General features: G+C 58.6%; 52 protein-coding genes and 1 pseudogene (2 of these 53 only partly in view). 13 read left to right on the forward strand and 40 right to left on the reverse strand.

Annotation, left to right across the window (positions count from 1 at the left end; genetic code table 11):
- The 13 genes from lysS to TU84_RS06575 all read right to left on the reverse strand — a co-directional run.
- Positions 1-175, reverse strand: the start of a protein-coding gene (gene lysS / locus TU84_RS06515) for a lysine--tRNA ligase (RefSeq protein WP_048368143.1). The gene continues 1,328 nt to the left of window position 1, outside the view; the window shows 175 of its 1,503 coding nt (coding positions 1-175); its start codon is at positions 173-175; its stop codon lies off the left edge, out of view.
- Between the two features lie 113 nt (positions 176-288).
- A protein-coding gene (gene prfB, locus TU84_RS06520; protein ID WP_123749704.1) for a peptide chain release factor 2 occupies positions 289-1,384 on the reverse strand; the annotation gives its coding sequence in 2 pieces (ribosomal slippage) (positions 289-1,311 and positions 1,313-1,384; 1,095 coding nt in all).
- Between the two features lie 419 nt (positions 1,385-1,803).
- Positions 1,804-2,805 carry a response regulator gene (locus TU84_RS06525; protein ID WP_048368145.1) on the reverse strand — a complete coding sequence of 334 codons (1,002 nt, stop codon included), beginning with the start codon at positions 2,803-2,805 and terminating at the stop codon, positions 1,804-1,806.
- Positions 2,806-2,857: 52 nt separating this feature from the next.
- On the reverse strand, positions 2,858-3,868 hold the full coding sequence (cheB, locus tag TU84_RS06530) for a chemotaxis response regulator protein-glutamate methylesterase (protein ID WP_048368146.1): 1,011 nt from the start codon (positions 3,866-3,868) through the stop codon (positions 2,858-2,860).
- On the reverse strand, positions 3,865-6,171 hold the full coding sequence (locus TU84_RS06535; RefSeq protein WP_048368147.1) for a hybrid sensor histidine kinase/response regulator: 2,307 nt from the start codon (positions 6,169-6,171) through the stop codon (positions 3,865-3,867). The genes cheB and TU84_RS06535 overlap by 4 nt, the downstream gene beginning before the upstream one ends.
- The gene (locus tag TU84_RS06540; RefSeq protein WP_048368149.1) at positions 6,168-6,854 is read right to left on the reverse strand and encodes a chemotaxis protein CheW; all 687 of its coding nucleotides are present in this window, start codon (positions 6,852-6,854) and stop codon (positions 6,168-6,170) included. The genes TU84_RS06535 and TU84_RS06540 overlap by 4 nt, the downstream gene beginning before the upstream one ends.
- Positions 6,851-8,119 (reverse strand): CheR family methyltransferase, encoded by a 1,269-nt coding sequence (locus tag TU84_RS06545; RefSeq protein WP_048368150.1) that lies wholly within the window; start codon positions 8,117-8,119, stop codon positions 6,851-6,853. The genes TU84_RS06540 and TU84_RS06545 overlap by 4 nt, the downstream gene beginning before the upstream one ends.
- Positions 8,116-8,631, reverse strand: coding sequence for a chemotaxis protein CheW (locus TU84_RS06550; protein ID WP_048368152.1), 516 nt, complete (start codon positions 8,629-8,631; stop codon positions 8,116-8,118). Before TU84_RS06550 ends, TU84_RS06545 begins: the two co-directional genes overlap by 4 nt.
- On the reverse strand, positions 8,631-10,253 hold the full coding sequence (locus tag TU84_RS06555; protein WP_048368154.1) for a methyl-accepting chemotaxis protein: 1,623 nt from the start codon (positions 10,251-10,253) through the stop codon (positions 8,631-8,633). The genes TU84_RS06550 and TU84_RS06555 overlap by 1 nt, the downstream gene beginning before the upstream one ends.
- 196 nt (positions 10,254-10,449) lie before the next feature.
- Positions 10,450-11,172 carry a tellurite resistance TerB family protein gene (locus TU84_RS06560; RefSeq protein ID WP_048368155.1) on the reverse strand — a complete coding sequence of 241 codons (723 nt, stop codon included), beginning with the start codon at positions 11,170-11,172 and terminating at the stop codon, positions 10,450-10,452.
- 41 nt (positions 11,173-11,213) lie between these two features.
- Entirely contained in the window at positions 11,214-12,320 is a 1,107-nt protein-coding gene (locus TU84_RS06565; protein WP_048368157.1) for an NADH:flavin oxidoreductase/NADH oxidase, read from the reverse strand.
- A 131-nt stretch (positions 12,321-12,451) separates the two neighbouring features.
- Positions 12,452-14,161, reverse strand: coding sequence for a single-stranded-DNA-specific exonuclease RecJ (gene recJ, locus TU84_RS06570; RefSeq protein WP_048368159.1), 1,710 nt, complete (start codon positions 14,159-14,161; stop codon positions 12,452-12,454).
- A gap of 40 nt (positions 14,162-14,201) precedes the next feature.
- Positions 14,202-14,744 (reverse strand): YaeQ family protein, encoded by a 543-nt coding sequence (locus TU84_RS06575; protein ID WP_048368162.1) that lies wholly within the window; start codon positions 14,742-14,744, stop codon positions 14,202-14,204.
- A 205-nt stretch (positions 14,745-14,949) separates the two neighbouring features.
- Between TU84_RS06575 and TU84_RS06580 the strand changes: the two genes are divergently transcribed.
- Together TU84_RS06580 and TU84_RS06585 are read left to right on the forward strand one after the other, a co-directional pair.
- Positions 14,950-16,149: a CaiB/BaiF CoA transferase family protein gene (locus tag TU84_RS06580; RefSeq protein WP_048368164.1), complete on the forward strand. Its 1,200-nt coding sequence runs from the start codon at positions 14,950-14,952 to the stop codon at positions 16,147-16,149.
- 40 nt (positions 16,150-16,189) lie between these two features.
- Entirely contained in the window at positions 16,190-17,074 is an 885-nt protein-coding gene (locus TU84_RS06585) for a TIGR02285 family protein (protein WP_082148635.1), read from the forward strand.
- A 176-nt stretch (positions 17,075-17,250) separates the two neighbouring features.
- Here the strand turns inward: TU84_RS06585 and TU84_RS06590 are convergent, their stop codons facing one another.
- The 6 genes from TU84_RS06590 to xerD form a co-directional block, all read right to left on the reverse strand.
- Positions 17,251-17,646, reverse strand: a complete 396-nt coding sequence (locus tag TU84_RS06590) for a response regulator (protein ID WP_048368166.1) — start codon at positions 17,644-17,646, stop codon at positions 17,251-17,253.
- Positions 17,647-17,891: 245 nt separating this feature from the next.
- Positions 17,892-19,988, reverse strand: a complete 2,097-nt coding sequence (locus TU84_RS06595; RefSeq protein ID WP_053225196.1) for a transporter substrate-binding domain-containing protein — start codon at positions 19,986-19,988, stop codon at positions 17,892-17,894.
- Between the two features lie 119 nt (positions 19,989-20,107).
- Positions 20,108-21,517 carry a threonine synthase gene (thrC, locus tag TU84_RS06600; RefSeq protein WP_048368465.1) on the reverse strand — a complete coding sequence of 470 codons (1,410 nt, stop codon included), beginning with the start codon at positions 21,515-21,517 and terminating at the stop codon, positions 20,108-20,110.
- Between the two features lie 108 nt (positions 21,518-21,625).
- Complete coding sequence (locus tag TU84_RS06605; protein ID WP_048368167.1) at positions 21,626-22,930, reverse strand: homoserine dehydrogenase; 1,305 nt, start codon at positions 22,928-22,930, stop codon at positions 21,626-21,628.
- A gap of 136 nt (positions 22,931-23,066) precedes the next feature.
- A complete protein-coding gene (locus tag TU84_RS06610) occupies positions 23,067-23,798 on the reverse strand; it encodes a thioredoxin fold domain-containing protein (RefSeq protein WP_048368169.1) in 732 nt (243 codons plus the stop codon).
- Between the two features lie 132 nt (positions 23,799-23,930).
- The gene (gene xerD / locus TU84_RS06615) at positions 23,931-24,827 is read right to left on the reverse strand and encodes a site-specific tyrosine recombinase XerD (RefSeq protein WP_048368170.1); all 897 of its coding nucleotides are present in this window, start codon (positions 24,825-24,827) and stop codon (positions 23,931-23,933) included.
- A gap of 119 nt (positions 24,828-24,946) precedes the next feature.
- Here xerD and TU84_RS06620 point away from each other — a divergent pair, with 119 nt between their 5' ends.
- Positions 24,947-26,746 (forward strand): cation:proton antiporter, encoded by a 1,800-nt coding sequence (locus TU84_RS06620; RefSeq protein ID WP_048368171.1) that lies wholly within the window; start codon positions 24,947-24,949, stop codon positions 26,744-26,746.
- A 430-nt stretch (positions 26,747-27,176) separates the two neighbouring features.
- On the opposite strand, the gene TU84_RS06625 is transcribed toward TU84_RS06620, so the two are convergent.
- From TU84_RS06625 to ffh, 6 genes are all read right to left on the reverse strand, one after another.
- Positions 27,177-27,584, reverse strand: a complete 408-nt coding sequence (locus TU84_RS06625) for an acyl-CoA thioesterase (RefSeq protein WP_048368173.1) — start codon at positions 27,582-27,584, stop codon at positions 27,177-27,179.
- Between the two features lie 96 nt (positions 27,585-27,680).
- Positions 27,681-28,031, reverse strand: coding sequence for a 50S ribosomal protein L19 (gene rplS, locus TU84_RS06630; protein ID WP_003175895.1), 351 nt, complete (start codon positions 28,029-28,031; stop codon positions 27,681-27,683).
- Between the two features lie 46 nt (positions 28,032-28,077).
- Positions 28,078-28,830, reverse strand: coding sequence for a tRNA (guanosine(37)-N1)-methyltransferase TrmD (gene trmD, locus TU84_RS06635; RefSeq protein ID WP_048368174.1), 753 nt, complete (start codon positions 28,828-28,830; stop codon positions 28,078-28,080).
- A 2-nt stretch (positions 28,831-28,832) separates the two neighbouring features.
- Positions 28,833-29,372 carry a ribosome maturation factor RimM gene (rimM, locus tag TU84_RS06640; RefSeq protein ID WP_048368176.1) on the reverse strand — a complete coding sequence of 180 codons (540 nt, stop codon included), beginning with the start codon at positions 29,370-29,372 and terminating at the stop codon, positions 28,833-28,835.
- 5 nt (positions 29,373-29,377) lie between these two features.
- Complete coding sequence (gene rpsP, locus TU84_RS06645) at positions 29,378-29,629, reverse strand: 30S ribosomal protein S16 (RefSeq protein ID WP_048368177.1); 252 nt, start codon at positions 29,627-29,629, stop codon at positions 29,378-29,380.
- Positions 29,630-29,878: 249 nt separating this feature from the next.
- Positions 29,879-31,255, reverse strand: a complete 1,377-nt coding sequence (gene ffh / locus TU84_RS06650; RefSeq protein ID WP_048368178.1) for a signal recognition particle protein — start codon at positions 31,253-31,255, stop codon at positions 29,879-29,881.
- A 207-nt stretch (positions 31,256-31,462) separates the two neighbouring features.
- On the opposite strand from ffh, the gene TU84_RS06655 reads away from it, so the two are divergent.
- The 3 genes and pseudogenes from TU84_RS06655 (at position 31,463) to TU84_RS06665 (ending at position 34,735) form a co-directional block, all read left to right on the forward strand.
- On the forward strand, positions 31,463-32,275 hold the full coding sequence (locus tag TU84_RS06655; RefSeq protein ID WP_048368180.1) for a cytochrome C assembly family protein: 813 nt from the start codon (positions 31,463-31,465) through the stop codon (positions 32,273-32,275).
- Positions 32,276-32,460: 185 nt separating this feature from the next.
- Positions 32,461-33,165: pseudogene (locus TU84_RS06660) on the forward strand (transporter associated domain-containing protein); the annotation flags it as partial.
- 253 nt (positions 33,166-33,418) lie between these two features.
- Positions 33,419-34,735 (forward strand): MFS transporter, encoded by a 1,317-nt coding sequence (locus TU84_RS06665; protein WP_048368467.1) that lies wholly within the window; start codon positions 33,419-33,421, stop codon positions 34,733-34,735.
- A 101-nt stretch (positions 34,736-34,836) separates the two neighbouring features.
- On the opposite strand, the gene purT is transcribed toward TU84_RS06665, so the two are convergent.
- From purT to TU84_RS06690, 5 genes are all read right to left on the reverse strand, one after another.
- Positions 34,837-36,018 carry a formate-dependent phosphoribosylglycinamide formyltransferase gene (gene purT / locus TU84_RS06670; RefSeq protein WP_048368182.1) on the reverse strand — a complete coding sequence of 394 codons (1,182 nt, stop codon included), beginning with the start codon at positions 36,016-36,018 and terminating at the stop codon, positions 34,837-34,839.
- A 91-nt stretch (positions 36,019-36,109) separates the two neighbouring features.
- The gene (locus TU84_RS06675) at positions 36,110-36,580 is read right to left on the reverse strand and encodes a 7-cyano-7-deazaguanine/7-aminomethyl-7-deazaguanine transporter (RefSeq protein ID WP_048368183.1); all 471 of its coding nucleotides are present in this window, start codon (positions 36,578-36,580) and stop codon (positions 36,110-36,112) included.
- Positions 36,581-36,708: 128 nt separating this feature from the next.
- Positions 36,709-36,918 (reverse strand): DUF1289 domain-containing protein, encoded by a 210-nt coding sequence (locus TU84_RS06680; protein WP_048368184.1) that lies wholly within the window; start codon positions 36,916-36,918, stop codon positions 36,709-36,711.
- Positions 36,911-37,438, reverse strand: a complete 528-nt coding sequence (locus tag TU84_RS06685) for a gamma carbonic anhydrase family protein (RefSeq protein WP_048368185.1) — start codon at positions 37,436-37,438, stop codon at positions 36,911-36,913. The genes TU84_RS06680 and TU84_RS06685 overlap by 8 nt, the downstream gene beginning before the upstream one ends.
- A 41-nt stretch (positions 37,439-37,479) precedes the next feature.
- Entirely contained in the window at positions 37,480-38,082 is a 603-nt protein-coding gene (locus TU84_RS06690; protein WP_048368187.1) for a CoA pyrophosphatase, read from the reverse strand.
- Between the two features lie 145 nt (positions 38,083-38,227).
- Between TU84_RS06690 and TU84_RS06695 the strand changes: the two genes are divergently transcribed.
- A complete protein-coding gene (locus TU84_RS06695) occupies positions 38,228-38,785 on the forward strand; it encodes an NUDIX hydrolase (protein ID WP_048368188.1) in 558 nt (185 codons plus the stop codon).
- 35 nt (positions 38,786-38,820) lie between these two features.
- Positions 38,821-39,387, forward strand: coding sequence for a L,D-transpeptidase family protein (locus TU84_RS06700; RefSeq protein WP_048368189.1), 567 nt, complete (start codon positions 38,821-38,823; stop codon positions 39,385-39,387).
- 74 nt (positions 39,388-39,461) lie between these two features.
- On the opposite strand, the gene TU84_RS06705 is transcribed toward TU84_RS06700, so the two are convergent.
- Positions 39,462-39,773, reverse strand: a complete 312-nt coding sequence (locus TU84_RS06705; RefSeq protein ID WP_048368190.1) for a YqfO family protein — start codon at positions 39,771-39,773, stop codon at positions 39,462-39,464.
- Between the two features lie 158 nt (positions 39,774-39,931).
- A complete protein-coding gene (purL, locus tag TU84_RS06710) occupies positions 39,932-43,828 on the reverse strand; it encodes a phosphoribosylformylglycinamidine synthase (protein ID WP_048368191.1) in 3,897 nt (1,298 codons plus the stop codon).
- A 285-nt stretch (positions 43,829-44,113) separates the two neighbouring features.
- Here purL and mltF point away from each other — a divergent pair, with 285 nt between their 5' ends.
- Positions 44,114-45,571, forward strand: coding sequence for a membrane-bound lytic murein transglycosylase MltF (mltF, locus tag TU84_RS06715; protein WP_048368192.1), 1,458 nt, complete (start codon positions 44,114-44,116; stop codon positions 45,569-45,571).
- A gap of 113 nt (positions 45,572-45,684) precedes the next feature.
- On the opposite strand, the gene pdxJ is transcribed toward mltF, so the two are convergent.
- From pdxJ to lptF, 8 genes are all read right to left on the reverse strand, one after another.
- Positions 45,685-46,428, reverse strand: coding sequence for a pyridoxine 5'-phosphate synthase (gene pdxJ / locus TU84_RS06720; protein ID WP_048368193.1), 744 nt, complete (start codon positions 46,426-46,428; stop codon positions 45,685-45,687).
- Between the two features lie 50 nt (positions 46,429-46,478).
- The gene (gene recO / locus TU84_RS06725; protein WP_048368194.1) at positions 46,479-47,168 is read right to left on the reverse strand and encodes a DNA repair protein RecO; all 690 of its coding nucleotides are present in this window, start codon (positions 47,166-47,168) and stop codon (positions 46,479-46,481) included.
- A 147-nt stretch (positions 47,169-47,315) separates the two neighbouring features.
- Complete coding sequence (era, locus tag TU84_RS06730; protein WP_048368196.1) at positions 47,316-48,218, reverse strand: GTPase Era; 903 nt, start codon at positions 48,216-48,218, stop codon at positions 47,316-47,318.
- Positions 48,211-48,900: a ribonuclease III gene (rnc, locus tag TU84_RS06735; protein ID WP_048368198.1), complete on the reverse strand. Its 690-nt coding sequence runs from the start codon at positions 48,898-48,900 to the stop codon at positions 48,211-48,213. The genes era and rnc overlap by 8 nt, the downstream gene beginning before the upstream one ends.
- Positions 48,901-49,160: 260 nt before the next feature.
- The gene (gene lepB / locus TU84_RS06740) at positions 49,161-50,015 is read right to left on the reverse strand and encodes a signal peptidase I (protein ID WP_048368199.1); all 855 of its coding nucleotides are present in this window, start codon (positions 50,013-50,015) and stop codon (positions 49,161-49,163) included.
- 5 nt (positions 50,016-50,020) lie between these two features.
- Positions 50,021-51,820: a translation elongation factor 4 gene (gene lepA / locus TU84_RS06745; RefSeq protein WP_048368201.1), complete on the reverse strand. Its 1,800-nt coding sequence runs from the start codon at positions 51,818-51,820 to the stop codon at positions 50,021-50,023.
- Between the two features lie 144 nt (positions 51,821-51,964).
- Entirely contained in the window at positions 51,965-53,026 is a 1,062-nt protein-coding gene (gene lptG, locus TU84_RS06750; RefSeq protein ID WP_048368202.1) for an LPS export ABC transporter permease LptG, read from the reverse strand.
- Complete coding sequence (gene lptF / locus TU84_RS06755) at positions 53,019-54,137, reverse strand: LPS export ABC transporter permease LptF (protein WP_048368203.1); 1,119 nt, start codon at positions 54,135-54,137, stop codon at positions 53,019-53,021. The genes lptG and lptF overlap by 8 nt, the downstream gene beginning before the upstream one ends.
- 319 nt (positions 54,138-54,456) lie before the next feature.
- On the opposite strand from lptF, the gene TU84_RS06760 reads away from it, so the two are divergent.
- From TU84_RS06760 to TU84_RS06775, 4 genes are all read left to right on the forward strand, one after another.
- Complete coding sequence (locus TU84_RS06760) at positions 54,457-55,947, forward strand: leucyl aminopeptidase (protein WP_048368204.1); 1,491 nt, start codon at positions 54,457-54,459, stop codon at positions 55,945-55,947.
- A gap of 83 nt (positions 55,948-56,030) precedes the next feature.
- Positions 56,031-56,459, forward strand: coding sequence for a DNA polymerase III subunit chi (locus TU84_RS06765; protein ID WP_048368468.1), 429 nt, complete (start codon positions 56,031-56,033; stop codon positions 56,457-56,459).
- 7 nt (positions 56,460-56,466) lie between these two features.
- Positions 56,467-56,874, forward strand: coding sequence for a hypothetical protein (locus TU84_RS06770; protein WP_048368206.1), 408 nt, complete (start codon positions 56,467-56,469; stop codon positions 56,872-56,874).
- A 181-nt stretch (positions 56,875-57,055) separates the two neighbouring features.
- Positions 57,056-57,671, forward strand: the start of a protein-coding gene (locus tag TU84_RS06775; protein WP_048368208.1) for a valine--tRNA ligase. 2,231 nt of this gene lie beyond the right edge of the window; 616 of the gene's 2,847 nt are visible here — the first part of the coding sequence; its start codon is at positions 57,056-57,058; its stop codon lies off the right edge, out of view.

The raw sequence follows: 57,671 nt of genomic DNA on the forward strand, positions 1-57,671 counted from the left end.
CCTTGGTCTTGTCGGCGTACTGCTTCTGCAAATCAGCGCAGTAGTTTTCACGACGAAAATCATTCGGGAAGGCGTTGCCTTTAGCGCGCTCGGCTGCAAGTTTTTCCTTGCGCAGGGCGATCAGGGCGTTTTCTTCCTGTTGCAGGTCTTGGGGGTCGAGTTGTTGGTCGCTCATGTCTTAAAAATTCCATCACAGGTTCGTTGCCCCTGCCCTGCGGCAGGGGTTGGCGGGCCTTTAGCGCGCCTTGAGGCATCGCATTGGCTGCGCACTTACGGTTATTGCGCGACTTACAGCCCTTGTTTCAGGCTGGCTACCAGGTATTCGTCGATATCGCCGTCGAGCACTTTGTCGCAATCGCTGCGCTCGATGTTGGTACGCAAATCCTTGATACGCGAAGCGTCGAGTACGTACGAGCGGATCTGGTGGCCCCAGCCGATGTCACTCTTGGTGTCTTCCAGGGCTTGGGACGCCGCGCTGCGCTTCTGCATTTCTTGCTCATAAAGACGGGCCCGCAACATTTTCATGGCGGTGTCTTTGTTCGCATGCTGGGAACGTTCGTTCTGGCAGCTCACCACGGTGTTGGTCGGTACGTGGGTAATCCGCACGGCCGAGTCAGTGGTGTTTACGTGCTGACCACCCGCACCGGAGGAACGATAGGTATCGATCCGCAGGTCAGACGGGTTGATGTCGATTTCGATGTTGTCGTCAATTTCCGGCGAAACGAAAACAGCCGAGAACGAGGTGTGACGACGGTTGCCCGAGTCGTACGGGCTTTTACGCACCAGACGATGGACGCCAATCTCGGTACGCAGCCAGCCAAAGGCGTATTCACCCTTGATATGCACGGTTGCGCCTTTGATCCCGGCGACTTCACCGGCAGACAATTCCATGATGGTGGCATCAAAGCCGCGCTTGTCGGCCCAACGCAGATACATCCGCAACAGGATATTGGCCCAGTCTTGCGCTTCGGTACCGCCGGAGCCTGCCTGAATGTCCAGGTAAGCGTTATTGGCGTCCATCTCACCGCTGAACATGCGGCGGAATTCGAGTTTTTCAAGGGCTTCGCGCAGACGCTCGACTTCAGCGGCAACGTCATCGACAGCGGCCTGGTCTTCTTCTTCGGCAGACATCAACAGCAGGTCTTTGGCGTCGGCCAGACCTGTGTGCATCTCATCCAGGGTTTCGACGATCTGCGCCAGTTGGGCGCGTTCGCGGCCTAACTCCTGGGCGTACGTCGGGTTGTTCCAGACACTAGGATCTTCAAGCTCGCGATTGACTTCGATCAGACGCTCATGCTTTTGATCGTAGTCAAAGATACCCCCGAATAGTTTCGGAGCGCTCTGACAGGTCCTTGATGCTGTTAAGGATCGGGTTGATTTCCATGGCTGGCGGCACTCGTAGGCGATTTTTACAAAGCCGGGGAGTATACCGCAAACATGGGTTGGCAGCAGCCCGCCTGGCGGGGGCAGTTCACTTTGTAGGAGCTGCCGAAGGCTGCGATTTTTTGCCTTTAAAGATCAAAAGATCGCGAGGCAAGCTCGCTCCTACAGAGTTTTGGGATGGCTTTTTGACGCATTCCGTCAGCAATTTCCTCTTCCCAATGCAGGGCACTTCCTAGTTGCTGTTATGCGCCTAGCAGACGGTGCACTCGGTCGAAATGGCCCGTGCGGTGGTGGATTCATTGCTGGACAACGCTGAGTAACAACCCCCCTCATGTAAGCAAAACCTACCCTGTAGGAGCGAGCTTGTCTCGCGATCTTTTGCCTTTAATGATCAAAAGTTCGCGAGACAAGGTGGGATGGTTACTCGATCCCGACCTGGTTACGTCCGTTGTGCTTGGCCAGGTACAGGCCTTTGTCCGCCGCGGAGATCAATTGGCGTGAGCTGCCGTTTTGTTGCGGGGTGAGGGTCGCCAGGCCAATGCTGATGGTCAGGCTGCGGCCTTCGCTAGGCTGGATGTGAGGGATTTTCAGGGCTTCTACGGCCTGGCGCAGTTTCTCTGCCACCAGTCGTGCTCCGCCCTGGGAGGTGTTGGGCAAGACGATGGCAAATTCTTCACCGCCGTAACGCGCCGGCAGGTCAGACGGGCGACTGCTGGCATCGCGAATGGTCGCGGCCACTTTGCGCAATGCCTCGTCGCCGTCCAGATGGCCGAAGGTATCGTTGAAGGACTTGAAGTAGTCAACGTCGATCATCAACAACGACAGCTGGGTCTGCTCCCGCAAGGCGCGGCGCCACTCCAGCTCGAGGTATTCGTCAAAGTGCCGACGGTTCGACAGCCCGGTCAGGCCGTCCGAGTTCATCAACCGTTGCAGCACCAGGTTGGTGTCGAGCAGTTGCTGCTGACTCACACGCAGCGCACGGTAGGCCGCGTCACGCTGCAACAGGGTCATGTAGGAGCGCGAGTGATAGCGAATGCGCGCCACCAGCTCGATGTTATCGGGCAATTTGACCAGGTAATCATTGGCCCCCGCCGAAAACGCCGCGCTTTTGATCAGCGGGTCTTCTTTGGTGGACAGCACGATGATCGGAATATTCTGCGTCGCCGGGTGATTGCGGTATTCACGCACCAGGGTCAGACCGTCCAGCCCCGGCATGACCAGGTCCTGCAAAATCACGGTCGGTTTGATGCGGATGGCTTGCGCAATCGCCTGATGCGGGTCTGCACAGAAGTGAAAATCAATGTTCTGCTCTAGCGCCAACCCCCGGCGCACGGCTTCGCCGATCATCGCCTGATCGTCTACCAGCAGCACCATGGCGGCGTTTTCGTCTGTTTTAACGTCGTCCAACTGTAAATCGCTCATGCGCGTTCACCTGAATTACTGCCTTCAAGCCAGTCCTGCGGGATTTTGTCGATCATTTGGCAAATATCTCCAGCAAACGTGGCGCAATCTTGTCCAAAGGACGGATCTCAACCGCGGCATCAATGGCCGCAGCTGCTTTAGGCATGCCGTACACCGAACTGCTGTGTTGGTCTTGCGCAATGGTGAGGAAGCCTTGTTGGCGCATGAGTTTAAGCCCCTGAGCCCCATCGCGTCCCATGCCGGTTAATAACACCCCCACGGCATCTCCCTTCCAGTACCTTGCAACACTTTCAAAAAACACATCAATCGAGGGGCGGTAGATCTCGTTTACCGGCTCCGCCGTGTAGGCCAGGGTGCCGTTTTTCAACAAGCGTATGTGGTGGTTGGTGCCCGCCAGCAATACCGTCCCCGGCTGTGGCACTTCGCCTTCCCGGGCCAAGCGTACGTCCAGTCCGCACGAGCCGCTCAACCACTCCGCCATGCCCGCCGCAAACACTTGGTCTACGTGTTGCACCAGAACGATAGGCACCTGGAAATCTCGCGGCAGCCCCTTGAGCAAACTTTCCAGCGCCGCCGGGCCGCCCGCAGACGAGCCAATCACCACCAGCCCGCCCTGCAAGCCCAATGCCCGCGGCTGCGCCGACACCGGGCGTACCCGCTTGTCACTCTGCCCCATCAACCAGCCCACGTTGAGGATCTTGCGCAATAACGGCGCTGCCGCTTCTTTGGCATTGCCTGCACCCAACGCGGGTGTGTCCACCACATCCAGCGCGCCAAAACCCATGGCCTCGAACACGCGGTGTACATTCTGCTCCCGGTCAACGGTCACAATCACAATGGCACAGGGCGTTTCAGCCATGATCCGCCGTGTCGCCTGCACCCCGTCCATGACCGGCATGATCAGGTCCATCAAAATCAGATCCGGGGTGAACTCAGCACACTTTTGTACCGCCTCGGCACCATTGTGAGCGACCCAGACCACTTCATGGCTCGGCTCAAAGGCCAGCGCCCGACGCAGCGCTTCAACCGCCAAAGGCATGTCGTTGACGATGGCGATTTTCATGTTTGGGCTCCCCCGATGAGTTCAACCACGGCATCAAGCAAGGCGTCGTCATGGAAGCTGGCTTTGGCTAGATAATAGTCGGCTCCTGCATCCAGGCCACGTCGTCGGTCTTCTTCGCGGTCTTTGTAGGACACGACCATCACCGGCATGGACTGCAGACGGTTGTCGCGGCGCAACAGGGTGACCAGCTCGATGCCATCCATGCGCGGCATGTCGATGTCGGTAATCAACAGATCGAAATGCTCGGCACGCAGGGCGTTCCAGCCGTCCATGCCGTCAACCGCAACGGCCACTTCATAACCCCGATTAATCAGCAATTTGCGCTGCAATTCACGTACGGTCAGCGAGTCATCTACCACCAGAATGCGTTTGCGGGTCAATTCTGCGGTGTGCCGATTGCGCCGATCAATACGCTCCAGACGCCCGGTGTTGAGCAACTTATCGACCGAACGCAGCATATCTTCAACATCGACAATCAGCACTGGCGAGCCATCGTCCAGCAGCGCACCGGCCGAGATGTCCTGCACCTTGCCCAAGCGCGGATCGAGCGGCAAAACCACCAGAGTGCGCTCACCGATAAACCGCTCGACGGCCACGCCATACACGGCGTCGCGCTCACGAATGACCACCACTTTGAGGGTTTCGTCATCGCTTTGGCTGGGCGGGCGCTGGAGCAACTGGCTGGCGGCCACCAGGCCGACGTGCCGGCCTTCGTGCCAAAAATGCTGACGCCCCTCGACTTGCACGATGTCATCCGGCAACAGGTCGCGCATGCGCTCGATGTGCGCCAGCGGGAAGGCGTAGGCCTCGTCGGCCACTTCAACCACCAGGCTGCGCACCACCGACAAGGTTAGCGGCACTTCCAGCAGGAACCGGCTGCCCTGCCCTGCGGTTTGCTCCAGCACGATGGCGCCGCGCAACAGGCGCACCATGTGTAGCACCGCATCCAGCCCGACGCCGCGACCGGAGACTTCAGTCACCGTATCGCGCAGGCTGAACCCCGGCAGAAAGAGGAAGGTCAGGAGTTCTTCTTCGCTCAGTTGCGCCACCGTCTCGGCGGTGGATAACTGGCGCTCGACGATGCTGCGACGCAAGCGTTCGAGGTCGACACCGGCGCCATCGTCGCTCAGTTCGACGGCCAGCAACCCGGCCTGATGCGACACCCGTAAGCGGATCGTGCCTTCGGGCTGTTTGCCCGCCAACAAGCGTTGTTCGGGCGATTCAACCCCGTGGTCGACGGCGTTGCGCAGCAAGTGGGTGAGCGGCGCTTCGAGTTTTTCGAGGACATCGCGGTCAACCTGGGTTTTCTCGCCTTCGATTTCCAGACGTATCTGCTTGCCCAACGCCCGACCCAAATCACGGACCATGCGCTCCTGGCCCACCAGCACATCGGCGAACGGGCGCATGCGGCAGGCCAGCGCGGTGTCATAGAGCAATTGCGCGCGCTGGCTGGTCTGCCAGCCGAATTCGTCGAGTTCGGCGGTCTGCTCGCTGAGCAAATGCTGCGACTCGGAGAGCACGCGCCGGGCCTCGTTCAGGGCCTCTTCAACCTCGTGCGTCAGGCCCACCACTTTGAGCTGCTCGTTGAGGGTATCCAGCGCCCGCAGGCTGGTGCTCTGCATGCGTTTAAGCCGATGCAGCGCCATCAGGTACGGCTTGAGACGCTGGGTTTCGACCAGCGATTTACTCGACAGGTCGAGCAGGCTGTTGAGGCGCTCGGCGGTGACGCGCAACACCCGTTCGCCGCTTTCTGTCAGGCGCTGAGGCCGACGCGCAGGTTCGGGGGCCGGCTCGGCGGCCACTGGGGCCACCGGCTCTGGCTGAAGCAGCGGCTCGGGCAAAGGCTCGGGGGCCAGCAACAATTGCGAGACGTCGAACTCCACGGGCGCGGCACGTGGCGCCACCCGCCCGGAAGGATCCAGCAGTTCGTTGAGGTGCGCGACATACGCGTCGATATCGGCCGGGCCGACGTTGTCGCTGCCCGGCGTGGCGATGCGCATCAACAAGTCAGTGCCCTGCAACAAGGCATCAATGTGTTCGGGATGCAGGCGCAAACGGCCTTCTTGCGCGCTGACCAGGCAGTCTTCCATCACGTGGGCCACGCTGACGCCCGCGTCCACGCCGACAATCCGCGCTGCGCCCTTGAGCGAGTGGGCGGCGCGCATGCAGGCTTCCAGTTGGTCGGCCTGGGTCGGGTTGCGCTCAAGTGCCAGCAGCCCCTCATTCAGCACCTGCGTCTGGGCCTCAGCCTCCAGGCTGAACAGTTCAAGCAGCGACGCGTCGCGCATTTGCTCGGGGGTCATGTCAGGCTCCGGGTAATTGCGCCAAGCAGTTGTTCTTCATCCAGCCAGCGCAGGCTGCGGTTTTTCCACGCCAGCACACCCCGGGTGTATTTTGCGCTGGCATGCTCGCCCGACAGCGAGGCGGCGTTCAAAGCGCGTTCTTCAATGTTGTGGACACCGTCGACTTCATCCACCGGCAACACTACCGGGCCACCATGGGCGGCCACGATCAGCATGCGCGGCATCACCCGCTGCGAAGGGGTAATGGTCACCGTAGGGTCCAGCCCCAACAGGTCAACCAGCGACAAACACGGCACCAACGCACCGCGCACGTTGGCCACCCCTTGCAGGGCCCGCGAACGCTGGTGCGGCAACGAGTGAATGGCCTGCATGCGCGCCACTTCGTCGAGGCACACCGTGTTCAGGCCCAGCCATTCACCGCCCAGACGGAATACAACCAGCGAACGTGTGGCAACTTTTTGCTCAGCCATTGGCTGGGCGTTGTGCTCCTCAGGTTCTTGCTCAAACGAGTAGCGATCCAGCAAGCGCGTGGCGGCAGCGGAATACACCGCGCAATTGCGGCAATGGATATGCTCCGGCAACTTCGGGCAAGACTTGTCGCCGAAGATGCCGATGCGGTTCCAGCAGTCATCAATGGTCTGGGCTTCGTCATGAATCAAGCCTTGGGCGAATAAACCTCTCATTGTTTGCGCTCACTGTGAACCGAACGTTCATGACGGGCAGCGCGCTCCTGCAAGCGCTGGGCGCCTGCTGCGTCACCTTGGGCAGCCAAGAGAGCGGCCAGGTGCGCCAGCGCTTCTGAATGCTGGGGTTCCAGGTACAGCGCCTTGCGATAGAAACTCTGCGCCTGCGCCGCTTGATCTTCAACATCGCTGAGCAGGCCCAGCCAGTAGAACACCTGAGCGTGCGGGCCATGCTGTTGCAAAAACTGCTCGCAAGCCTGGCGGGCGTCGCTGCTTTTGCCCTCGTTGGCCAACGCGGCAATGTGCGCCAGCAAGGCCGCCCCCGTGCACGCGGCAGGGGTTGGCTCGACAGGTATTGGCGCACGAGGTGCAAAGGGCCGTGGGGCAGACACTGGCGGCATCGGCCGCGGTGCGGGTTTGGGCAGCGGTCTGGGCTCGGCCAGCGCTGGCCGCGCAACAGGCACCGGCTCATGGCTGTGACAGAAGGCAAACGACTGCGGTGCACCGATCGAACGCATGCCCAGGCGGCCCAGCAGGCTGCCCTCGGCCGGGCCGATAAACAGCGCGCCGTCGTCACGGGTCAGGCGCTTGAGGATATCCAGCGCCTGATGCTGAGTCTTGAGGTCGAAGTAGATCAACAGGTTGCGACAGAACACAAAGTCATAAGGCAGGTGATGGCTGAGCAGCGTCGGGTCAAGCAGGTTGCCGACATGAAAAGAGACCTGCTCGTGCACCCGCTCCGCCAACTGATAACTGTCATTGACCGGGGTGAAATAGCGCTCACGAAAATCAATTTGCTGGCCGCGAAATGAGTTTTTGCCATACAGCGCCGACCGCGCCCGCGCCACCGACAACGGGCTGACGTCCAGGGCTTCGACCTTGAACTGATGCCCAACCAGACCGGCATCAAACAGGGCCATGGCAATCGAATACGGCTCTTCGCCGGTGGAGCACGGCAAGCTCAGAATGCGCAGGGTATGCAGGCCGCTGGTGTCGGCCAAACGCTGGCGGGCCAGACGGCCCAATGTGGCAAACGACTCGGGGTACCGAAAAAACCAGGTCTCGGGCACGATCACCGATTCGATCAACGCCTGCTGCTCATCGTGTGAACACGTCAGGCGCTGCCAGTAGTGATCGTTGTCGGGCATGTTCAACGCCAGGCAACGCTGGCGTACCGCACGCTCGATAATCGCCAGGCCCACGGACGCTACGTCCAGGCCTATGCGTTGCTTCAAAAAATCGTAAAAGCGCTGGTCGTCACTCATGCGAGCCCCTCTGCGCTGGCGTCATCCTGGCTCGGAGGGAACAGCAGCGCGCACACCGCCGGGCTCAAAAGGTCGTCGACATGGATCCACTGCAGCAAACCCTGGGCATCCTCACGAACCGGCCCCAGGTACGGCGCGTCGCGGTTATCCAGGCCGTAGGGCTGAAAATCTGCCGGATCGCAGCGCAAGGTCGCGTTGGCCTGCTCCAGCATCAGCCCCAGCAGTTTGCCGCGAAAATTGACCAGCACCAGCCGCGTGCTGGTGCGGGCCACGGCTTCATGGCCAAAGGTCATGGCGCTGATGTCGATGACCGGGACCATCTGCCCGCGGTGCGCAAACACGCCAGCCACCCAGGCCGGGGCGTGAGCAATCGGTTTGAGCGGTAAACGCGCCAGCACCTCGACCACATCGGTCGCCGACAAGGCATAACGCTCATCCCCGATGTAGAACACCAGGAACAGGCGCTGACTCGGCGCCACGGCGGCCGCACGCTTGGTTAAAAGTTCGCTCATCAGACTTTAAAACGCGAAACGCCACTGCGCAGCCCAACGGCAACCTGACTGAGTTCGTCGATCGCGAAGCTGGCCTGACGCAAGGACTCTACGGTCTGACTGCTAGCATCACCCAACTGCACCAGTGCCAGGTTAATTTGCTCGGCGCCGGTGGCTTGCGCCTGCATGCCTTCGTTGACCATTAACACGCGCGGCGCCAAGGCCTGAACCTGATGAATGATTTGCGACAGTTGTTCACCGACTTGCGTCACCTCGGCCATGCCACGGCGCACTTCTTCAGAGAACTTGTCCATGCCCATCACACCCGCCGACACGGCGGACTGGATCTCGCGCACCATTTGTTCAATGTCATAGGTGGCGACAGCCGTCTGGTCAGCCAGGCGACGTACTTCGGTGGCAACCACGGCGAAACCACGGCCATATTCACCGGCTTTTTCGGCTTCGATGGCGGCATTGAGCGACAGCAGGTTGGTCTGGTCGGCCACTTTGACGATGGTGACGACCACTTGGTTAATGTTGCCGGCTTTTTCATTGAGGATCGCCAGCTTGGCGTTAACCAGATCGGCAGCGCCCATCACCGAGTGCATGGTTTCTTCCATGCGTGCCAGGCCTTGCTGCCCGGAACCGGCCAGAATCGAAGCCTGATCGGCAGCCGAAGTCACTTCGGTCATGGTGCGCACCAGGTCACGGGAGGTGGCGGCAATTTCGCGGGAGGTCGCGCCGATTTCCGTGGTGGTGGCTGCAGTTTCGGTTGCCGTGGCTTGTTGCTGTTTGGACGTGGCGGCGATCTCGGTCACCGAGGTGGTGACCTGGACCGAGGACCGCTGGGCTTGAGACACCAGCGCGGTAAGCTCGGTCATCATGTCGTTGAAGCCGGTTTCGACGGCACCGAACTCGTCTTTGCGGTCCAGGTTCAAGCGTGAGCTCAAGTCACCGGAACGCATGGTTTCAAGGATCGAAACGATGCGCTGCATCGGCGACATGATCGCCTGCAACAACAGGTAGCCGCACAGCCCGGCAGCCAGCACGGCCACGATCAGCGAGATCACCATGCTGATTTTTGCCGTCGTCACTGCATTGGCAATGGTTTCGGTGGCGTGGTTGGCCTGGGTACGGTTGGTATCAATGATGGTGTTGAGTTGCTTGCGCCCCGCGGCCCATAGCGGGGCCAGTTGCTCGTTGAGCATGGCGTCGGCTTGCTCGGTTTTTTTGTCTTCGTAAAACTGCAGAACGCCAGACAACGCCTTGGTGTACTCACCGTGGATGCGCTCGAATTCATCAAACTCGGCGCGGTCCTCACTATCAAAAATGGTGGTGCGGTAGTTGTCCAGCTCGTGGATCATGCGGTCTTCGTAGCTGGCATACAGCTTACGGTCTTCGCTGGTCAAATCACGCTGGGTGGCCGAGCCGACCAGTTGCAGGGTCAGGACATAGCTGTCGACCCAGGCACTGCGCACCATCGAACTGTAATAGACCCCGGGAATCGAATCGGTGCGAACGGTCTCTTCGCTCGACTCAATCGACAGCAGGCGCGAGTAAGACGCGACAACCATCAGCAACATGATGGCGATGATCACCGCAAAGCTCGCCAAAATGCGTTGGCGTAACGTCCAGTTCTTCACAGTCTATCCTCGGGGCCATTCAAATGATGGAGGAGTATAGCCGAGGGCCAGCAAGGATTCTCACGGACGTTGAGACTGTTCTCACAGCAATTAGTAAAAAAACCTACAACACAGCTAACAGTGTAGGAGCGAGCTTACCTCGCGATCTTTTCGACGTTTAAAAGATCGCGAGACAAGCTCGCTCCTACAAGGGCAGTTAAACCTGAGCCTGTTTAACCTGCGCTTCCAGCTCAGCTTTTAGCCCCGGATCAAGCTTGAGATGCTTGGCCAGTTCATCCAGATAAGCCCGCTCACCGAATGCCTCTTCATCCACCAGGATGAGGCTGGCAATGTACATTTCTGCGCCGATTTCCGGGGTGGTGGCCGCGCTGGCGACTTCGGCCGGGTCCAGCGGTTTGTTCAGTTCAAGTTGCAGCCATTGCTGCAGTTGCGGATCGTGCTTGAGCTTGCTCAACTCGCCCTCGATCATTTTCCGCTCGCGATCGTCAATGTGACCATCCGCCTTGGCCGCCGCGACCAGGGCTTTGAGAATCGCCTGACTGTGTTCCTCAACCTGCACCGGCTCGACACGATCAATGGTTTGCGGCGGGTGTTCAGGGGCAGTGCCTTGGCTGGCCTGCCAGTTGCCGTAGGCTTTGTAGGCCAGTACGCCCAAGGCCGCCAACCCCCCATAGGTCAAGGCCTGGCCGCCGAACTTGCGGCCGCGCTTACTGCCCATTAACAGGCCCAGGACACTGGCCGCCATCGCCCCACCCCCTGCCCCCGAGAGCAGGCCGCCGAGCCCGCCCGCACCCAGCACATTGCCCAATCCCCCTTTATTGGCACTGGCGCCAGAAGCGTTGTTTGACGCACCGGTCTTTTTCTCCAGCAGTTCCTGGCCAGACTTCAGCAGTTGATCGAGCAATCCACGGGTGTTCATCAGCAACCTCCTCGTAACGGGTTCAGGTGACAGGTCGGGTTTCAGTCGCGCAGGTCCGATTCATGAATCGGCTGATCGCGATGGGTCGCACGCTGGTACTGCGCGGGCCAGATCGCTTTTCTGCCGCCCAGATCATCATCGGCATGCAGCGGCCAGTACGGGTCACGCAAGAGTTCACGGGCCAGTAGAATCAAGTCCGCCTGACCGGTGCGCAAAATATGTTCGGCCTGCGCGGGTTCGGTGATCATCCCCACCGTGCCCGTGGCGATGGCCGCCTCTTTGCGCACGCGCTCGGCGAATCGGGTCTGGTAACCCGGCCCCACCGGAATTTCTGCCGAGGCCGCCGTACCACCCGACGACACGTCAATCAGATCAACCCCCAGCGCTTTCAGGCGCCGCGCCAGTTCAACCGTTTCGTCAGGGTTCCAGCCATCTTCGACCCAATCGGTGGCCGAGACGCGGACAAAGACCGGCAGTTCTTTAGGCCACACTTCGCGCACCGCTTCGGTCACTTGCAGCACCAGGCGGATGCGATTCTCGAATGAACCGCCGTACTCGTCGAGGCGCTGGTTGCTCAGCGGCGACAAAAATTGATGCAGCAAGTAACCGTGGGCAGCGTGAACCTCCACCACCGAGAAACCGGCTTCGAGCGATCGTTTGGCGGCATCGATAAAGGCTTGAACAACGCCCTGGATCTGTTCTGTATCCAGTTGTTTGGGCGCCGTGTGATTGGGATCAAAGGCAATGGGTGATGGCCCGACCGGCACCCAGCCGCCCTCGTCCACTTTGACGCTGCCATGTTTGCCCAGCCAAGGGCGATGCGTGCTGGCCTTGCGCCCGGCATGCGCCAGTTGAATCCCCGCCACGGCGCCCTGGGCGCGGATAAAGCGGGTGATGCGTTGCAGCGGTTCGATGTGTTCGTCGCTCCACAGCCCAAGGTCTTGAGCGGTGATCCGGCCATCGGGGGTCACCGCGGTGGCCTCGGTAAAAATCAGACCGGCACCGCCAACGGCCCGGCTGCCCAAGTGAACTAAATGCCAGTCATTGGCCAGCCCATCAACGCTGGAGTATTGGCACATTGGCGAGACCGCAATGCGGTTATTCAAGGTCAGTTGGCGCAGGGTGTAGGGTTCGAGCAGCAGACTCATGGGTCACCTCTCATTCCAGTGGGTAGGCTCCAGGCACTCCTTAGAGACTAGTCGACAACACTGGAAGAGGTGGGGTTCAAATGAGCGTGCAGCTCCTGCAGCGTTATTGGTCAGCCAAAAGGGGGCAGGCGTTAGCGCGGTTCGATGTGGGCGATCATCAGTTGCACGGTTTCGTTACCGCGAAACTCGTTGAGGTCGAGTTTGTAGGCCAGTTCGACCCAGCGAATGGTCGGGTTGGGCCACACTTCGCGGTCTACACCAAAGGCAATGCCGTCCAGTTTGACGCTGCCGCACTCGGTCTTGAGCACGACTTTCAAATGCCGCTCGCCAACAATGCGCTGCTCGACCAACTGAAACACACCGTGAAACAGCGGCTCAGGGAAGTGCTGCCCCCACGGCCCGGCATGGCGTAAGGCGCGCGCCAGTTCAAGGTGGAATTCTTCAATCGCCAAACTGCCATCAGACAGCAGCCGACCGGTCAGGTCTTCCTCACGCAGTTGACGTCGGACCTCTTCGTCAAATGCTTGAGCAAACAGTGGGAAGTTGGCTTCAGGCAATGTCAGACCCGCTGCCATGGCGTGACCGCCGTATTTGCTGATCAACTCCGGGTGCTGCGCCGCGACCACGCTGAGCGCATCACGAATATGAAAGCCCGGCACCGAACGCCCCGAGCCCTTGAGCATGCCGTCACCAGCATCGGCAAAGGCAAAAGTCGGGCGGAAATAGCGCTCTTTGAGGCGCGAGGCCAGAATCCCGATCACCCCTTGGTGCCACTCCGGGTCGAACAGGCACAAGCCAAACGGCATGCTGTCCAGCGTCAATTCCTTGAGCTGGGCCAGCGCTTCACGCTGCATACCTTGCTCAATGGATTTGCGGTCCTGGTTCATTTCGTCGAGCTGGGCGGCCATATCACGCGCCGCGTTGGGGTCGTCGGTGAGCAGGCACTCGATGCCCAGGCTCATGTCGTCCAGGCGCCCGGCCGCGTTCAGGCGTGGCCCGAGAATAAAGCCCAGGTCGGTAGAGGTAATCTTCGAATGATCGCGCTTGGCCACTTCCAGGATTGCCTTAAGCCCTGGCCGCGCACGCCCGGCGCGAATTCGCTCAAGCCCCTGATGCACCAGGATGCGGTTGTTGGCGTCCAGCGGCACCACGTCGGCCACGCTGCCCAACGCCACCAAATCGAGCAATTCGGCGATGTTGGGCGCTTTGACTGTTTGATACCAACCCAAGCTGTTCAAGCGTGCACGCAAGGCAATCAGTACGTAAAAGATCACCCCTACCCCGGCCAGCGCCTTGCTGGGGAACTCGCAACCCGGCTGGTTAGGGTTGACGATGGCATCGGCCGCCGGCAGTTCGTTGCCCGGCAAGTGGTGGTCGGTGACCAGCACGCTCAGCCCGGCTTTTTTCGCCGCGGCCACGCCTTCGACGCTGGAGATCCCGTTGTCCACGGTGATCAGCAATTGCGGTGAACGGGTCAGCGCCACTTCGACGATTTCTGGCGTCAGACCGTAGCCGTACTCAAACCGGTTGGGCACCAGGTAGTCGACATGGGCGGCGCCCAGCAGACGCAAACCGAGCATGCCCACGGTACTGGCGGTGGCACCGTCGGCGTCAAAGTCACCGACGATCAAGATGCGCTGGCGCTGTTCAAGCGCCACCACCAGCAAGTCCACCGCAGCGTCGATGCCCTTGAGCTGCTGGTACGGGATCAACCGCGCCAGGCTCTTGTCCAGTTCAGCTTGTGATTGCACCCCCCGCGCGGCGTACAAACGCGTGAGCAGGGTCGGCATTTCGCCCAAGAAAGGCAGGGTTTCGGGCAGTGGACGGGGTTCGATGCGCATAACCGGGGGGACGTTCTCTTAAAGTGTTGAACCGAGTGAGTTAACCGCGTTCGCCTTGCAGCCACTGCAACTGAACTTCGTGCTGGCCACGGTCGTCGGTCACGAACACGGTGCCTTCACTGATCATCACGTCCCACTTGATAACGCGTGGCATGTCTTTGGCCAGCACTTCCAGAATCTCTTGCGGAACGGCAGCGATGTTGACGTTTTTCAGGTTTTTGATCGCCGGGATGACCTTGCCTTCCCAGACGCGCAAGCTGCCATAGGCCAGCAAACTGGTGCGTTCGGTACGACGCGAGCACCAGGTCAGACGGTCGGCATCGGGCTGGCCGACTTCGATCCAGTGCAGAACACGGTCATCCAGGCTTTTTTCCCACAGCGCTGGTTCGTCTACATCTGAAAGGCCTCGGCCAAACGACAGATGCTCGTTGTACCAAAGGGCGTAAGCCAGAAGGCGCACCGCCATGCGCTCTTCAGTTTCCGAAGGGTGACGGGCGATGGTCTGCTTGACGGTTTCATAGACCCCACGATCGAGATCGGTGAGGTTGAGTTCGAACTTGTAGGTCGTGGACGGCTGGGCCATGAACGGGCTTCTTGATACGGAGAAAGACGGCAAGTCTAACCGATCCGCCCAAGTTCTGTGGGAGCGGGCTTGCTCGCGATGCAAACAACGCCGTCTATCTGAATCACCGCGATGATGTTATCGCGGGCAAGCCCGCTCCCACAGGACGTGGGGCCGCTACCTATGTTAAAACGCTGTTCTCGTTCGCTCTGCATAAGGACTCCGCATGTCGCTCGCCACCAAACCCCTTTCGGGCCTCAAGGTTATCGAACTGGGTACCCTGATCGCCGGTCCTTTTGCCTCGCGAATTTGTGCCGAATTTGGCGCCGATGTGATCAAGGTGGAATCACCCGATGGCGGCGATCCCCTGCGTAAATGGCGCAAGCTGTATGAAGGTACGTCGCTGTGGTGGTTCGTCCAGGCGCGCAACAAAAAATCCCTGACGCTGAACCTCAAGCACCCCGATGGCCTGAACATCCTCAAGGAGCTGTTGACCGAGGCCGACATCCTGATCGAGAACTTCCGCCCCGGGGTCCTGGAAAAACTGGGTTTGGGCTGGGACGTGCTGCACGCCTTGAACCCCAAACTGGTGATGGTGCGTTTGTCGGGCTTTGGCCAGACCGGGCCGATGAAAGACCAGCCCGGTTTTGGCGCAGTGGGTGAGTCCATGGGCGGATTGCGCTACATCACTGGTTTTGAAGATCGCCCGCCCGTGCGCACCGGCATTTCGATTGGCGACTCGATTGCCGCGCTGTGGGGCGTCATTGGCGCCTTGATGGCATTGCGTCATCGCGAAGTGAATGGCGGCCTGGGCCAAGTGGTGGATGTGGCGCTGTACGAAGCCATTTTCGCCATGATGGAAAGCATGGTGCCGGAGTTCGATGTGTTCGGCTTTATTCGCGAGCGCACCGGCAATATCATGCCGGGCATCACGCCCTCCTCGATTCATACCAGCAAGGACGGCAAGCACGTACAGATTGGCGCCAATGGCGACGCCATTTTCAAACGCTTCATGCTGATTATTGGCCGCGAAGACCTGGCGAACGATCCGCAACTGGCCAGCAACGATGGCCGGGATGCCCGCCGTGACGAGCTGTACGGCGTGATTGACCGCTGGGTCGCCTCGCTGCCGCTGCAAACCGTGCTTGAACACCTGAACACGGCAGAAGTCCCCGCCAGCCGCATCTTCTCGGCCGAAGACATGTTTACTGACCCGCAATTTTTGGCCCGCGAAATGTTCTTGCAGGCCAAACTCCCTGACGGCAAAGCGTTCAAAATGCCAGGCATCGTGCCTCGTCTTTCTGACACGCCGGGGTCAGCCGAGTGGGTAGGACCGGAGCTGGGCGCTCATAATCAGGAGGTCTTGGCTGATTTGGGCTACGACGCCAGCGCCATCGTTAAATTGAAACAGGCAGGCGCGATTTAACCGTTAAGCCGTTTTAAGGACCGCCAAGGAGACAGGCCCAATGACCAAGCGCTGGAAATGGCGAGGCATCTGCGCGGGGTTGATAACCTCAGCGATGTTTTTTTGCACGCCCGGCGCGCTGGCGGCCGAAAAACTCATTTGGCTGGTGCGCGACCTGCCACCAATGGCAGTGCACGATGGCCCGAACAAGGACCAAGGCATCATCGATCGCTTGCTACCGGTGCTGATCGCCAACATGCCGCAGTATGAGCATGTCATCCAGCGGGTCAATCGGGCTCGTTCCCTGCAAATGCTAGAAGGGCAAGAGCTGGCCTGCGATCCAATGCTGGTGTGGAATCAGAGCCGTGCCCTGCACATTGTCTATTCAAGCCCGATTTTCGGTTTACGCAGTAACGGGCTGGCCATTCGCCGTACGGATGAACAACTGATCGCGCCGTTTGTGCATGACCAGGCCGTCGACTTGCCTGCCCTGCTGAGCGCTCAGTCCGTCAAGCTCGGTCTGGTGGCCAAACGCAGTTACGGGGTCTGGATTGACGATCAATTGTCAAAAAGCCCGAGGGATCCACTTTTTATCCATTACGGCAACGATGCGATAGGCAGCCTGTTGCAAATGCAACACGCCGGACGCCTGCCGACGCTGCTGGGCTATTGGCCAGAGATTCAGTCAAAGGCCAAGCAATATGGCCTTTCATCCAAGGCGCTGGCTTTTTACCCGATCCAGGGTGCCCCGGCCTACCAAACCATCTACGCAGGGTGCACAAAAACTCCGCAAGGGCAAAAAGCCATTGCCGACATCAATACGGTACTGGGACATCTGCCCCGGGATTCAATTGCGTCTGCGCAGACCTTTTGGATACAGGCCGACCAAGCCGATGATGGCCGTGCCTCAGCCCCGCTCCCGGTGCAAGAACCGACGGTGCCCTGACAAAAAAAGCACAAAAAAAACCCCGAGCAGTGGGGAGACAACTCGGGGTTTAACAAGGTCATGATGACCTGCTCAGCAAGCTACAAGTCTCGGAGCAAAAGACTTGATCTTGCTGATGAAAAATCTGACACAGCTAACGCTACAAAGGTTCCCGATACGCGGGATCAATTTTCACTTCATGCGCCAGCCCGTGCGCCATAAGCATCCAGCAAGCGTCCGAGGCCGTTAACGGTCACGGGTTTGGGCAAATACCCCAACACCTCCAAACCTTCCTCGCGGGCCGTACGTACTGCGCTTTCAACTACGTGTGGCGCGGCGCAACTGAGAATAATCAGCGCCTGGGCTTCGCGCTTGGTCGCCAACTCACGAATCAACTCAATCCCGGACAACCCTTCCAGATGCAAATCACAAATAGCCAGGTCAATGCCCTCGCATTTGGCCAATGAGCAACGGGCAGACTCGACACTCTCGGCAGCCAGCACGTCAAAAATGCGAAAGGCGTTCAACATTTGGTGTAGCACCATGAGTTGAAATGGATTGTCTTCAAGAATCAGAACTTTCATTGAGCGCATAAAGGGCCTTGGAAGAGTTCGCGCACTATTGGCAAGGGGACCGACTTTAGTGCGATTGCCTAAGAATCGACATAAGACAAATCCTAAATCGATGTAGGCCAATTCATAAAAACAAAACTAATTGATGCCGCCTTTAACCCTGATACCTGTCCATCAAGGGGCATGAGAGTGGGCTAACCGCGAGTTATTGACCAGCGATGCAAGCCGGGCCAAAAGACCGCTAGACAAGATCGCTTCTGCGGTGGCTAACCGTTCACCCCCATTTTTGGCGTCTTGGACAGGTCAAACCAGCCTCCCACCACGCCTTCCAAATGACCTGAGCCCGAGTAAAAAGGCACAACCCAGCAACACACCTCACCACCGGCCGTTTTGAAGGCCTGGCTGCGCTTTTGATAAAAAGGCTTGCGGTTACGAAGCACCGACATCAATTCAGCATGAAACTGCTCTGCGATTTCAACGGATAAAAACGGCACTTCCGTCATGCGCCGCCCGTGAATCAGTTCTAGCCGGGTCGAAAAAAAGTCTTCGTAAGTGCGGTTACAGGTGATGACTTGTCCTTCAAGCCCCTTCACAAAAATCGGACAGGGGATCGCATCAAAGAAGCGTTGCCCAAACCCCAGGCGGGCGCTTAAAGCGCTCTCGGCCAAGCGTGCAATGCGCAACTGGTTTACCAGGCGTCGGTTCCACATCACCAGGACTCCCCCCAGGCCAATAGCGCCTGCAAGCCCCCCGTACAACAACGGTAATATCGACACCTGCGGTTCGACCGGCATTTTCTTGAGGTCATGCAACCACTTGTGCCGCAGTGCCTGCATATCAGTCATGGGGATGGCCTCTAAACCCTTGTTCAGTATGTCGAGCAGTTCCGGGAACTGATCCGCAACCGAAAAGTTATCGGAGGCCCAGCGACCATCGACACTTCGGCCTACTTTCAAGTGTCTGGCCGGGTGCAGATACGCCTGTGTTTCATTCTGGATCGTGGCCAGCGCTTCGCCTTGCTCAACCAGATCACGTGCCTGCGCATAGTTCTCGACACTGCGCAGGATGATGTCGGGGTAGTTGCGCCGAATCATTGATTCCAGCGCATGCCGGGCCGGCAGCGCCAAGACTTTGCCCGCGAGTTGATCCAGAGAACTCAGGCGAAAGTCATTGTTACGCACGACGAAGACCCAGGGAGCGCCGCCATAGGAATAGGTGAAATTAAGATAAGCCTGACGCTCGGCATTCTTGGCCAGGGTGGTATTCATCTGCGCCTTGCCGCTTTTGAGCATTTCCAGGGTTTGCGCTGTTGAGGCGCTTTCTTGATGGACAAACTGCAACCCGGTCATATGGGAAATACGCGCCAGAATATCCGCGTTCAAGCCCTCCCAGCGCTGCTCACCGTTTTTAAAGACATACGGCGGGTATTGCTGAGAGGCGACCATGACCACCGGATTTTGCTTGATCCAGGCGTGCTCGCGAGGCAGCAGCTGTATGTGCTGCTGGCCAATAGCGCCCAGATGCCCTGCGTGCCAGCGCGAAAGGATCACATGGCCCATTTCGTCATCCAGGCTGTTCAATGCGCGATCAATCAAGGCCTGCAACTGCGAATCACCGCGGCGCACGGCAAAGGCAAAACCTGACTCAGGCAAAGCGCTCTGCCCCAAAACACGCAAGCTGGAGTAAGACCGCAGCGTCTTGAAGCCCCGGACAATGATTTCATGGGCAACCAGCGCATCAATGTCGCCTTCATTGAGCGCTTCCAGCGCACTGTGCAAGGTGGGGGTGAGGATGATCTCGCTGTCGGGGTAGAACGCATCGGCAACGTGTGCATCGACCTCGCCGTCGAGAAAGCCGATTTTTTTGCCTGCCCAGTTCCCGTCGGGCGCTGCTGCTTCTTTGCCCACCATCACTGAGCGATCGGTCATGTATTCATTTGAGAACAGCAGGCCTTCAATACCGCGCTCGTAGCCGGTGGCGCTGGTCAGAATGTCGATTTTGCCCGAGAGCAGCGCTGCCACTGCCTGGTCACGCTTGCTGAACCCCAACACTTCAACCGTGACCCCCAGCTTGTCTCGCACCAGGCTGAGGTAATCGGCACTGATGCCCTGATAACGGTTGCGCTCGTTGGCGATATCCATGGGGGCGTAATCGCCAATGGATATGCCCACGCGTAGCCGACCGCGCTCCTCCAGCCAGTGCTGTTGCTCGTAATCAAGCACCAGCGGCTTGAGGTCGATAAAGCTTTTCGGCAGCCGGAACGGCAAGCCTTGGGCTGCCTGGGTGCTGGTAGTGACGCTCACCAGCGCGATGCAGAGTACCCGCAACATCCATGATTTCAGCACGTGGGCAAAACGTGACATGACAGCCTCCTTGACCGGCTACTCGCCAGCATACGGAGGCGAAAACCGAGCAAGTTTGCCACGCACCCACAAAAAAGCCCGTCAGATGACGGGCTTAAAAGTACGTAAGAAAAAGACCTTTAAAGGGCTTTCCCACGGTTGCCATGCTGGCTGACAAAGGCCTGTACGGCTTTAAGGTCATTGGCCAAAACGGTGTAACGCTCTTCTCGCTCAAACAAGTCGGAAAGGTGAGCAGGAAGCTCCAGAGCTCTTCCTACACCCGCTTTCTCAACAGCCTCGGGGAACTTGACCGGATGCGCTGTCCCAAGAATAACCATCGGGATATCCAGGCTACGACGGCACTCACGGGCCGCCTTCACGCCAATGGCCGTGTGCGGGTCGAGTACTTCGCCGGTTTCAGCGAACACCTGAGCGATGGTTTCGCAGGTTTGCTCGTCGTTGACCGCCAACGAGTCGAACAGACGGCGAGCTTCAGTCCAGCGATCGTCTTCCACGCTGAAGGTGCCGGTTTGCTTGAACGCGTCCATCAGGCCCGCAACCGCGGCGCCATTGCGGCCATGCAGGTCGAACAGCAGGCGTTCGAAGTTCGACGACACCATGATGTCCATGGACGGCGACAGAGTCGCGTGCAGGGTCTCTTTGGCGTACTGGTTGCCGCTCATGAAGCGGTGCAGGATGTCGTTGCGGTTGGTGGCAACGATCAACTGATTGATCGGCAAGCCCATGTTGTGCGCCAGGTAGCCGGCGAAAATATCGCCAAAGTTACCGGTCGGCACCGAGAACGACACTGAACGGTGCGGGCCGCCCAGTTGCAGGGCTGCGTGGAAGTAGTAAACGATCTGGGCCATGATGCGTGCCCAGTTGATCGAGTTCACGGCCACCAGGCGCGTGCCCTTGAGGAAGCCCTGGTCAGCAAAACTGGCCTTGACCATTTCCTGGCAGTCATCGAAGTTGCCTTCGATGGCGAGGTTGTGGATGTTGTCGCCAAACAGGGTAGTCATTTGACGACGCTGTACTTCCGACACCCGGTTGTTCGGGTGCAGGATGAAAATATCCACGTTCTCGCAGTGTTTGCAGCCTTCGATGGCCGCCGAGCCGGTATCGCCCGACGTTGCGCCAACAATGACCACGCGCTCGCCACGCTTGGCCAGCACGTAATCCAGCAAACGCCCCAGCAATTGCAGGGCAAAGTCCTTGAACGCCAGCGTAGGGCCGTGGAACAGCTCAAGTACCCACTCGTTGCCATTGAGCTGACGCAGCGGTGCAACTGCGCTGTGAGCAAAGGCGCCGTAGGTTTCTTGCAGAATCTTTTTGAAATCGGCATCAGGAATGCTGCCGGTGACAAACGGGCGCATCACCCGGAATGCCAACTCGTGGTACGGCAGGCCTGCCCAGGAAGCGATTTCTTCCTGAGTAAAGCGCGGCAGGTTCTCCGGCACGTACAGGCCGCCATCGCTGGCCAGACCGGCCAACAGGACATCTTCAAAATTCAGGGCCGGTGCCTGGCCACGGGTGCTGATATAGCGCATTTTTTTCAAACCTTCGGCTTGAGCGGCAAGCGGTTTAGCCCCCAGCTGCAAGTAAAAGCAGAGTTGCCTTTAGCTTGCAGCTTGTAGCTTGAAACTTGCCGCTCTCAATTAATTGAGACTTTCTACGCGGATGCGAACGACCGGACCTACAACACCTTGCAACGCTTCAAGCGCAGTGATGGCGTCGTTGATGTGCTGCTCGATAACACGGTGAGTCAGCAAAATCATTGGCACCAGACCGTCATGCTCTTCGGCTTCTTTCTGCATGATCGATTCGATATTGATACCGCGCTCCGACAAGATGCTGGCCACTTGAGCCAGGACGCCCGGATGGTCTTTGGCCTGAATGCGCAGGTAGTAAGCACTCTCACACGCTTCGATCGGCAGGATCGGATGAGCAGACAACGCGTCCGGCTGGAAGGCCAGGTGCGGCACGCGGTTCTCCGGGTCGGAGGTCATGGCGCGCACCACGTCAACCAGGTCAGCCACCACTGAGGAGGCGGTCGGTTCCATTCCGGCGCCAGCGCCGTAGAACAGGGTCGAACCTGCCGCGTCACCATTGACCATCACCGCGTTCATCACGCCATTGACGTTGGCGATCAGGCGATCAGCCGGGATCAGGGTCGGGTGAACCCGCAGTTCGATGCCGCTGGCCGTGCTGCGCGCAACGCCCAGATGCTTGATGCGGTAGCCCAGGGCTTCTGCGTAGTTCACGTCAGCTGTGGTCAGCTTGGTGATGCCTTCGGTGTAGGCTTTATCGAATTGCAGCGGAATGCCGAAGGCAATCGACGCCAGAATCGTCAGTTTGTGCGCCGCATCTATACCTTCAACGTCGAACGTCGGGTCTGCTTCGGCATAGCCCAACGTTTGCGCTTCGGCCAGCACGTCTTCAAACGTACGGCCCTTTTCGCGCATTTCGGTGAGGATGAAGTTACCGGTACCGTTGATGATGCCCGCCACCCAGTTGATGCGGTTGGCCGACAAGCCTTCACGAATCGCCTTGATCACCGGAATACCACCGGCAACCGCTGCTTCGAACGCGACGATAACGCCCTTTTCCTGAGCCTTGGCGAAAATCTCGTTACCGTGCACAGCAATCAACGCCTTGTTGGCGGTGACCACGTGCTTGCCGTTTTCAATGGCTTTGAGCACCAGTTCACGGGCGATGGTGTAACCACCAATCAGCTCGATAACGATGTCAATTTCAGGGTTGGTGGCAACAGCGAAAACATCGTTGGTAATGGGGGTACCGGTAATGTCGCACTGAGGGTTTGGCGTACGCAGAGCAATTTGCGCAACCTGGATGCCACGCCCGGCACGGCGGGCAATCTCCTCGGCGTTACGCTTTAGTACGTTAAAGGTACCGCCACCGACGGTCCCGAGCCCACAGATACCTACTTTGACCGGATTCACGCTGAACTCCCCATAAAACGGCCGACTCAAGGTCGGCCGTGGAAAACAACCGTGGACTGCCACGGTTCTCTATTAATAGCCGGGCAGCTGAAGTGCCCGGCCATGATCGTTACCGGCTTAGCGTAACGACGCAGGATTATTTAACACTGAGTGCCAGCTTGCCAACCTGCGCAGCAGGCTGATAACCCGGAATTACCTGGCCATCGGCAAGTACGATGGCCGGTGTGCCGTTGACCCCGATGGACTGCCCCAAGGCAAATTGCTTGGCAACCGGGTTGGCGCATTTCGGCGCGTTGACGGTTTTGCCGTCGGTCATCTTGTCCATGGCGCTTTTCTTGTCCGTGGAACACCAGACCGCCTGCAGCTGTTGATCACCCGGCGAGCCCAGGCCCTGGCGCGGGAACGCAACATAGCGCACTTCAATCCCCATTTTGTTCAGTTCGGGGATTTCGGCGTGCAATTTATGGCAATACGGGCAGGTGGTGTCGGTGAAGACGGTGATATGCGACTTGGTTTCACCGACCGCAGGGTAAACGACGGTTTCGGCCACCGGAATACCATTGATCAGTTTGGCAACGCCATCACGCTCAGCCTTTTCGGTGAGGTTGACCGGCTTGCCGTCCTTGAGCTGGAACATGTAGCCCTGCACGATGAACTGGCCATCAGCGCTGGCATACAGCACGCGGCTGCCCTTGAGCTTGACTTCATACAGGCCCGCCATCGGGCTTGCGCTGATGCTCTCGATCGGAACATCCAGTTGCAGCGTATCAAGGCTTTTGCGAATGGCTTGTTCGGCGCCGGTATCGGCGAAAGAAAACGTACTGACCAACGCAATGGCTGCGGCGGCGAAAATCTGGGTCACGCGCATGGGAACTCCTGAAGGCGGACAAACGGCCAAGCCTGATACCACGGTGTAAAAACGGGTTTTGGCGGCTCGCTTTCGAAACCGGCAAAGCCTACCACAGATGGCTTGCCGGGCCGACGATCAACTGACGTCCAGCTAGCCTCGCGGATGGTGCTGGGCGTGCAGATCTTGCAAGCGGGCGCGGGCTACGTGGGTGTAAATCTGCGTGGTGGACAGGTCGCTGTGCCCCAACAGCATCTGCACCACGCGCAAATCGGCGCCATGGTTGAGCAAATGGGTGGCAAAGGCGTGCCGCAACGTGTGCGGAGACAGCGATTTTTCGATTCCGGCCACCATGGCCTGATGCTTGATGCGGTGCCAGAAGGTCTGGCGCGTCATTTGCTCACCGCGCAGGCTGGGGAACAGCACATCGCTGGGGCGGCCATTCAACAACTCGGCACGGCCGTCGCGCAGGTAGCGCTCAACCCAGACAATCGCCTCCTCACCCATCGGCACCAGCCGCTCCTTGCTGCCCTTGCCCATCACCCGCAGCACGCCCTGGCGCAGGTTCACTTGCTCCAGGGTCAGGCTGACCAGCTCGGTTACTCGCAACCCGCAGGCATACAGGACTTCAAGCATGGCGCGGTCACGCTGGCCGATGGCTTCACTCAGGTCTGGCGCGGCGAGTAAGGCTTCTACGTCTGCTTCTGACAGTGACTTGGGCAAAGGCCGGCCTAACTGCGGCATATCGACCTGCAAGGTCGGGTCAACGGCTATAAGCTTTTCACGTAAGAGATAGCGATAGAAACCCCGTGCACCGGACAAAAAGCGTGCAGTCGAGCGCGGCTTGTATGCCTGGTCGAGGCGCCAGGCCAGATGATCAAGGATCAACTCGCGCCCGGCATCGATCAACTCGATACCGCGTTCCTGCAACCAGCCATTGAACAGCGCCAGGTCGCTGCGATATGCATCGCGGGTGTTGTCCGATAGGCCTTTTTCCAGCCATAAGGCATCCAGAAAGCGGTCGATAAGCGGGTTGTCGATGGCAGGCATTGGCACTCGTACAGCACGGCCAGTGAGCCGCGCACAAATAAAATGTGAATTGAAAAAGCGGCCGCTAGTCTTTCATAGGCAGCCTGCGCGATAAACCATCAGTTTTTACGGGACTACGTATGACCGAACAACAGATTTTGCTGTCTTTCGGCGGTATCGGCCTTGCCGCACTGGCGTCACAGTGGCTGGCCTGGCGGCTCAAGCTGCCGGCCATCCTGTTTTTGCTGCTGACCGGTATTTTGGTAGGCCCGGTATTGGGCTGGCTCGACCCGCAGGCGCTGTTTGGCCCGCTGCTGATGCCGCTGGTTTCGCTGGCAGTGGCGTTGATTTTGTTTGAGGGCAGCCTGACCTTGCACCTGTCCGAATGGCGTGAGATCGGCAGCGTGGTACACCGTTTGGTGACTATCGGCGCCCTCGCCACCTGGGCCGTGATCACCTTGGCCACCCATTGGCTGCTGGGCTTTGACTGGCTGCTGGCCCTGCTGTTCGGCACCCTGACCCTGGTCACCGGGCCGACCGTGATAGTGCCGATGCTGCGGGTGGTGCGACCCAAAGCGTCGATTGCCAACATCCTGCGCTGGGAAGGCATCGTTATTGACCCGATTGGCGCCCTGCTCGCCGTGGTGGTTTACAGCTTTATCATCGCCCGCGCCAGTGACAATGGCCTGAGCCAAAGCTTGTTGACGTTTGCCGGGGTCATCGTCTGCGGCAGCCTGTTTGGCATTATCGGCGGCTGGATCATGGGCCAGATCGTGCGCAAGCAATGGCTGCCGGAATACCTGCAAAGCCTGGCGACGCTGGCCGGGGTGCTGGGGGTATTTATTGCGGCCAACCAAGTGATGCACGAGTCCGGGCTGCTGGCGGTCACGCTCATGGGCATGTGGATGGCCAACATGAAGGGCGTCGATGTGCGCAACATCCTGCACTTCAAAGAAAACCTCAGTGTGTTTCTGATTTCTGGCCTGTTTATTCTGCTGGCCGCACGTCTGGACTTGCACGCCATGATCGGTCTGGGGCCTGCGGTACTGGTCTTGCTGTTGATTATTCAGCTGGTTGCCCGCCCTTTGAACGTGCTGCTGTCTACGGCGGGCTCAAAGCTGAACTGGCGCGAACGCGCGTTGTTGGCCTGGATCGCGCCGCGGGGGATTGTCGCAGCGGCCGTGTCGGCGATTTTCGCGATCCGGCTCAACGAGGCGGGGCATGAAGGTGCGCTGTTGCTGGTGCCGCTAACCTTTGCAGTGATCATTGGCACTGTGGTGCTGCAAAGTGCAACGGCACGGCCGCTGGCGCGCCTGCTCAAGGTCGCAGAACCGCCTCCCAGCGGTTTTTTGATCGTCGGCGCCAACGGCCCGGCCCGGGCCATCGGCAAGGCCCTGCAACAGCAAGGCAGCCGCGTGGTACTCACCGACTCCAACTGGGAGAACATCCGCGCTGCGCGCATGGACAACTTGCCCACTTACTTTGGTAATCCGGCCTCACAGCATGCCGAGACACATCTGGATCTGGTCGGGCTTGGGCATTTACTTGCCTTGTCGGCGTCTGGCGAACTGAACACCTTGGCCGCGGTGCGCTTCGCCCATGAGTTTGGCCCGCGCCGGGTGTTTGCACTGGCCAACGGCCAGGAACACCGCCGCTCTGACAAGCATCGCGCCAGCCATGAATACCGTGGGCTTGCGCTGGGCAATCCGGCGTTGACCTACGGGCAATTGGCCAGCGAACTGAGCCAGGGCGCCGAGATGTACAGCACCACCCTGACCGACAACTTCACCTGGGAGGATTACCAGACGTTGCACGGCAAACGCGCCACCCTGCTGTTCGCCCGTGACAGCACGGGCTGGGTGCATGTGGTGACGCCCGAAAGCGAATTGAAACCGGGCGCAGGGTGGACGTTGCTGGCGTTGATCAGGCAGGACGCCTGAATGGATTACGGCTGCTGCGCAGCCAACTCCCCCGTAGCAGTTGCCGAGTTTTACGAGGCTACGTCCGATTGCGAAGCGATCGTAAAGGCTCAATGCAAGGTTGAATTGGCACACCGTGCAGCATGGTTTACGGCTGCTGCGCAACCGGACGTAGCCTCGCAAGGCTCGTCAACTGCTACAGGGGGGCGGCGCGACCAAATCCAACGTAGCAGTTGCCGAGTTTTACGAGGCTACGTCCGATTGCGAAGCGATCGTAAAGGCTTAATGCAAGGTTGAATTGGCACACCGCGCTGCATGATTTACGGCTGCTGCGCAGCCGGACGTAGCCTCGCAAGGCTCGTCAACTGCTACGGACGGGGTACACCCGTGGACACATCTGTAGGAGCGAGCTTGTCTCGCGATCTTTTGATCTGGCTTTGACGTCGCGGACCTAATACCCCGGCAACACCGGCACCGGGCGTTTGGCATCGTCGATGGCAACAAAACTGAACAAGCCCTGGATCGCCAGTTCACGACCATCACTGCTCATGCTTTCGACATACACTTCAACTTCAACCTTGAGGCTGGTGTTGCCCACTTTCACGACACGACCAATCAATTCAACAATCGAACCCGCCGCGATCGGGTGGTTGAAGTCGATACGGTCAGTCGAAACGGTCACCAACGGTAAACGGCAGAAACGAGTCGCGGCGATGAACGAGACTTCGTCCATCCAGGCCAGCGCTGTGCCGCCAAACAAGGTATTGTGGTGATTGGTGGTCGAAGGGAATACCGCTTTGGTAATGCTGGTGACGGATAAATCTGTACGACGTTGGATCTCTTGCTCGCGCGAAGTCATGCTTTTTACTACCTACAACTGGACAAAGGTCTGACAAATTTCAGGCAACAAAAAAGCAGCCCGAAGGCTGCTTTTTTCTGCATCGGGAAGCTGGACTTAAGCCAGTTTTTCCTTGATGCGAGCTGCTTTACCGGACAGGTCACGCAGGTAGTACAGCTTGGCTTTACGAACGTCACCGCGACGCTTCACAGCCATGCTGTCGATTTGCGGGCTGTAGGTCTGGAAAGTACGCTCTACGCCAACACCGTTGGAGATTTTACGAACAGTGAAAGCACTGTTCACGCCACGGTTACGCTTGGCAATCACTACACCTTCGAAAGCTTGCAGACGCGAACGGTCGCCTTCCTTCACTTTCACCTGAACGACAATGGTGTCGCCCGGGGCAAAGGTAGGGATCTCTTTGGTCATCTGCTCTGCTTCGAGTGCAAGGATGATTTTGTTAGTCATGCTGTGCTCCTAAGGTAGATCGTCTGGATCTACCATCGATACGTTGTTAACTATCGTCCCGCTCGCGGATATATTCCTCAAGCAGCTTCTTCTCTTCTCCAGAAAGCGAGCGGCTTTCCAGAAGATCGGCGCGTCGTTCAAAGGTCCGCCCAAGGGACTGCTGTAAACGCCAACGCCGGATGTGTGCATGATTGCCACTTAGCAATACGTCGGGAACACGCTGATCCGCATACACCTCCGGTCGGGTGTAGTGCGGGCAATCCAGCAGACCGTCCGTGAAGGAATCTTCCTCCGCGGAGTCCACATGCCCTAAAGCTCCGGGCAGCAGTCGTGTAACCGCATCAATCAGAACCATCGCCGGCAGCTCGCCACCGGAAAGTACATAGTCACCAATCGACCACTCTTCATCGACATAAGCGTCTATAAAACGCTCGTCAATGCCTTCATAACGACCTGCAATGAGGATTAATGCTTCCTCATTCGCCAGTTCGCGTACCGCCGACTGATTAAGCTGGCGGCCTTGGGGCGACAGGTAAATTACCTTCGCCGCCTCTCCGGCTGCTTCTCTGGCCTGAACCAGCGCATCTTCCAGAGGCTTGATCTTCATCACCATGCCCGGACCACCGCCAAATGGGCGATCGTCCACAGTGTGATGCCGGTCCGTTGTGTAGTCCCGCGGATTCCAACAGGTGAGCTGCAAGAGCCCTTGTTTCACCGCGCGACTGGTGATGCCATAGTCGCTGATGGCGGAAAACATTTCGGGAAACAAACTGATCACTTCTACGCGTAATTTAGCCACGCTTAGAAGTCCGCATCCCAATCCACCTTCATCTCGCCGGCTACCAGGTCGACGTTCAACACGCATTGCTCTGTATAGGGCAACAAGCGATCACGGTCATCCAGGCTACCTGGGCAAGGTTTGACGTACATCACATCGTTAGAGCCAGTCTCTAGCAGGTGATCGATTTTGCCGAGCAATTGCCCTTCTGTATCGATGACCTTGAGGCCTTCAAGCTCGTACCAGTAGTACTCGCCGTCGGTCAGTTCAGGGAACAGGCTGCGTGGCACGCAGATTTCGAATTCGCGAAGAAGACCTGCTTCATCACGGTCATCGAGACCTTTGATCTTCACAACCAGAAACTTGCCGTTCTGGGAACGACCACTGACCAGCTCTACCTGCCGCACATCTGCACCACGCCGAAGCGTGACTTTTTTGTAATCGAGCAGGTTGTCAATTGGATCCGTAAAGGAATACACCTTCACTTCGCCGCGTACGCCATGAATCGAAAAAATCTTGCCGATAACGATCAAATCATCAGCAGTTTCAGGCGTCACGCTCATATTGCTCAGGCCGCAGCCTTAGCATTGACCTTCACAAGCTGAGCTACACGCTCAGACATTTGTGCACCAACGCCCAACCAGTAAGCGAGACGGTCTTCTTTAACGGAGAAACGAACTTCCTGACCACGGGCAACCGGGTTGAAGAAGCCAATTTGTTCCTTGTGGGAACCGTCACGTGGGTTACGGCTGTCGGTAACGGTCAAGTGGTAAAACGGGCGCTTTTTGGAGCCGCCAAGGGCAAGACGGATTGTTAGCATGTGAACATCGTTCCTGTAGTCGGTGCTGCAAATCTAAATGCACAGCGGGCATAGGTGCCCGAAAGGCCGCATATTCTAAGGAATATCCGGACTTTTGCAAATGTCTTTTTCAGGCGCCTATGGGCCTGCGATGTAGATTTGCCATAAGGCCGCCACGAATGGCGACAGGTCAGCTCCCGCACAACGCGGGTTTGCCGGGTGTCTCGCAAGGTTGCGAGTTACCCGCACGCACGCGTGCGGGCGGGTAATTTACATTTTTGGCATGCCGCCGCCGGGCAACATCGAGCCCATGCCGCGCATCATTTTGGCCATTCCGCCTTTGGCGGAGAATTTTTTCATCATCTTTTGCATCTGCTTGTGCTGCTTGATCAAGCGGCCGATGTCCTGCACCTGAGTGCCGGAACCCATGGCAATACGACGTTTGCGCGAACCGCTGATCAGGTCAGGGTCACGACGCTCGGCCGGAGTCATGGAGTTGATGATGGCTTCCATTTGCTTGAACTGCTTTTCAGCAGCGCCCTGGGCATTGCCCATTTGCGCCAGATTGACACCGCCCATGTTCGGCAGTTTGTCCATGAGGCCGCCAAGGCCGCCCATGTTCTTCATCTGTTGCAGTTGATCGCGGAAGTCTTCGAGGTCGAAGCCTTTACCTTTTTTAAGCTTTTTAGCCAGTTTGTCGGCTTTGTCTTTATCGAGCGTCTGTTCAGCTTGCTCGATCAGGCTGAGCACGTCGCCCATGCCCAGAATGCGCGAGGCAATACGGTCCGGGTGGAACGGCTCGAGCGCGTCGCTCTTCTCGCCCATACCGATGAACTTGATCGGCTTGCCGGTGATCGAGCGCACGGACAACGCCGCACCGCCACGGGCATCACCGTCGACCTTGGTCAGGATCACACCGGTCAATGGCAGCGCATCACCAAAGGCCTTGGCGGTGTTGGCCGCGTCCTGGCCGGTCATGGCGTCGACCACGAACAGGGTTTCGACCGGCTTGACCGCCGCGTGCAGCTCCTGGATCTCGGCCATCATCTCGGCGTCGATGTGCAGACGACCGGCGGTGTCGACGATCACGACATCGATGAATTTGAGCTTGGCTTCATTAATAGCCGCTTGCGCGATGGCCACTGGCTTCTGGCTGATATCGGACGGGAAGAACGTAACGCCCACTTCGCCCGCCAGGGTTTCCAGCTGTTTAATGGCCGCCGGACGATAGACGTCGGCCGACACCACCATCACGGTTTTCTTTTTGCGCTCTTTAAGGAAGCGCGCCAGCTTGCCGGCGGTGGTGGTTTTACCCGCACCCTGCAAACCGGCCATCAGAACCACGGCAGGCGGCGCAACATTGAGGAGCAGGTCCTCGTTGGCAGCGCCCATCAGGCTTTCGAGTTCGGCCTGGACGATTTTTACAAACGCCTGACCCGGCGTCAGGCTGCGCGACACTTCGGTGCCGACCGCGCGCTCTTTGACCGAGTTGACGAAGTCTTTGACCACCGGCAAAGCCACGTCGGCTTCCAGCAACGCCATGCGCACTTCACGCAGGGTGTCTTTAATATTGTCTTCGGTCAGCTTGGCCTTGCCGGTGACATGGCGCAGCGTCTGCGAGAGACGATCGGTTAAATTTTCAAACATGCGCGATCCTTTCAGGCCCAAAGTAGACCGGGGTAATTGCGGCCCAGCCCGTGTAAAACTGATGCTCGGCGAGCCTGCGGCGTGGGCAGGTCGCGGATTATAGCGAAGACTGGCCGCCGCGCACACCTTGGCGTCGCGTATGTGGTCTTTCGTGTACGGCCGGTTGTATGCCAAACTCAGCCCTTTCGGGCTTGCCTAACAGGATTTATGCTCCCCTTGTCACCCAGCTTGCTACCCAGCCTCGCCGCCGCCTGCTTATATGCCGCTGCGACCTTTTATCAAGGCAAATGCCTGCGCCAGGGCGCCAAGGCCAACAAACGCCTGTTGGTAACGCTCGGCATTCTTGCCGTCATCGCCCACGCCGCGAGCCTGTTTACCCATTTGCTGACACCGGCAGGCCTTGAGCTGGACTTTTTCAGCGCCGCGAGCCTGATTGCCGTGGCGGTGATCATCGTGACGCTGGTGGCCTGCGCCCGCATCCCGGTCGAGAACCTGCTGCTACTGCTGTACCCGCTGGGGATATTCACCGTACTGATGTCACAGTTCGCCCCCGCCGGCACCGTTCAGGTGGTCGATGAAGAGCCGGGGATCCTGCTGCACATCCTGCTGTCGATTCTGGCGTATGGCATGTTCACGATTGCCGTGTTCCAAGCCTTGCTGCTGTCCTTGCAGAACTACCAGCTCAAGCACAAGCACCCCAAGGGCCTGATCAAAAACTTCCCGCCGCTGCAAACCATGGAAAGCCTGCTGTTTGGGTTCCTGTGGGCGGGCTGGTCGCTGCTGTCACTGTCGCTGATTTCTGGCTGGGTGTTCCTGGGCAACCTGTTTGCCCAGCACCTGGTGCACAAGACCCTGCTCGCTTGCCTGGCCTGGATTGTCTTTAGCGTGCTGCTGTGGGGGCGTAACCGCCTCGGCTGGCGCGGGCACAAAGCCATCCGCTGGACGCTTGCCGGTTTCTGCCTGTTAATGCTGGCCTACTTTGGCAGCAAACTGGTTCGTGAATACATTCTGCATATCTGACGGCGATGAATATGGATAGCTTGCCCCACGGTCCAGTGCTTGCAGTGTTGGCCCTGCTGTTTCTCGGCTTAGGCTTCTTTATTGGCAAAACGTCGCGCAAGGCTGGCGCCAAGGCGCACCGCGACGCGCCGCAGCAGTCGCCCAGCGAAGTCCCGACCCGTGACGCCGAGCCCTCCAGCAGCCGCCCCGGCCTGCTGTCGGGTATTCAGGCGCTGGACAACATCACCGTCAACGACATTCTGATCCCGCGCAGCGAAGTCGAAGGCCTGAACCTCGATGACCCGATCGAAGACCTGATCGAGCAACTGCGCCTGACCAAACGCACGCGCCTGCCGGTGTTTCACAACGACATCAATCAGGTCGAAGCCATCCTCAATACCCGGCACATTCAGCACATGTTGCCCGATGCCAGCCTGACCAAAGAAGCCTTGCTGGCGGTCTGCCACGAACCCTACTTCGTTCCCGAAAGCACCCCGCTGCAACTGCAACTGCTCAATTTTCATAAGCAGCAGCGCCGCATCGGCGTGGTGGTCGACGAATACGGCGAAGTGCTCGGCATTGTCACGCTGGAAGACATTCTCGAAGAGATCGTCGGCGAATTCGAAAACGAGCAAGACCTCGACAACCCGCATATTGAGCCGCTCCCCGATGGCCGCTATGTGGTCGATGGCGCCGCCAGCCTGCGCGAATTGAACAAAAGCCTGGGCTGGCACCTGCCCAGCGACGGCCCGAAAACCCTCAACGGTCTGGTCACTGAAGCGCTGGAGACCATCCCCGAAAGCACCGTGTGTCTGAAGATCGGCCACTACCGCCTCGAAATCCTCGCCACCGAAGATAACCGCGTCAGCCGTGTGCTGATCTGGCACGACAGCGTCAAGCTCGCGGCCTGATCACCATGTAAGGCCTTGTTACATTCGATTTGGCCTCCCTATAATCAATGCGCTTATCCAAGCCCCGCCGACACGCGTGCTACCCGCACCCTGCGCTGTCAGCGGGTGGCTGCACGTACAATCAGCGCTTGTTCCCATCCCGAACCGCGTTTACACCCAGCCTCAGGGCTTAACGACCATAACAATTGCTCCGGCACATCCAGCCGCCAAGGCGGATAGCGACCACGAGCTCATAACTGTCAGGGATATGCGCATGACTTCCAGCACCACTTACAGCGAAGCCTCGCCTGATAAACCGGCCAATTCCGCGACCCGCGTCGCGACGGCCAGCTTTATTGGCACGGCCATCGAGTTCTATGACTTTTATGTCTATGCCACCGCGGCAGCATTGGTCATTGGCCCGGTATTTTTCCCGCAAACATCCGGCACCGCACAAATGCTGTCGGCCTTTCTGACCTTTGGTATCGCCTTTCTCGCACGCCCGCTGGGTTCATTCCTGTTTGGCCACTTTGGTGACCGGGTCGGGCGTAAATCCACGCTGGTGGCGTCCCTGCTGCTAATGGGCGTGTGTACCACTTTGATCGGCGTGCTGCCGGGCTACGCCACCATTGGCGCCTGGGCCCCGATCCTGCTGTGCGTGCTGCGCTTCGGCCAAGGCCTGGGGCTAGGCGGCGAATGGGGCGGCGCGGCCTTGCTGGCCACCGAAAACGCGCCGAAAGGCAAGCGCGCCTGGTTCGGCATGTTCCCGCAATTAGGTCCGTCGATTGGCTTTCTGGCTGCCAACGGCCTGTTCCTGATACTGGCCATGTCCCTCAGCGACGAACAGTTCCGTTCGTGGGGCTGGCGCATTCCGTTCCTGTTGAGCGCTGCACTGGTGATGGTCGGCCTGTATGTGCGCCTGAAGCTGGAAGAAACCCCGGTGTTCGCCAAAGCCGTGGCGCAACACGAACGGGTGAAAATGCCGATCGTCGAACTCTTTGCGCAATATTGGGCACCGATGCTGCTGGGCGCCGCCTCGATGGTGGTGTGTTATGCGCTGTTTTACATCTCCACGGTGTTTTCGCTCAGTTATGGCGTGGCAACCTTGGGCTACACCCGCGAAACGTTCCTGGGCCTGCTGTGCTTTGCCGTGCTGTTTATGGCCGCCGCGACGCCGCTGTCGGCCTGGGCCAGCGATCGTTACGGGCGCAAGCCGGTGCTGGTGGTCGGTGGCGTGCTGGCGATTCTGTCCGGCTTTTTGATGGAACCGCTGCTCACCCACGGCACCACTTGGGGCGTGGCGCTGTTCTTGTGCATTGAGCTGTTTTTGATGGGCGTGACCTTCGCCCCCATGGGCGCCCTGCTGCCGGAACTGTTCCCGACCCGCGTGCGTTACACCGGCGCATCTGCGGCCTATAACCTCGGCGGGATTGTCGGCGCATCGGCCGCACCGTTCTTCGCCCAGAAGCTGGTGGCGATGGGCGGTTTGAGCTGGGTGGGCGGGTATGTCTCGGGCGCAGCGGTGCTCAGCTTGATCGCTGTGCTGTGCCTGAAGGAAACCAGAGAAGCGGACCTGAACAAGGTCGCCTGATCGGGATGTGTAGTCGCTGCCGAGGCACGAAGGCTGCGAGCTCTTAAAAATTAAAAGCTCGCAGCCTTCGTACCTCGGCAGCGACTACAGGGCATTGTCTGTTACAGCTCTACAACAACCGCTTGGGCGGCGCGGGTGGCTTTGGCGCGTGCTGCTTCAATCGATTCGTCACGGGCCAGGGCAACGCCCATGCGGCGCTGGCCATTGACTTCTGGCTTGCCAAACAAGCGCAGCGCGGTGTCCGGCTCGCTCAGGGCTGCGCCAAGGTTGGCGAATGCGGTCTGGGTCGACTGGCCTTCTACCAGAATCACGGCCGACGCCGATGGGCCGAATTGACGGATCAACGGAATCGGCAAGCCCAGAATGGCGCGGGCGTGCAGTGCAAACTGTGACAAGTCTTGCGAGATCAGGGTCACCAGACCGGTGTCATGGGGGCGCGGCGACACTTCGCTGAACCACACCTGATCGCCTTTGATAAACAGCTCAACGCCAAACAGGCCACGACCGCCCAGCGCTTCAGTCACCGCTTTGGCGACGCGCTCGGACTCAGCCAGAGCAATCGGGCTCATGGCCTGTGGCTGCCAGGATTCCTGATAATCGCCCTTCTCTTGACGATGGCCGACCGGCGCACAGAAAGTTGTGCCACCTACGTGGCGCACGGTGAGCAAGGTGATTTCGTAATCGAAGTCGATGAAGCCTTCGATGATGACCCGGCCTTTGCCCGCACGACCGCCTTCTTGCGCGTAGTCCCAAGCCTTTTGCACGTCGTCAGCGCTGCGCAGCAGGCTTTGGCCCTTGCCCGACGAACTCATCACCGGCTTGACCACACACGGGAAGCCCAAGTCTTCGACCGCTTTGCTGTAGTCCTCGAAGGTGTCAGCGAAGTGGTACGGCGAGGTCGGCAAGTCCAGCTCTTCAGCGGCCAGGCGACGAATGCCTTCGCGGTTCATGGTCAGCGAGGTGGCACGCGCGGTCGGGATCACGGTGAAGCCTTCGGCTTCCAGCTCGACCAGCGTCGCGGTGGCGATGGCTTCGATTTCCGGAACGATGAAGTGCGGCTTTTCCAGCTCGATGACGGCACGCAGCGCGGCACCGTCGAGCATGTTGATCACGTGGCTGCGGTGCGCAACCTGCATGGCCGGGGCATTGGCATAGCGATCAACGGCGATCACTTCAACGCCCATGCGCTGCAATTCGATGACGACTTCTTTACCCAGCTCGCCGCAGCCACACAGCAATACGCGGGTCGCGGTCGGCGACAGTGGAGTTCCGATACGGGTCATTTCAGGTCCTCAAGGAAGCAAATCATCGAAGGCGCGTGCAACGCTCGCGCCTGCCGGGAAGAAAGGCCAGCATTTTACATGATCCAGCGTGTCAGGCTTTAGCTTGGTTGGCTTTGCGCAACCGCCAGGCCATGGCCAGCCAGACACAGGTCACACCGGCAAATTTTGAAGCCATCGCAGTGATGATCACGCCGGGGGTAAAGGCGTCGATCATGCCGAAGAAGATAAAGGTATCAATCGGGATGCTCAGCGCCGAGCTGATCCACAGGCGATCATGCAGCGGTCGCTTGGTGATGCTGAACACCAGCCAGTCTATGCATTCGGACACCGCAAAAGCGGTGGCACTGGCCAGGGCAATCGAGGGATCGGAGGTGATATAGGACAACACCAGCGCGACCAGCATAGCTATCAACGCGCCATGACCGAAGCGCGTTTGCACCATGTCGCGCAGCACAAAGACCAGCCCACCCCAGGCTGACCAGATGATGTCCAGGTGCGGCGCCGAAGAGAACGCGTAGTTGATCAGCACAACGCTGGCGATGTAAGCGATTAGAAACAGCATGGTTGCGGGTGGCACCTCAAATTAAGGCGCACAGGGTACTTGAGTCATGCATTTTTTTGTAGAACGCCGGCTTGCATCGTGATCTTTTTAAGATCAAAAGATCGCGAGGCAAGCTCGCTCCTACACGTTCAGGGTTGGCTGCCCAACACCCACATCACGCCGCTGGATTTGGCCCGTTCATGACACAAGGCCAGCACTTCGCGGCGCTCGGGGTTGGTCATGCGGCTCCAACGGGTGATTTCGGCCACGGTGCGCTGGCAGCCGGTGCAGATGTCATCGTCGTCCAGTGCGCAAATGCTCACGCATGGCGAAGCGACCGGGCGTTCGGTGTCACTCATCGTCTTGCACCGCCAGGTCGCGGGCATAGCGCTGGCCGTTTTTCACATAGCTGGCCGCGCTGGCTTCGAGCATTTTTTTCTGTTCTTCGGTCAGCTCACGCACCACTTTGCCCGGCGAGCCCATGACCAGCGAACCGTCCGGGATCTCCTTGCCCTCGCCGATCAGCGAGTTGGCGCCGATGATGCAGTGCTTGCCGATTTTAGCGCCGTTGAGGATGACCGCATTAATGCCGATCAGGCTGTAATCGCCCACGGTGCAGCCGTGCAACATGGCGTTATGGCCAATGGTCACGCCAGTGCCCAAGGTCAACGGGTAGCCCATGTCAGTGTGCATCACCGCACCGTCCTGCACGTTACTGTGCTTGCCGATCAGGATCAGTTCGTTATCGCCGCGCAACACAGCGTTAAACCAGACACTGGCGCCCTCTTCCAGACGGACCTTGCCGATCAGGGTGGCATTGGGGGCCGCCCAACTGTCGGGATGTGTTTCGACGCAGGAATCGCCCAAGCGATATTTCATACTGATGTCCTCAAGGCAGGCGTGGCTGTCTGCAGACAGCTCTATACATTGATAAAACGTTCAGGCGGGGTGTGCAGGCTGATGTTGACGTCGTCGTACAGCAGGTTCATCAACTCAACGATCATGATCGCCGACAGGCCCCAGATCTTGTAAACACCAAAACGGTAACTGGGCACATACCAGCTGCGCCCCTGGTAATCGATACGGTGGGTGTGCTCACGCGGGTCCTGGCGGAAAAAATCCAGCGGCACGCTGAACACCGCCGCAATCTCGGCATCGTTGGCCAGATACTCGACGTAGTCCGGAACCAGCCCCACATAAGGCGTGACACGAATACCGTGCAGTGAGACCAAAGGGCTGAGAGGTCCAACGACCTCGACCAGCCCCGGCGGCAAACCGATTTCTTCTTCGGCTTCACGCAGGGCAGTAAACACCAGGTCCGGGTCTTCGGGGTCGCGGCGCCCCCCCGGAAAAGCCACTTCACCGCCGTGAGTCGACAACCCGCTGGCACGCAGGGTCAAAATCAGTTCAGGCTTGTCACTGCGCGTCACCGGCAACAGTACCGCGGCCTCCGGAAAGCTGCGGTCTGTTTCCAGCGTCCGTGGGGTGTAGCGACTCATACGGCTAAGTAGCTCATCCAGCATAGGTCATCTCGATCCGTCACTTATCGGGCATCATGCACCAAATTGCCCAAGGCACCCAAGCCCCAGACTGTCGCAGGGCACAAAGTGGGGCTTGCCGTAAATTCGTCTCAGCCCCAAGATAGGCGCCACAGCGCGAGAGCACAGCATGAAATTTTGCAGTCAGTGCGGCAACTCTGTCAGCCAACATATCCCGCAGGGCGATTCGCGCCTGCGTTATGTCTGCGACCACTGCCACACGATTCACTACCAGAACCCGAATATTGTCGCCGGCTGCCTGCCCACCTGGGGCACGCAAGTGCTGCTGTGCCGTCGCGCCATCGAACCGCGTAAAGGCTTCTGGACCCTGCCCGCAGGCTTTATGGAAAACGGTGAAACAGTCGAACAGGCGGCCCGCCGGGAAACCCTTGAAGAAGCGTGCGCCCAGGTTCAGCAGTTGGCGATCTACACGTTGATTGATGTACCCCACATTAATCAGGTGCATATTTTCTACCGCGCCCAATTGCAAAGCCCCGACTTTGCCGCCGGTGAAGAAAGCCTCGAAGTGCGGTTGTTTGATGAGGCCGATATCCCTTGGTCCGAGTTAGCTTTTCGCACTGTGAGCCGTACCCTAGAATGCTTTTTTTCTGATCGCCCGACACAGGCTTACCCTGTGCGCAGCGAGGCGGTACCGCCGCTGCCAGAGTTGATAACACCCCCACAATAATGATGTTCGCCTTGTACCTCAGGAATACCTCCCTAATGCGCTGGTTGCTTGCTGCACTTTGCCTGTCGTTTACCGTTACTTGCCAAGCCGCTGTAGTCATGACTATCAACGGTAAGCCCGTCGACAAAGAACAGGTGCTTAAACCACCCCAAGCGTCACAACGGGCCAGTGCCAGCAAATCGGTCGACAAGATCCTGGTGATCAAGTCAGCGCGCAGGCTCGAGCTGATCAGCGATGGAAAAGTGATCAGAAGCTATCGCATCTCATTGGGCAAACAGCCTAAAGGGCCAAAATTACAGGAAGGCGACAAGCGCACCCCCGAAGGGCTGTACTGGGTGGATTGGCGCAAGCGCAGCGACAAGTTCAACCTGGCCATGCACATCAATTACCCCAACATCAGCGATGCCGCCAAGGCTCGGCGTGAAGGGGTGAATCCGGGGTCGATGATCATGATTCACGGCACGCCAGACTCTGAAGAAAACCCCGAAGAGCTGTTTCACACGCTGGACTGGACCGATGGCTGCATCGCCATGAAGAACTACGAAATGCGTGAAGTCTGGAGCATGGTCAAAGACGGCACGATGGTTGAGATACGCCCTTAACCTGCAAAAACGCCGCGCACTAAAAAGCCCGCTGCCCCCATAAGGGCCAGCGGGCTTTTTTATGCAGCGCCGGATTAGATATCAGCCAGACGCCACACCTCGTATGCAGGCGTTTCATACGGGTGGCTGTGCTTGAGCGCAGCCACCACGGCTTGAATTAACTCATCTGCCACGACCAGCTCAACTTTCCATTCGCCGACATACTCGACCTGACCGGTTTGCCCGATAAACGGCTGACTGCCGTCCAGCGCACGAAACTGGCCCTGCCCCATGGTCTGCCAGGCGCAGTGGTCATAGCTGCCGATGCGACCGCCACCGGCGGCGAACACAGCATCCTTGACCCCATCAACATGGCTTGGCGGAACAAAAAAGCTGAGCTTGTACATAAGCGAACACTCTGTTGAACATGCCTGGAAACCTGTGGGAGCCTGGCTTGCCAGCGATGCAGTCAACACGGTTTCTGTTAAACCGCGTCGATGCCATCGCGAGCAAGCCCGCTCCCACAAGGGATATGCGTCTAACGGGCATTGAACTTCAAAATGCCTTAGTCGACCCAGACGCGAGCGTTACGGAACATGCGCAACCATGGCGCATCTTCGTTCCACTCTTCAGGACGCCACGAGTTCTGCACGGCGCGGAACACACGCTCAGGGTGCGGCATCATGATCGTCACACGGCCATCACGGCTGGTGAGGCCGGTAATGCCGCGCGGCGAGCCGTTCGGGTTGGCCGGGTAGTTCTCGGTGACCTTGCCGTGGTTGTCGACGAAACGCAGGGCAACGGTGCCCGACAGATCGGCTTGCAACAGCGCTTCAGGGCTGGCGAACTCTGCGTGGCCTTCACCGTGAGCGATGGCGATTGGCATGCGCGAACCGGCCATGCCCTGCAGGAAGATCGAGTTCGACTCTTGCACTTGAACCATGGCAACACGGGCTTCGAACTGCTCGGAGCGGTTACGCACAAAGTGCGGCCACAACTCGCTGCCCGGAATCAGTTCACTGAGGTTGGACATCATCTGGCAACCGTTGCACACACCCAGGCTGAAGCTGTCGGTACGCTCGAAGAAGCCCTGGAACGCATCACGTGCGCGGGCGTTGAACAAGGCCGACTTGGCCCAGCCTTCACCAGCACCCAGTACGTCGCCGTAAGAGAAACCACCGCACGCTACCAGCCCCTTGAACTCGTTCAGGTCGACACGGCCGGCCAGAATGTCGCTCATGTGCACGTCGATCGCGTTGAAACCGGCACGGTCAAACGCCGCTGCCATTTCAACCTGACCGTTAACGCCCTGCTCACGCAGTACGGCAACTTGTGGGCGAATGCCTTTTTTGATGTACGGCGCGCTGATGTTGGCGTTGACGTCAAAGCTCAACTGAGCGGTCAGGCCCGGGTTGTCTTCTTCCAGCAACACGTCGAATTCTTGCTGCGCGCAGTCTGCGTTGTCACGCATACGCTGGATCTGGAAGCTGGTTTCAGCCCACTGACGCTGCAACTCGCCGCGCTGACCAACAAACACTTTGTCACCGTGGAAGCTGATGGTGACTTCGCTGTTGTTCAGCGGCTGACCAATCACGTCAACGCATTCACCCAGACCCGCCGCGCTGAACTGTGCGAGCACGTCAGCGGTAGCGTCCTGGCGAACCTGGATCACGGCACCCAGCTCTTCGTTGAACAGCACGGCCGGCAATTGACCAACGCTGTCGGCCAGACAATCGAGGATCAGGTTCAGACCGCAGTGACCGGCAAACGCCATTTCCATCACAGTGGTCAGCAAACCACCGTCAGAACGGTCGTGGTAAGCCAGCAGGTGGCCATCAGCGTTCAGACCTTGAATGACCGCGAAGAAGGCCTTGAGGTCTTCTGCGTCGTCAACGTCCGGGGCTTGTTTACCAAGCTTGCCGTAGGTCTGGGCCAGGATCGAAGCGCCCATACGGTTTTGGCCACGGCCCAGGTCGATCAGGATCAGATCGGTCAGGCCTTTGTCCATGCGCAGTTCTGGGGTCAGGGTGCGGCGAACATCGAGCACCGGTGCGAAACCGGTGACGATCAGCGACAGCGGCGAGGTCACGCTCTTGTCGGTGCCTTCATCGTTCCAGCGGGTTTGCATCGACATCGAGTCTTTGCCCACCGGAATGGTGATGCCCAGCTCGGGGCACAGTTCCATGCCGACCGCTTTTACGGTGTCGTACAGACGCGCGTCTTCACCTGGGTGGCCAGCCGCCGACATCCAGTTGGCCGACAGTTTGATGTCAGAGATTTTGCCAATTCGCGAGGCCGCGATGTTGGTCAGGGTTTCACCGATGGCCATGCGGCCCGATGCCGGAGCATCCAGCAGTGCCAGCGGCGTCCGCTCGCCCATGGCCATGGCTTCACCGGTGTACACGTCAAAGCTGGTCGCGGTAACGGCAACGTCTGCCACCGGCACCTGCCACGGGCCGACCATTTGATCACGGGCAACCAGGCCGGTGATGGTACGGTCGCCGATGGTGATCAGGAAGCTCTTGCTGGCGACTGCCGGGTGGTGCAGAACGCGCTCGATACACTCGCCCACGTTCAGCGCTGCCGGATCGAAGTCATCGCCCAGCTCGGCTTCACGCACCACCGAACGGTGCATGCGTGGCGCCTTGCCCAGCAACACTTCCAGTGGCATGTCCACCGGGCTGTTGCCGAAATGGCTGTCGGTGACGGTCAGTTGTGGCTCGGCAGTAGCCTCGCCCACCACGGCAAACGGGCAACGCTCACGCTCGCAGATCGCCTGGAAGCGCTCGAAGTCTTCAGCGCTGACTGCCAGAACGTAACGTTCTTGGGATTCGTTACTCCAGATCTCGTGCGGGGCCATGCCCGGCTCGTCGTTTGGAATGTTGCGCAGTTCGAAACGGCCACCACGGTCGCCGTCGTTGACCAGCTCAGGGAAGGCGTTGGACAGACCGCCCGCACCCACGTCGTGGATGAAGCTGATCGGGTTTTTGTCACCCAATTGCCAGCAACGGTCGATTACTTCCTGGCAGCGGCGTTCCATTTCAGGGTTTTCGCGCTGTACCGAAGCGAAGTCCAGGTCGGCCGAGCTTGCGCCAGTGGCCATGGACGAGGCAGCACCGCCGCCCAGACCGATCAACATGGCCGGGCCACCCAGCACGATCAGTTTGGCGCCAACGGTGATTTCGGCTTTTTGTACGTGTTCGGCGCGGATGTTGCCCATGCCGCCCGCCAACATGATGGGCTTGTGGTAACCGCGCACTTCATCACCGTGCGGGGTGGTGATGGACTGCTCGAAGGTACGGAAGTAACCGGTCAGGGCCGGACGACCGAATTCGTTGTTGAACGCCGCGCCACCCAGCGGGCCTTCAATCATGATGTCCAGCGCCGTCACGATGCGCTCTGGCTTGCCGTACGGCACTTCCCACGGCTGGGTAAAGCCCGGGATTTGCAGGTTGGAAACGGTAAAGCCGGTCAGGCCTGCCTTTGGCTTGGCGCCACGGCCGGTTGCACCTTCGTCACGAATTTCGCCACCAGAACCGGTCGCTGCACCCGGGAACGGGGCAATGGCGGTTGGGTGGTTGTGCGTTTCAACCTTCATCAGGATGTGCACAGGCTCCTGCACCGCGCCGTACTGGCGGGTTTCAGGGTTCGGGAAGAAACGCCCGCCAACGCTACCGACGATCACCGATGCGTTGTCTTTATAAGCCGACAGAACACCTTCGCTGTGCATCACGTAGGTGTTTTTGATCATGCCAAACAGGCTTTTTTCCTGGCTTTGGCCGTCGATGTCCCAACTGGCGTTGAAGATCTTGTGGCGGCAATGCTCGGAGTTCGCCTGGGCAAACATCATCAGTTCGATGTCGTGCGGGTTGCGGCCCAGACCATTGAACGCATTGACCAGGTAGTCGATTTCGTCTTCAGCCAGCGCCAGGCCCAACTCAACGTTGGCTTTTTCCAGCGCGGCGCGACCGCCACCCAGCACATCAATGGCGGTCAGCGGCTTTGGCTCGGCATGGCTGAACAGACCGGCGGCCTGCTCCAGGTCGCCCAGTACGATTTGGGTCATGCGGTCATGCAGAACCGATGCAATCAGTTCGGCATCGGCGTCGCTGAACTGGCCAGCCACATAAAAAGCAATGCCGCGTTCCAGGCGCTGGATTTTCGCCAGGCCACAGTTACGGGCAATATCGCTGGCCTTGCTCGACCAAGGAGAAATGGTGCCAAACCGCGGCAACACCAAAAACAGTCGGCCATTTGGCTCTTGGACCGGCACGCTTGGGCCGTACTTCAGGAGACGAGCCAGTACCTGCTGTTCATCGCTGGTCAAATCACCGGTGACATCGGCAAAGTGGGCGAACTCAGCATACAAACCACTGACAGCCGGAACCTTGAGGCTCAGTTGTGCAAGGAGTTTGCTGTGGCGAAAGGCAGAAAGGGCAGGAGCGCCGCGCAGGATCAACATCTTCGGGACAGCCTCGGGAGGGGTGTGCTTTGAGGCCCGGCATTCTAGCCTAAACCTTCGGTCACGGCACCCGAAACGGCACACTAGACGTACGCCAAACGTCGTTAATCGACCAAATCCTTATTCTTTATGGCTATCAGCGTGTAAACAGATGGTCGGTAATGATCTTTAGACCTCGCTCCAACCCCCATTCCACAGGGGTTGCAGCGTTTTGGGCGGCTGTTATCAGAATGCCCACAGATTGTCGAGATATGGCACCCGTGCTGCTTTGCGTATACTGCGCGCATGTTTTCTCTAACTGCATTCCGCCAGCGTGGGGCCAAGTGGCTGCTCGTAACCGGACTCTTCCTGATGCTCGGTGCCTGCGTTGAAAAACCCAGCACCCTTGAGCGCGTAAAGGAGGATGGGGTACTGCGGGTGATCACCCGTAACAGCCCGGCCACCTATTTTGAAGATCGCAACGGCGAAACCGGCTTTGAATACGAGTTGGTCAAACGCTTTGCCGACGATCTGGGCGTCAAGCTGGAAATCGAAACGGCTGACAACCTCGACGACCTTTTCAACAAGCTGGGCCAACCTGACGGCCCGGTTTTAGCTGCTGCCGGTCTGGTCAGCAGCGATAACCGCCTCGCACAAGCCAAGTTTTCTCACCCGTACCTCGAAGTCACGCCGCAGATCATTTACCGCAACGGGCAATCACGCCCTACCACGGCGGCCGATCTGGTCGGCAAGCGCATTACCGTACTCAAGGGCAGTTCCCACGCCGAACAGCTCGCCGAACTTAAAAAGCAATATCCCGGCATCGAATACGACGAGTCCGACGCCGTTGAAGTCGTCGACTTGCTGCGCATGGTCGATGAAGGGCAGATCGACCTGACCCTGGTCGACTCCAACGAAATGGCCATGAACCAGGTGTACTTCCCCAATGTGCGCGTGGCCTTTGATTTGGGCGATGCCCGCAGCCAGCGCTGGGCCGTGGTCGCAGGCGAAGACAACAGCCTGCTCAACGAAATCAACACCTACCTGGACAAGGTCGAGAAAAACGGCACCCTGCAGCGCCTTAAAGACCGCTACTACGGGCACGTTGATGTATTGGGCTATGTGGGCGCCTACACCTTTGCCCAGCACTTGCAACAGCGCTTGCCCAAGTACGAAGTGTTCTTCAAGGATGCCGCGAAAAAAGAGCAGATTGACTGGCGCCTGCTGGCAGCCATGGGCTATCAGGAATCCTTGTGGCAAGCCGCCGTAACCTCTAAAACCGGGGTTCGCGGGCTGATGATGCTGACCCAGAACACCGCGCAGGCCATGGGTGTGTCCAACCGACTGGACCCCAAGCAAAGCATTATGGGGGGCGCCAAGTACCTGGCTTACATCAAGGACCAACTGGACAGTGATATCGCCGAGCCAGACCGTACCTGGTTTGCACTGGCGGCCTACAACGTGGGCACCGGGCATCTGGATGACGCACGCAAGTTAGCAGCCAAAGAAGGCCTGAACCCGAACAAGTGGCTGGACGTAAAGAAAATCCTGCCTCGCCTTGCGCAGAAGCAGTGGTACAGCAAAACCAAATATGGCTACGCCCGTGGCGGCGAGCCTGTGCACTTCGTGGCCAACATCCGCCGTTACTACGACATCCTCACCTGGGCCACACAGCCACAGCTTGAAGGCGACCAAGTGGCCGACGGCAAACTGCACATCCCCGGCATCGACAAGACCAAGCCCAAAGAAGAACCGCAGCTGTAAAACACGCTACCGCTTAGAGCCAGATCACACTGTAGGAGCGAGCTTGCCTCGCGATCTTTCGATCTTTGAAAAGATCGCGAGGCAAGCTCGCTCCTACAGGTTTTGAATATGTCTTAGGCTTTTGAGGCCGCCAGAATCAGGGCTTTCATCTCGGAAACGGCCGACTTGAAGCCGACGAACAGTGCATGAGCAACCAATGCATGGCCAATGTTCAGTTCGTTGATGCCCTTGATCGCCGCCACGGCTTCGACGTTGTGATAATGCAGACCATGGCCGGCGTTCACAACCAGCCCCTGCCCCAGGCCAAAGGCCACGCCATCAGCCACGCGCTGCAGTTCTTCTGCCACGTCAGCCGGGGTCTGGGCATCGGCATAACGACCGGTATGCAACTCGATGGCGGGGGCGCCCACACGGCGCGACGCTTCGATTTGGCGCTCGTCCGCGTCAATAAACAGCGAAACCTCGCTGCCAATTTTGCTCAGGCGCTCAACCGCAGCCTTGATCCGCGCTTCTTGCCCGGCAACGTCCAGACCGCCTTCGGTGGTCAGTTCTTGACGGGTTTCTGGGACGAGGCAGATATGCGCCGGACGAATGCGCTCGGCAAACGCCATCATCTCTTCAGTCACGCCCATTTCGAAGTTCATACGCGTTTGCAGCACATCCTTGAGTAGCAAGACATCGCGCTCTTGAATGTGGCGACGGTCTTCGCGCAGATGCACGGTGATGCCGTCGGCCCCCGCCTCTTCCGCGTCCAGAGCCGCTTTGACCGGGTCCGGGTAACGCGTGCCTCGCGCCTGACGCAGCGTAGCTACGTGGTCGATGTTCACGCCAAGAAGAATGCGATTGCTTGTGGTCACGAGGGCTCTCCTGAAGAGTTGAAGATTCGGCGCACAGCATACCGGTCTATTCAGGGCTTGCGAAACAACTCACGACTGGCCAGGGGCTTACCAGCCAAATGAACGGCCAACGCCTGACGCATCAGACGTTTGGCCGCCGACAAGGCGCCCGTTGCGCTCCAGTCGGCTTGCGCCATGGCCAGCAGCTCAACACCATTGAACAACCCCGGCTGCAACAACCAGACACGCTCAAGCCCGGCGTCCACTTGCAGGCGATATAAGCCATCGGCCTCGATTGGTCCACCATGGATGTCTTCGGTCAGCGAGAAGCTGTAACCCAGGTCGTCCAGCAGCCGCCATTCGAACGCCCGCAGCAAAGGCTCCAACGGTCGCCCTTCGGCCAGGGCCAGCAAGGTAGCAGCGTAGTGATCGAACACTGCGGGGTGCGGGTCTTCGGCAGGGAGCAGACGCACCAGCAGTTCATTGAGATAGAGCCCGCTGAACAGGGCTTCGCCATTGAGCCAGGTCGAAACGCCTGCGCTCTCCATGCGTCCGACATTCTTCAGCTCGCCGCGACCATGGAACTCGATTTCCAACGGCACAAACGGCCGGGCCAGCGTGCCCGCCTTGCCCCGCGCATTACGCAGCACGGCACGCAGACGGCCTTGCGGCGTGATGAAATCCACCAGCGCACTGGTTTCACGGTAAGGACGACTGTGCAGGACGTAAGCGAGTTGAGGGACGATGGATTTGCTGGACATGGGCGATCAGCTTTATCAGAAGTCTAATGTGGGAGCGGGCTTGCTCGCGATAGCATCAACTCGGCAAGGCAGGCAGACCGGTTTGATGCTATCGCGAGCAAGCCCGCTCCCACAGGATCTTGCAAGGCAGCGAGGTATTACAACCTGTTACTGGTCGCCATAGCCCAGCGAACGCAGGGCGCGTTCGTCGTCGGACCAGCCGCCTTTAACCTTGACCCACAAGTTGAGCATGACTTTGGAGTCGAACAGCAGCTCCATGTCTTTACGCGCTTCAGTGCCGATGCGCTTGATGCGCTCGCCCTTGTCGCCAATGATGATTTTTTTCTGCCCGTCACGCTCAACCAGAATCAAGGCATGAATGTGCAAGGTCTTGCCTTGCTGCTTGAATTCTTCGATCTCAACGGTGATCTGGTACGGCAGCTCCGCACCCAGCTGGCGCATGATCTTTTCACGGACCAGTTCAGCGGCAAGGAAGCGGCTGCTGCGATCGGTGATCTGGTCTTCCGGGAAGAAGTGGTCGTTTTCCGGCAGATGATCAGCAATCACACGTTCAAGGGCATCGAGGTTGTGGCCGTTTTGAGCCGAAATCGGCACGATCTGGGCATTCGGCAATTGCTCCTGAAGCCAGGTCAGGTGCGGCATCAATTCCGTTTTGTCTTCGATGCGGTCAGTCTTGTTCAACGCCACAATCAACGGGCCAGTCACAAACTGGACGCGCTCAAGAACCATTTGGTCTTCTTCAGTCCACTTGGTGCGATCCACCACGAAGATCACCACGTCGACGTCTTTCAACGCAGCCGACGCAGTTTTGTTCATGTAGCGGTTCAGGGCCTTTTCGCCACCCTTGTGCATGCCCGGCGTGTCAACGTAGATGGCTTGAATATCGCCTTCGGTCTTGATGCCCAGCATGTTGTGACGGGTGGTCTGCGGCTTGCGCGAGGTGATCGCCAGCTTTTGACCGAGAATGTGGTTCAGCAGTGTGGATTTACCCACGTTTGGTCGACCAACGATGGCGACATAGCCACAGCGAGTTGCAGTTGAATCAGTCATGGCCATTCTCCACGCCAAGGGCAATCAGTGCTGCTGCGGCCGCTACCTGTTCGGCAATGCGACGGCTCACACCCTGACCTCGGCTTTTTTCATTCAATAGGGCAATTTCGCACTCAACAAAGAAAGTGCGGCAATGCGGTTCACCTTGAATATCCACCACTTCGTAGCGTGGCAGTTCACAGGCGCGCGACTGCAAGTACTCTTGCAGGCGTGTTTTGGGATCTTTATTGGTGTCGACCAGGGTCAGGGTCTCGAACTCGCCAGCCAGCCAGGCCAATACGCGATCACGGGCGGTTTCCATGCCCGCGTCGAGGTAGATGGCGCCAATCAGCGCTTCAAGGGCATCTGCCAAAATCGACTCGCGACGAAAACCGCCGCTTTTCAGTTCACCCGAACCCAGGCGCAGGTACTCGCCCAACTCAAAACCGCGCGCCAGTACGGCCAGGGTTTCGCCTTTGACCAAACGCGCACGCAGGCGCGACAGCTGCCCTTCGCGGGCCAGCGGGAAGCGATCAAACAACGCTTCACCGGCGACAAAGTTGAGGATTGCATCGCCCAGGAACTCAAGACGCTCGTTATTGCGCCCCGCGAAACTGCGGTGTGTCAGGGCCAGGATCATCAGCTCCTGGTCTTTGAAGGTGTAGCCGAGCTGACGCTCTAAACGATTTAAAGAAAAACTCACGATTTACCCACGCTGAGTTCGTGGCCGAATGTCACCACCGGACCGATATTAGGGATCAGTGATGCTCGTTTATCGCATAGCAAATGGACAGGGAACAGGCTGTTCGCCGCCGTCACACTTAACGCTTTGTTCAAATCCACATCCTGAATACTGTTGACCGCCCTGCCTGAGACGGCAGACGGTCGTAAGAACCGTCAGGCGCCCGATTTATCAGGACGCCTGAAAAGCATTCGGCGCTGTTATTAACAGCGCCGTCTTGGCTACTTGATCAGCCCCACCCGCGAGAAGTTCGGCAGATGGCTCATCTTGGGTTCCGGCCAACTCATCCAAACAGCGAAGGCCTTGCCGACAATGTTCTGGTCGGGAACCATGCCCAGCTCATCTTTGGGAATGTTCGGATCATCCCAGTAACGGCTGTCGTTCGAATTGTCGCGGTTGTCGCCCATCATGAAGTAGTGCCCGGCCGGAACCGTCCACTCGTTATCAGGTGGCGCGCGATAGCGGCTCATTTCCTTGCGGATCATGTGCTCGACTTCGCCCAGCTTCTCTTTGTACAACTCGGCACTGCCCAATGTGCCCGGTTCAACACCTACCAGTTGCTCGGCAACCAGTTGGCCATTGACGTACAAATGCTTGTCGCTGGTGTAGCGAACGGTGTCGCCCGGCAGGCCCACTACGCGCTTGATGTAGTTGACCGACGGATCGCTTGGGTAGCGAAACACCATCACATCCCCGCGCTGCGGATCACCCACTTCGATGATTTTCTTGTCGATCACCGGCAAGCGGATCCCGTAAGAAAATTTGTTCACCAAAATGAAGTCGCCCACATCCAGTGTCGGCTTCATCGAGCCCGACGGAATCTGGAACGGCTCAACCAGAAACGAACGCAGCACCAGCACGATGAACAACACCGGGAAGAACGACTTGCCGTACTCGACCAGCAACGGTTCCTTGTTGAGCTTCTCGATGACCTGCATATCAGCCGGCTGAACAGTGGCCTGATAGTTGGCAATGGCCTTGCGCCGGCGAGGTGCCAGGAAGACCAGATCGAGCAGCGCCAGCAAACCGCAGACGGCGACAGCAATAACCAGCAACAGCGGGAAATTTAGTGACATAGGACCTAGCTATCCAACCTGAGCACCGCAAGGAAGGCTTCTTGTGGAATTTCCACGTTACCCACTTGCTTCATGCGTTTTTTACCGGCCTTTTGCTTTTCCAACAGCTTGCGCTTACGGCTAACGTCACCACCGTAGCATTTGGCCAGTACGTTCTTTCTGAGAGCCTTGACAGTGGTTCGCGCCACAATCTGCCCGCCAATGGCGGCCTGGATTGCAACATCGAACATCTGGCGCGGAATCAGTTCTTTCATTTTTTCGGTTAGCGCACGCCCTTTGTAGTGGGCGTTGTCACGGTGAACGATCAATGCCAGGGCATCAACTTTTTCGCCGTTGATCAATACATCCAGCTTCACCAGATTAGCCGACTGGTAGCGGTCGAAATGGTAATCGAGCGAAGCATAGCCGCGACTGGTGGATTTGAGACGGTCGAAGAAGTCCAGAACCACTTCGTTCATCGGCAAATCGTAGGTCACTTGTACCTGAGTACCCAGGAACAACATGTCGTGTTGAACGCCACGTTTTTCGATACACAGGGTTATGACGTTGCCCAAGTGCTCTTGAGGCACAAGAATGTTGGCACGCACGATCGGCTCGCGCATGTCCTCGATGGCAGACAAGTCTGGCAGCTTGGACGGGTTATCGACGTAAATCGTTTCACCGTTCTTGAGCAGCAGCTCGAAAATTACCGTCGGCGCCGTGGTAATCAGGTCCAGGTCGTATTCGCGCTCCAGGCGCTCCTGGATGATTTCCATGTGCAGCATGCCCAGGAAGCCGCAACGGAAGCCGAAGCCCAGTGCGTCAGAGCTTTCTGGCGTGTATTGCAGCGACGAGTCGTTCAGCGTCAGCTTTTGCAGCGCATCACGGAAGTCTTCGAAGTCATCGGAGCTGACCGGGAACAGACCCGCATACACCTGCGGCTGAATGCGTTTGAAACCTGGCAGCACTTCAACATCAGGGGTTGTGCTCAGGGTCAGGGTGTCACCCACCGGCGCACCGTGAATGTCCTTGATACCGGCGATGATGAAGCCCACTTCACCGGCCTTGAGGTCGGCAGTGGCAGTGTGTTTCGGGTTGAATACACCAACGCTGTCCACCAGGTGGACCTTGCCGGTGGATTTAACCAGGATTTTGTCGCCCTTCTTCACGCGGCCGTGGCGCACGCGAACCAGGGACACAACGCCCAGGTAGTTGTCGAACCAGGAGTCGATGATCAACGCTTGCAGCGGATCTTCGATATTGCCGGTAGGCGCAGGAATGGTGTGCACCAGGCGCTCAAGCACTTCGTCCACGCCCAGGCCGGTTTTGGCACTGCAGGTCACGGCGTCAGTGGCATCGATGCCGATGATTTTTTCGATTTCTTCTTTCACGCGGTCAGGATCGGCCTGCGGCAGGTCGATCTTGTTCAAGACCGGCATCACCTCAAGACCCTGCTCGATAGCGGTGTAGCAGTTGGCAACGGACTGGGCTTCTACGCCCTGACCCGCGTCGACAACCAGCAGCGCACCTTCACAGGCCGCCAGAGACCGGCTGACTTCGTAGGTGAAGTCAACGTGGCCCGGGGTGTCAATGAAGTTCAGCTGATAGGTAATGCCGTCTTTGGCCGTGTAGTACAGGGTAACGCTGTGGGCCTTGATGGTAATCCCACGCTCACGCTCTAGGTCCATGGAGTCCAGTACCTGGGCTTCCATTTCGCGGGCAGTCAGACCACCGCACATCTGAATGAAACGATCGGCCAGCGTCGACTTGCCATGGTCAATGTGGGCGATGATGGAGAAATTGCGGATATGACTCAAATCACTCACGGGTCAACACTCAAAAAAAGTCGCAGGCAGACTGCCCGCCGAAAAATAGCCGGGAATTGTACCTGATCCCTGAGCCAAGCGTCACGTTCACAAAAAAGCCCCTATCAGGCGATAGAGGCTTTTTGATCTCTCAAAGGGTATTGATCAACCGGCCCTGCGCAACAACCAGAAACCGGCCAGCGCACAGATACCGGCGGGCAACAGCACCGCGAACAGCGGCGAGAAGCCAAACACCAGACTGGCTGGCCCCAGCAGGTCTTGTGCAATCTTGAACGCAAAGCCGATCAGTACACCGGTGAACACGCGCTGCCCCAAAGTAACAGAACGCAGCGGGCCGAAGATGAAAGAAATGGCCATCAATACCAGCGCAGCCGTGACAAATGGCTGCAACACCTTGACCCAAAATGCCAGCCAGTAACGGCCGTTGTTCAGACCCTGGTCTTTCAAGTAGTGGATGTAGCCCCACAGCCCGGAAATCGACAGTGCATCCGGGGCCATGACCACGGTATTGAGCAGCTCGGGGCTCAGTGAAACGTCCCAGCGCTCTTCAGGCGTGTTAACCACTTCCGTGTTTCGCTCGTGGAAGACCGTGGTCGCCACATCGCTCAGTTCCCAGTGGTCCTGCGTGAAGTTGGCCTTTTTAGCAAAACTGGCAGACAGCAGGTGGTGTTCTTTATCGAAACGATAACGTGTCACCCCCAGCAGCATGCCGTCGGGCTGAACCGCGTTAATGTGGATGAATTCATCCCCCTCGCGGTGCCACATACCATGCTTGGAGCTTTGCGCATCACCGCTGCCCTGGGCCAGTGCACGGTTGGCCTGGGCCACGGACTCGGTCGCGGGTGCCAGGTACTCGCCAATCAGAATACCGGCCAGCATCAACACCAGCATCGGCTTCATGACCGCCCAGACAATACGACCGGTGGACACACCCGCCGCCCGCATGATGGTCAGCTCGCTGTTGCTCGCCAGGCTGCCCAGGCCAATCAAACAGCCGATCAGGGCCGCCACCGGCAGCATGTCGTATAGACGACGCGGCGCTGTCAGCACCACAAAGCTGAACACATCCGCCATGGTGTAAGAGCTGGAGAGGTTCTTGACCTCATCAATGAAGGCAAACAGCGACGCCAGGCCGACGATGATCCCCGACACCGCGAGGATCGCCAGCAACACACTTTTACCAATGTAGCGATCGAGCTTAACCATGAGCCAGCTCCTTCGCGCTGCGACGAGTCGCCAATTTCAAGCGCAACGGCTCCCAATAGAACAACAACAGACCAATGATCAAGAACAGACCGTGCACCCACCACAAGCCCAGCGTGGGTGAAATGTTGCCTTTTTCGAGGGCGCCACGGACCAGAATCAAGGCGGTCACGTAGCCCATATACAGAAGGATGGCTGGCAACAGCTTGAGGAAGCGACCCTGGCGCGGGTTGACTCGCGACAGCGGAACAGCAATGAGGGTCACGATAAAGACCAGCAGCGGCATGGAAATACGCCACTGCAGCTCAGCAATCGCCTTTACGTCAGGGTTGCCGATAAGGCTGCTGGTAGGCATCGCATCGCGGTCGGTGACTTCATTGCTGACATCAGGCTTGGGAAGCAGTACGCCGTAGGTGTCGTATTTGATGGCGCGGTAATCCGCCAAGCCAGGGTTGCCGTCATAACGATAGCCGTCATCCAGAATCAACCAGCGGCTGCCATCCGGGCGCACTTCCTGGCGGCCCTTTTGCGCGACCAATATGGAAATGCTGCGATCCTTGGCGTCCTGACCGAGGTTCTTCTGGGTGATAAACACGCCCCCCAGATTCGTCCGGTCATTGGTCAATTGTTCGGTGTAGGTCACCCGGGAGCCATCGTTCAGGGTCTGAAAGCGGCCCGGTTCCAGGGTATCGAACTCGGTCAGGGCATCTTGCTTGTTGAGCAGCAATTGAAACTGCGTAGCCCCCTGAGGCGCCAGGCTCAAGCTCAACCAGGCAACGATCAGCGCCACGATAGTGGCCGGCACCATGCTGATGGCCAACAGGCGCTGCTGGCTCATGCCGGTGGCCGACAGGACCGTCATCTCGCTTTCGAGGTACATGCGCCCGTAAGCCAGAAGAAAGCCCAGAAACAGGCCCAGCGGCAAGATCAGTTGCAAGAAGCCGGGCAGACGAACGCCCATGATCAAGAACAGCGAACTGGGGTCCATGGCGCCCGAGGCAGCCTGGGCCAGATATTTAATGAAGCGACCGCTCATGATGATGACCAGCAGCACAGCGCTGACAGCGCTCAATGTAAGCAGGACTTCGCGGGATAGATAACGGAAGACGATCAAACCAGACACTCCAGGGGTCGTCAGGCTAAGGCGGCCAAACAAGCGGCATAGCGAATCGACACTAGCTCATGTAGATGAGCCTAGTCGTTTAAAAAGATGGCGCATTATCCTGTGAATGGCCGCGCCTGTCACTGCGCATGCTCAGCCAAGGCTTTAAAGCGCTGATTTGGCAGCATTCGAGGGTTGTCAGGCGCGGCCGACGAGGTTCAAACTGCCTGCCTTGACGCCCGCCTGAAGCACAGGTGAAGCGCTGTATCTTTCAAGCACGCGAACCGCACCGTTTGTGCGCACGTTGACCATTTGATTCAGGGACCCGGACATGGAACTGGTTGTAAAAAGCGTCAGCCCAGAAACGTTGAAAACGGCCACTCTCGTGGTCGCCATCAGCGAAGGCCGCAAGCTCGGCCCTACCGCTAAAGCCATCGACGAACTCACCGGTGGCGCCATCAGCGCCGTGGTAAAGCGTGGCGACATCGCCGGCAAAGCCGGCCAGAGCCTGTTGCTTCACAGCCTGCCAAACCTCAAGGCCGAGCGCGTATTGCTGCTGGGCACAGGTAAAGACGAAGCACTGGGCGACCGCCCTTTTCGCAAAATCATCAGCGGCGCGCTGAGCGTCCTTAAAGGCCTGGGCGGCAGCGACGCGGTGTTCGCACTCGACGAACTGGTGGTCAAGGGCCGTGATAGCTACAGCAAAACCCGCCTGCTGGCCGAAACCCTGCTCGACGGCGAATACACCTTCGACCGTTTCAAAAGCCAGAAAGCCGAACCCCGCGCCCTGAAAAAAATCACCCTGCTGACCATCAAGGCCGCACAGGCTGAAGTGCAGCGCGCAGTGACCCATGCGCAGGCCATTGCCAGCGGCATGTCGTTCACCCGCGACCTGGGCAACCTGCCACCGAACATTTGCCATCCGGTTTTCCTGGCCGAACAAGCCAAGGACCTGGGCAAAGAATTCAAGGGCCTGAAAGTCGAGATCCTTGACGAGAAGAAAATCAAGGATCTGGGCATGGGCGCGTTCTATGCGGTCGGCCAGGGCAGCGACCAGCCGCCACGCCTGATCGTGATGAACTACGCAGGCGGCAAAAAATCCGAGAAGCCTTTTGTGCTGGTCGGCAAAGGCATCACGTTCGACACCGGCGGCATCAGCCTCAAGCCGGGTGCGGGCATGGACGAAATGAAGTACGACATGGGCGGCGCTGCCAGCGTGTTCGGCACCCTGCGGGCCGTGCTTGAGCTGAAACTGCCGATCAACCTGGTGTGCATCCTGGCCTGCGCCGAGAACATGCCAAGCGGTGGCGCGGCGCGTCCGGGCGACATCGTGACGACCATGAGCGGCCAGACCGTTGAAATCCTCAACACCGACGCCGAAGGCCGCCTGGTGCTGTGCGACGCCCTGACCTACGCCGAACGCTTCAAGCCGCAAGCGGTGATCGATATCGCCACCCTGACCGGCGCGTGCATGGTGGCCTTGGGTGCTCACACCTCGGGCCTGATGGGCAACAACGACGAACTGATCGGCCAATTGCTGGAAGCCGGCAAACAAGCCGACGACCGCGCCTGGCAACTGCCGCTGTTCGACGAATACCAAGAGCAACTGGACAGCCCGTTTGCCGACATGGCCAACATTGGCGGCCCTAAAGGCGGCGCCATCACCGCGGGCTGCTTCCTGTCGCGCTTTGCCAAGGCCTACCACTGGGCTCACCTGGACATCGCTGGCACCGCATGGGTCAGCGGCGGCAAGGACAAAGGCGCCAGCGGCCGCCCTGTGCCTTTGCTGACGCAATACCTGCTGGATCGCGCCAACGCTTGAAGCTGACAATCGACGGTTGCGCCGCCTGATGGCGGCGCAATCCCGATTCAGGAACCGCAATGACCTCAGAACCCGATACAGAGCTGACCAAGGTCGACTTTTATATCCTGCCCAGCGCCGAACCTTCAGCGCGGCTGGATTTTGCCTGCAAACTCACTGAAAAAGCCTGGCGCCTCGGCCACCGGGTGTACCTGCATTGCAGCGATGGCGCTCAACGCCAGGACCTGGACGAGCGTCTGTGGCGCTTCAAGGGCGAAAGCTTCGTACCCCACAGCACCACCGAAGACCAACCTGACGGCACGATTGTCATGGGCCTCAGCGAAGCCCCCGCCAGCCATCAGGATTTATTGATTAACCTGGACCTCAAAGTCCCTGAATTCTTTAAACGTTTCGCCCGCGTCGCTGAAGTCGTGGTCGAAGACCCCGCAGTTCGCCTGGCTGCACGGGAGAGTTTTCGCTTCTACCGTGAACACGGCTATCCTCTGCAAGACCACAAGCTACAACGACTCTGAGCACACGATGGACACCTCCAATTCGCCGAAAAAAGCTGCACACCTGCTCGACGATCTTGAATCCATTCGCCAGTTGCTGGGCGATGACGGTTTGCAACCGCCGCTGCTGACGGAAATGGTCGGCCATGGCGGCGAGCAAATTCCGTTGCTGTCGGATGTCATCGACGACACGGTCGCCCCCGAGCCAGACCCGGAGCCTGAATCGGCGCAAATACCGTTGGTCGGCATCGCTGAGGCCCCCAAGGCCGAAAAAGCCCCGGACGCATTGCTCGTGCACCTGGACAAAGAACTGCGCACGGCGGCGCAGGCGATCATGCACGACGTCATCAACGACTTCGCCCCGCACATCGAAACCGAAATCAAACGCCGCCTCGATGCGCACATGGAGCGCTTGCTGGCGCAGCATCAGAACTGACGGCACACGTAAATCATGTAGGAGCGAGCTTGCCTCGCGATCTTTTGATCTTTAAAAGATCGCGAGGCAAGCTCGCTCCTACAGAGTTTCGCCCTGATGCAGCGCACACCTCGCCCTCAGCGTCCCGCCCCGCTATACTTGCCGGCTTTCCTGAATTAATGCCAATAGGGTCCCGCCGCGCATGGATAAGACCTACCAGCCGCACGCCATTGAAACTTCCTGGTACAAAACCTGGGAAGAAGAGAATTATTTTGCCCCGCAAGGCGCGGGCGACCCGTACACCATCATGATCCCGCCGCCGAACGTCACCGGCAGCCTGCACATGGGTCACGGTTTTAACAACGCGATCATGGACGCTCTGATCCGTTTCCGCCGCATGCAAGGTCGCAACACCTTGTGGCAACCGGGCACCGACCACGCGGGTATCGCAACTCAGATGCTGGTTGAGCGTCAGATCGAAGCACAAGGTCTGAACCGCCACGACCTGGGCCGCGAGAAGTTCCTGGAAAAAGTCTGGGAATGGAAAGATCAATCCGGTGGCAACATCAGCCGTCAGATCCGTCGCCTGGGCTCGTCCGTAGACTGGAGCCGCGAGCGTTTCACCATGGACGACGGCCTGTCGGAAGCGGTGAAAGAAGCCTTTGTACGCCTGCACGAAGACGGCCTGATCTATCGCGGCAAGCGCCTGGTTAACTGGGACACCAAGCTGCACACGGCGATCTCCGACCTTGAAGTGGAAAACCACGACGAGAAGGGTTTCCTGTGGAACCTGCGCTACCCGCTGGCTGACGGCGCCA

The organism is Pseudomonas helleri (assembly GCF_001043025.1).
Classification (GTDB): Bacteria; Pseudomonadota; Gammaproteobacteria; order Pseudomonadales; family Pseudomonadaceae; genus Aquipseudomonas; species Aquipseudomonas helleri.

What these genes read in the sequence shown, in the direction of transcription:
- TU84_RS06700 (WP_048368189.1), top strand. Translation starts at nt 38,821, where the DNA reads ATGCGCTGGTTGCTTGCTGCACTTTGCCTGTCGTTTACCGTTACTTGC.
- TU84_RS06610 (WP_048368169.1), bottom strand. Translation starts at nt 23,798, where the DNA reads ATGCGCGTGACCCAGATTTTCGCCGCCGCAGCCATTGCGTTGGTCAGT.
- TU84_RS06560 (WP_048368155.1), bottom strand. Translation starts at nt 11,172, where the DNA reads ATGAACACCCGTGGATTGCTCGATCAACTGCTGAAGTCTGGCCAGGAA.
- TU84_RS06625 (WP_048368173.1), bottom strand. Translation starts at nt 27,584, where the DNA reads ATGACTTCGCGCGAGCAAGAGATCCAACGTCGTACAGATTTATCCGTC.
- ffh (WP_048368178.1), bottom strand. Translation starts at nt 31,255, where the DNA reads ATGTTTGAAAATTTAACCGATCGTCTCTCGCAGACGCTGCGCCATGTC.
- TU84_RS06565 (WP_048368157.1), bottom strand. Translation starts at nt 12,320, where the DNA reads ATGAGTCTGCTGCTCGAACCCTACACCCTGCGCCAACTGACCTTGAAT.
- purT (WP_048368182.1), bottom strand. Translation starts at nt 36,018, where the DNA reads ATGACCCGTATCGGAACTCCACTGTCGCCGACCGCGACCCGCGTATTG.
- TU84_RS06690 (WP_048368187.1), bottom strand. Translation starts at nt 38,082, where the DNA reads ATGCTGGATGAGCTACTTAGCCGTATGAGTCGCTACACCCCACGGACG.
- rpsP (WP_048368177.1), bottom strand. Translation starts at nt 29,629, where the DNA reads ATGCTAACAATCCGTCTTGCCCTTGGCGGCTCCAAAAAGCGCCCGTTT.
- TU84_RS06620 (WP_048368171.1), top strand. Translation starts at nt 24,947, where the DNA reads ATGACCGAACAACAGATTTTGCTGTCTTTCGGCGGTATCGGCCTTGCC.
- xerD (WP_048368170.1), bottom strand. Translation starts at nt 24,827, where the DNA reads ATGCCTGCCATCGACAACCCGCTTATCGACCGCTTTCTGGATGCCTTA.
- TU84_RS06580 (WP_048368164.1), top strand. Translation starts at nt 14,950, where the DNA reads ATGTCGCTCGCCACCAAACCCCTTTCGGGCCTCAAGGTTATCGAACTG.
- rplS (WP_003175895.1), bottom strand. Translation starts at nt 28,031, where the DNA reads ATGACTAACAAAATCATCCTTGCACTCGAAGCAGAGCAGATGACCAAA.
- TU84_RS06760 (WP_048368204.1), top strand. Translation starts at nt 54,457, where the DNA reads ATGGAACTGGTTGTAAAAAGCGTCAGCCCAGAAACGTTGAAAACGGCC.
- mltF (WP_048368192.1), top strand. Translation starts at nt 44,114, where the DNA reads ATGTTTTCTCTAACTGCATTCCGCCAGCGTGGGGCCAAGTGGCTGCTC.
- TU84_RS06540 (WP_048368149.1), bottom strand. Translation starts at nt 6,854, where the DNA reads ATGAGAGGTTTATTCGCCCAAGGCTTGATTCATGACGAAGCCCAGACC.
- lepB (WP_048368199.1), bottom strand. Translation starts at nt 50,015, where the DNA reads ATGTCACTAAATTTCCCGCTGTTGCTGGTTATTGCTGTCGCCGTCTGC.
- TU84_RS06685 (WP_048368185.1), bottom strand. Translation starts at nt 37,438, where the DNA reads ATGAAATATCGCTTGGGCGATTCCTGCGTCGAAACACATCCCGACAGT.
- recJ (WP_048368159.1), bottom strand. Translation starts at nt 14,161, where the DNA reads ATGCGCATCGAACCCCGTCCACTGCCCGAAACCCTGCCTTTCTTGGGC.
- TU84_RS06575 (WP_048368162.1), bottom strand. Translation starts at nt 14,744, where the DNA reads ATGGCCCAGCCGTCCACGACCTACAAGTTCGAACTCAACCTCACCGAT.
- TU84_RS06705 (WP_048368190.1), bottom strand. Translation starts at nt 39,773, where the DNA reads ATGTACAAGCTCAGCTTTTTTGTTCCGCCAAGCCATGTTGATGGGGTC.
- TU84_RS06525 (WP_048368145.1), bottom strand. Translation starts at nt 2,805, where the DNA reads ATGAGCGATTTACAGTTGGACGACGTTAAAACAGACGAAAACGCCGCC.
- TU84_RS06675 (WP_048368183.1), bottom strand. Translation starts at nt 36,580, where the DNA reads ATGCTGTTTCTAATCGCTTACATCGCCAGCGTTGTGCTGATCAACTAC.
- TU84_RS06655 (WP_048368180.1), top strand. Translation starts at nt 31,463, where the DNA reads ATGCTCCCCTTGTCACCCAGCTTGCTACCCAGCCTCGCCGCCGCCTGC.
- recO (WP_048368194.1), bottom strand. Translation starts at nt 47,168, where the DNA reads ATGTCCAGCAAATCCATCGTCCCTCAACTCGCTTACGTCCTGCACAGT.
- lptG (WP_048368202.1), bottom strand. Translation starts at nt 53,026, where the DNA reads ATGGTTAAGCTCGATCGCTACATTGGTAAAAGTGTGTTGCTGGCGATC.
- cheB (WP_048368146.1), bottom strand. Translation starts at nt 3,868, where the DNA reads ATGAAAATCGCCATCGTCAACGACATGCCTTTGGCGGTTGAAGCGCTG.
- thrC (WP_048368465.1), bottom strand. Translation starts at nt 21,517, where the DNA reads ATGCGCTATATCAGCACCCGTGGCCAGGCACCGGCCCTGAATTTTGAA.
- TU84_RS06535 (WP_048368147.1), bottom strand. Translation starts at nt 6,171, where the DNA reads ATGACCCCCGAGCAAATGCGCGACGCGTCGCTGCTTGAACTGTTCAGC.
- TU84_RS06665 (WP_048368467.1), top strand. Translation starts at nt 33,419, where the DNA reads ATGACTTCCAGCACCACTTACAGCGAAGCCTCGCCTGATAAACCGGCC.
- purL (WP_048368191.1), bottom strand. Translation starts at nt 43,828, where the DNA reads ATGTTGATCCTGCGCGGCGCTCCTGCCCTTTCTGCCTTTCGCCACAGC.
- TU84_RS06550 (WP_048368152.1), bottom strand. Translation starts at nt 8,631, where the DNA reads ATGAGCGAACTTTTAACCAAGCGTGCGGCCGCCGTGGCGCCGAGTCAG.
- TU84_RS06595 (WP_053225196.1), bottom strand. Translation starts at nt 19,988, where the DNA reads ATGTCACGTTTTGCCCACGTGCTGAAATCATGGATGTTGCGGGTACTC.
- era (WP_048368196.1), bottom strand. Translation starts at nt 48,218, where the DNA reads ATGACTGATTCAACTGCAACTCGCTGTGGCTATGTCGCCATCGTTGGT.
- TU84_RS06585 (WP_082148635.1), top strand. Translation starts at nt 16,190, where the DNA reads ATGACCAAGCGCTGGAAATGGCGAGGCATCTGCGCGGGGTTGATAACC.
- TU84_RS06695 (WP_048368188.1), top strand. Translation starts at nt 38,228, where the DNA reads ATGAAATTTTGCAGTCAGTGCGGCAACTCTGTCAGCCAACATATCCCG.
- rimM (WP_048368176.1), bottom strand. Translation starts at nt 29,372, where the DNA reads ATGAGCGTGACGCCTGAAACTGCTGATGATTTGATCGTTATCGGCAAG.
- TU84_RS06680 (WP_048368184.1), bottom strand. Translation starts at nt 36,918, where the DNA reads ATGAGTGACACCGAACGCCCGGTCGCTTCGCCATGCGTGAGCATTTGC.
- TU84_RS06770 (WP_048368206.1), top strand. Translation starts at nt 56,467, where the DNA reads ATGGACACCTCCAATTCGCCGAAAAAAGCTGCACACCTGCTCGACGAT.
- TU84_RS06590 (WP_048368166.1), bottom strand. Translation starts at nt 17,646, where the DNA reads ATGCGCTCAATGAAAGTTCTGATTCTTGAAGACAATCCATTTCAACTC.
- TU84_RS06545 (WP_048368150.1), bottom strand. Translation starts at nt 8,119, where the DNA reads ATGAGTGACGACCAGCGCTTTTACGATTTTTTGAAGCAACGCATAGGC.